General features: G+C 31.9%; 43 protein-coding genes (1 of these 43 running past the window's edge). 16 read left to right on the top strand and 27 right to left on the bottom strand.

Going from position 1 to position 57,671, the window contains the following annotated elements; translation table 11 throughout:
* The 7 genes from DK442_RS16920 to DK442_RS16890 all read right to left on the bottom strand — a co-directional run.
* A protein-coding gene (locus DK442_RS16920) for a LytTR family DNA-binding domain-containing protein (RefSeq protein WP_109437083.1) crosses the window boundary here: on the bottom strand, positions 1-346 show its beginning. Its footprint begins 401 nt before the window's first position; 346 of the gene's 747 nt are visible here — the first part of the coding sequence; its start codon is at positions 344-346; the stop codon falls past the left edge of the window.
* Complete coding sequence (locus tag DK442_RS16915; protein WP_160114230.1) at positions 343-1,383, bottom strand: sensor histidine kinase; 1,041 nt, start codon at positions 1,381-1,383, stop codon at positions 343-345. The genes DK442_RS16920 and DK442_RS16915 overlap by 4 nt, the downstream gene beginning before the upstream one ends.
* Positions 1,384-1,394: 11 nt before the next feature.
* Complete coding sequence (locus tag DK442_RS16910; RefSeq protein ID WP_109437081.1) at positions 1,395-2,264, bottom strand: DUF4249 domain-containing protein; 870 nt, start codon at positions 2,262-2,264, stop codon at positions 1,395-1,397.
* A 12-nt stretch (positions 2,265-2,276) separates the two neighbouring features.
* Positions 2,277-4,652 (bottom strand): TonB-dependent receptor, encoded by a 2,376-nt coding sequence (locus tag DK442_RS16905; protein ID WP_109437080.1) that lies wholly within the window; start codon positions 4,650-4,652, stop codon positions 2,277-2,279.
* A 222-nt stretch (positions 4,653-4,874) separates the two neighbouring features.
* Positions 4,875-5,615, bottom strand: coding sequence for a glycosyltransferase family 2 protein (locus DK442_RS16900; protein WP_333967953.1), 741 nt, complete (start codon positions 5,613-5,615; stop codon positions 4,875-4,877).
* 64 nt (positions 5,616-5,679) lie between these two features.
* Entirely contained in the window at positions 5,680-6,741 is a 1,062-nt protein-coding gene (locus DK442_RS16895) for a glycosyltransferase family 9 protein (RefSeq protein ID WP_109437078.1), read from the bottom strand.
* Positions 6,742-6,814: 73 nt separating this feature from the next.
* The gene (locus tag DK442_RS16890; RefSeq protein ID WP_109437077.1) at positions 6,815-7,630 is read right to left on the bottom strand and encodes a 2,3,4,5-tetrahydropyridine-2,6-dicarboxylate N-succinyltransferase; all 816 of its coding nucleotides are present in this window, start codon (positions 7,628-7,630) and stop codon (positions 6,815-6,817) included.
* Positions 7,631-7,756: 126 nt separating this feature from the next.
* On the opposite strand from DK442_RS16890, the gene ruvX reads away from it, so the two are divergent.
* From ruvX to DK442_RS16815, 15 genes are all read left to right on the top strand, one after another.
* Complete coding sequence (gene ruvX / locus DK442_RS16885) at positions 7,757-8,167, top strand: Holliday junction resolvase RuvX (RefSeq protein ID WP_109437076.1); 411 nt, start codon at positions 7,757-7,759, stop codon at positions 8,165-8,167.
* Between the two features lie 26 nt (positions 8,168-8,193).
* Positions 8,194-8,784 (top strand): peptide deformylase, encoded by a 591-nt coding sequence (gene def / locus DK442_RS16880; RefSeq protein WP_109437075.1) that lies wholly within the window; start codon positions 8,194-8,196, stop codon positions 8,782-8,784.
* Positions 8,785-8,867: 83 nt separating this feature from the next.
* A complete protein-coding gene (locus DK442_RS16875) occupies positions 8,868-9,290 on the top strand; it encodes a DUF5606 domain-containing protein (protein ID WP_109437074.1) in 423 nt (140 codons plus the stop codon).
* 204 nt (positions 9,291-9,494) lie between these two features.
* On the top strand, positions 9,495-11,135 hold the full coding sequence (locus tag DK442_RS16870) for a CTP synthase (protein ID WP_109437073.1): 1,641 nt from the start codon (positions 9,495-9,497) through the stop codon (positions 11,133-11,135).
* Positions 11,136-11,324: 189 nt separating this feature from the next.
* The gene (yidC, locus tag DK442_RS16865) at positions 11,325-13,214 is read left to right on the top strand and encodes a membrane protein insertase YidC (protein ID WP_109437072.1); all 1,890 of its coding nucleotides are present in this window, start codon (positions 11,325-11,327) and stop codon (positions 13,212-13,214) included.
* 145 nt (positions 13,215-13,359) lie between these two features.
* Entirely contained in the window at positions 13,360-14,046 is a 687-nt protein-coding gene (locus tag DK442_RS16860; protein WP_109437071.1) for a toxin-antitoxin system YwqK family antitoxin, read from the top strand.
* Between the two features lie 302 nt (positions 14,047-14,348).
* Positions 14,349-14,654 carry a hypothetical protein gene (locus DK442_RS16855; RefSeq protein WP_109437070.1) on the top strand — a complete coding sequence of 102 codons (306 nt, stop codon included), beginning with the start codon at positions 14,349-14,351 and terminating at the stop codon, positions 14,652-14,654.
* Between the two features lie 67 nt (positions 14,655-14,721).
* Positions 14,722-16,059, top strand: coding sequence for a hypothetical protein (locus DK442_RS16850; protein ID WP_109437069.1), 1,338 nt, complete (start codon positions 14,722-14,724; stop codon positions 16,057-16,059).
* A 476-nt stretch (positions 16,060-16,535) separates the two neighbouring features.
* On the top strand, positions 16,536-17,723 hold the full coding sequence (mnmA, locus tag DK442_RS16845; RefSeq protein WP_109437068.1) for a tRNA 2-thiouridine(34) synthase MnmA: 1,188 nt from the start codon (positions 16,536-16,538) through the stop codon (positions 17,721-17,723).
* Between the two features lie 36 nt (positions 17,724-17,759).
* A complete protein-coding gene (locus DK442_RS16840) occupies positions 17,760-18,704 on the top strand; it encodes a nitronate monooxygenase family protein (protein WP_109437067.1) in 945 nt (314 codons plus the stop codon).
* 9 nt (positions 18,705-18,713) lie between these two features.
* Positions 18,714-19,487 (top strand): nucleoside triphosphate pyrophosphohydrolase, encoded by a 774-nt coding sequence (mazG, locus tag DK442_RS16835; protein WP_109437066.1) that lies wholly within the window; start codon positions 18,714-18,716, stop codon positions 19,485-19,487.
* Between the two features lie 301 nt (positions 19,488-19,788).
* Entirely contained in the window at positions 19,789-21,315 is a 1,527-nt protein-coding gene (locus DK442_RS16830; protein ID WP_160114229.1) for an AraC family transcriptional regulator, read from the top strand.
* A 204-nt stretch (positions 21,316-21,519) separates the two neighbouring features.
* Complete coding sequence (locus tag DK442_RS16825; RefSeq protein WP_109437064.1) at positions 21,520-22,983, top strand: helix-turn-helix domain-containing protein; 1,464 nt, start codon at positions 21,520-21,522, stop codon at positions 22,981-22,983.
* A gap of 261 nt (positions 22,984-23,244) precedes the next feature.
* Positions 23,245-26,052, top strand: coding sequence for a TonB-dependent receptor plug domain-containing protein (locus tag DK442_RS16820; RefSeq protein ID WP_109437063.1), 2,808 nt, complete (start codon positions 23,245-23,247; stop codon positions 26,050-26,052).
* A 24-nt stretch (positions 26,053-26,076) separates the two neighbouring features.
* Entirely contained in the window at positions 26,077-27,510 is a 1,434-nt protein-coding gene (locus tag DK442_RS16815) for a hypothetical protein (RefSeq protein ID WP_109437062.1), read from the top strand.
* 87 nt (positions 27,511-27,597) lie between these two features.
* On the opposite strand, the gene DK442_RS16810 is transcribed toward DK442_RS16815, so the two are convergent.
* The 9 genes from DK442_RS16810 to DK442_RS16770 all read right to left on the bottom strand — a co-directional run bounded on the left by DK442_RS16810 (position 27,598) and on the right by DK442_RS16770 (position 41,911).
* Positions 27,598-31,032 carry a starch-binding protein gene (locus tag DK442_RS16810; RefSeq protein WP_109437061.1) on the bottom strand — a complete coding sequence of 1,145 codons (3,435 nt, stop codon included), beginning with the start codon at positions 31,030-31,032 and terminating at the stop codon, positions 27,598-27,600.
* Between the two features lie 225 nt (positions 31,033-31,257).
* A complete protein-coding gene (locus DK442_RS16805; RefSeq protein WP_109437060.1) occupies positions 31,258-31,887 on the bottom strand; it encodes a class I SAM-dependent methyltransferase in 630 nt (209 codons plus the stop codon).
* An 8-nt stretch (positions 31,888-31,895) separates the two neighbouring features.
* The gene (locus DK442_RS16800) at positions 31,896-34,133 is read right to left on the bottom strand and encodes a DUF349 domain-containing protein (protein WP_109437059.1); all 2,238 of its coding nucleotides are present in this window, start codon (positions 34,131-34,133) and stop codon (positions 31,896-31,898) included.
* A gap of 140 nt (positions 34,134-34,273) precedes the next feature.
* The gene (locus DK442_RS16795; protein WP_109437058.1) at positions 34,274-35,005 is read right to left on the bottom strand and encodes a shikimate dehydrogenase; all 732 of its coding nucleotides are present in this window, start codon (positions 35,003-35,005) and stop codon (positions 34,274-34,276) included.
* On the bottom strand, positions 35,002-36,027 hold the full coding sequence (locus DK442_RS16790; RefSeq protein ID WP_235010980.1) for a DUF368 domain-containing protein: 1,026 nt from the start codon (positions 36,025-36,027) through the stop codon (positions 35,002-35,004). Before DK442_RS16790 ends, DK442_RS16795 begins: the two co-directional genes overlap by 4 nt.
* Before the next feature lie 5 nt (positions 36,028-36,032).
* Complete coding sequence (locus tag DK442_RS16785) at positions 36,033-36,998, bottom strand: DUF368 domain-containing protein (protein WP_109437057.1); 966 nt, start codon at positions 36,996-36,998, stop codon at positions 36,033-36,035.
* A gap of 86 nt (positions 36,999-37,084) precedes the next feature.
* On the bottom strand, positions 37,085-38,476 hold the full coding sequence (locus tag DK442_RS16780; RefSeq protein WP_109437056.1) for a tetratricopeptide repeat protein: 1,392 nt from the start codon (positions 38,474-38,476) through the stop codon (positions 37,085-37,087).
* Between the two features lie 347 nt (positions 38,477-38,823).
* The gene (locus DK442_RS16775; protein WP_109437055.1) at positions 38,824-39,999 is read right to left on the bottom strand and encodes an aspartate aminotransferase family protein; all 1,176 of its coding nucleotides are present in this window, start codon (positions 39,997-39,999) and stop codon (positions 38,824-38,826) included.
* Between the two features lie 46 nt (positions 40,000-40,045).
* On the bottom strand, positions 40,046-41,911 hold the full coding sequence (locus DK442_RS16770; RefSeq protein WP_235010979.1) for an OstA-like protein: 1,866 nt from the start codon (positions 41,909-41,911) through the stop codon (positions 40,046-40,048).
* 490 nt (positions 41,912-42,401) lie between these two features.
* On the opposite strand from DK442_RS16770, the gene DK442_RS16765 reads away from it, so the two are divergent.
* Positions 42,402-43,781: a tetratricopeptide repeat protein gene (locus DK442_RS16765; RefSeq protein ID WP_109437054.1), complete on the top strand. Its 1,380-nt coding sequence runs from the start codon at positions 42,402-42,404 to the stop codon at positions 43,779-43,781.
* Between the two features lie 119 nt (positions 43,782-43,900).
* On the opposite strand, the gene DK442_RS16760 is transcribed toward DK442_RS16765, so the two are convergent.
* The 11 genes from DK442_RS16760 to thrS all read right to left on the bottom strand — a co-directional run bounded on the left by DK442_RS16760 (position 43,901) and on the right by thrS (position 56,996).
* Positions 43,901-45,172, bottom strand: a complete 1,272-nt coding sequence (locus DK442_RS16760; protein WP_109437053.1) for an adenylosuccinate synthase — start codon at positions 45,170-45,172, stop codon at positions 43,901-43,903.
* Entirely contained in the window at positions 45,172-45,642 is a 471-nt protein-coding gene (locus DK442_RS16755) for a Fur family transcriptional regulator (protein ID WP_109437052.1), read from the bottom strand. The genes DK442_RS16760 and DK442_RS16755 overlap by 1 nt, the downstream gene beginning before the upstream one ends.
* 164 nt (positions 45,643-45,806) lie before the next feature.
* A complete protein-coding gene (locus DK442_RS16750) occupies positions 45,807-48,020 on the bottom strand; it encodes a bifunctional (p)ppGpp synthetase/guanosine-3',5'-bis(diphosphate) 3'-pyrophosphohydrolase (RefSeq protein WP_109437051.1) in 2,214 nt (737 codons plus the stop codon).
* A gap of 169 nt (positions 48,021-48,189) precedes the next feature.
* Positions 48,190-49,422, bottom strand: coding sequence for a M48 family metallopeptidase (locus tag DK442_RS16745; protein ID WP_109437050.1), 1,233 nt, complete (start codon positions 49,420-49,422; stop codon positions 48,190-48,192).
* A 94-nt stretch (positions 49,423-49,516) separates the two neighbouring features.
* Positions 49,517-50,326 carry an RNA methyltransferase gene (locus DK442_RS16740; RefSeq protein WP_109437049.1) on the bottom strand — a complete coding sequence of 270 codons (810 nt, stop codon included), beginning with the start codon at positions 50,324-50,326 and terminating at the stop codon, positions 49,517-49,519.
* A 43-nt stretch (positions 50,327-50,369) separates the two neighbouring features.
* Positions 50,370-53,132 (bottom strand): ATP-binding protein, encoded by a 2,763-nt coding sequence (locus DK442_RS16735; RefSeq protein WP_109437048.1) that lies wholly within the window; start codon positions 53,130-53,132, stop codon positions 50,370-50,372.
* Between the two features lie 6 nt (positions 53,133-53,138).
* Entirely contained in the window at positions 53,139-53,543 is a 405-nt protein-coding gene (locus DK442_RS16730) for a hypothetical protein (RefSeq protein ID WP_109437047.1), read from the bottom strand.
* Between the two features lie 175 nt (positions 53,544-53,718).
* Positions 53,719-54,063: a 50S ribosomal protein L20 gene (rplT, locus tag DK442_RS16725; RefSeq protein ID WP_109437046.1), complete on the bottom strand. Its 345-nt coding sequence runs from the start codon at positions 54,061-54,063 to the stop codon at positions 53,719-53,721.
* Positions 54,064-54,197: 134 nt separating this feature from the next.
* Positions 54,198-54,395, bottom strand: a complete 198-nt coding sequence (gene rpmI / locus DK442_RS16720; protein ID WP_027394180.1) for a 50S ribosomal protein L35 — start codon at positions 54,393-54,395, stop codon at positions 54,198-54,200.
* Between the two features lie 63 nt (positions 54,396-54,458).
* Entirely contained in the window at positions 54,459-54,968 is a 510-nt protein-coding gene (gene infC / locus DK442_RS16715) for a translation initiation factor IF-3 (RefSeq protein ID WP_255412242.1), read from the bottom strand.
* An 81-nt stretch (positions 54,969-55,049) separates the two neighbouring features.
* Complete coding sequence (gene thrS / locus DK442_RS16710; RefSeq protein ID WP_109437045.1) at positions 55,050-56,996, bottom strand: threonine--tRNA ligase; 1,947 nt, start codon at positions 56,994-56,996, stop codon at positions 55,050-55,052.
* Between the last annotated feature and the right edge of the window lie 675 nt (positions 56,997-57,671).

The following is a 57,671-nucleotide window of genomic DNA, read 5'->3' as shown; positions in this document are numbered from 1 at the left end:
ATGAAAATTTGCTAATACTACGTTGTAATGCTTCTTTATTTATAGGTTTTAATAAATAATCAATACTATTTTGTTCAAAAGCTTTGATGGCATATTCAGAATAAGCAGTAGTAAATATAATTGGGATGTTAATTTCAAGTATTTTAAAAATTTCAAAAGAATACCCATCAGATAAATTAATGTCCAAAAAAATCAAATCGGGGTTTTCCGAAGATAAATAATGTATAGATTCATTTACAGAAGAAAGTACTTTTATGATTGTAATTTGATCATTTACTTCATGAATTAGATTTTGTAATCTAATTGCTGCAATACTTTCATCTTCTATAATGATGGCTTTAGTCATAATTCAGGTTCAATTAAAGGGATATAAGCAATATAGTTACCATTGAGTATTTCGAAACTTGGAGATTCTGTATGTAACATTTTATATTGATTAATTAAGTTTTTTTGACCAATCCCTAGAGATTTTTCGTAGTTGTTGTTTTTAGGCTGAAAATTGTTGGTTACTTTAATTGTTGATCCTTCACTTATGATGGATATTTTTAAAGGCTTTTTACTTTCTATAATATTATGTTTAATAGCATTTTCAAACAATAATTCTAAAGTCATGGGAGGAATTAAGAAATTAAGCTTGTTTTCTTCGATGTTATCCTCCATGCTAACATATTCTCCAAACCTTATTTTTTGCAAAGACATATAAGAGTAAATTAACTGAAGTTCTTTTTTTAGAGGAACGACTACTTCTTCGCTTTGCGTTAAATTATATCTGTAGATATTAGATAATTCTTGCAAAAAATATTCAGCTTTTTTGCTGTCAATAGTAATTAATCCCATTAAACTATTAAAACTATTGAAAAGAAAATGAGGGTTTAACTGTTTCTTTAAAGTTAAATACTGAGCTATTGATTTCTCACTTTGATACTGTGTTAGCTTAACTTTTATATCTTGTTTTTCTTTCTGCATTTCTAGAAAAATTTCAATAAAATATAAAAATGTAATAATAGAAAAATTAACTATTAAAATACTCCAGAAAGTTAGTCCGAAGAAAGGCTCTCCCGGGGGATCGTCATCATCAAAAAAATAATTGGTTACTGGCATTATCATAAAAGTCAAGACTACAGTTTTGAGTATGATAACTAAACCCCAAAAGCCTAAGGTTTTTGATTTGTTTTCTTGAAATATGATTTTATCGGCAATATGTTTTTTAATGAGCATTCGAGTCCAAAAAACAAATACCGTAAATAGAAAAGTCGTCGGTAACAGAATAATCGTTTCTGAGATGCCTTCTTCCAGACTGCTAGTATACACTTCACTAATGAAGTGAAGTGTATTAAACAAAAGAATAATGAAGAGGTAGAAGTATATTCTGTTAGCTTTCAATGTTTATGGTTTTAGTTTTCAGTTATAGTTATCGTATCTTCTTCAATATCCACAGTGTAAAAATAGCCTAAAGCACGATTAGTGTTATTATCTAAATTTATTAAATTTCCTCGTATTGATGCAGGAGGAGGGTTGCCAACTATAGGATTCCCTAAATTTCCTGTTTGTATAAATAATTCTTTAAGATAGTCAAAATAAGATTCTGATATTGATAATTGCTGAGCTGTAGCTAATTCTCCAACTTCAAAAGCAATCTCATCGTTAGGGTTAACCCCAATGCGTTGCTGTCCATCAAAAAATTCATCAGATACTACTAATACTTCACTATTACCAGCATCAGGAACAATAGTGAACTCTCCATTTTTAAAAAGTCTATAGTAATAATAATTGGCCACATTAGCAGGATCTGTAGTGTCAAATTTCACAAAATATCCCTCATCGCTAACTATAGTTTCTTCTTCAAATTCGAAATAAAAATCATCAAATTTTGGTGCTTCAGATAGGGTGTCAGAACCTTGATAAGTTTCTCCATTCCATACTATATTAATGGTGTAGGTATTCCCAATTTCTGGAAGAATATCTGTGTTTTCATAGTATCCGTTATTGTTATGGGTAAATTCCCAAGAGTTTGTTCCGTCTGTGATTATAACCTGTGCATTATCAACAAAGGGTTCATCGGTATTAGATAAAAAATTTGCGGTTGTTGTAAGTCGTATACGCTGTGTAGTAACAGGGGTTATTGTATTTCGTTCTAAACCTCCATCAATTACTAATTTCGGTGTGGTATCTGCCAAGGCGATATCATTAGTTACATCTGTTTCACAAGATATAAAGGTGATAAGAATTAAAAAGGCGTATAGTATTATGGATATATTTTTCATGATTATAATTTTTTAAAACTTGAATTCATAAGATATACTAGGTACAATTCCGAAAAATGATAATTTGGTGGCTTGTGTCATCCCAGTTGCCATTTCGACCTCGTTTACTTCGTTTACCTCGTTAAAATATATAGAAGCGGCATTTTGTCGATTATATACATTAACAAGACTAAAAACCCATTTTCCATTTTTTCCTTTTTTAGGATTTAATGTTGCAGAAATATCTAACCTATGGTAAGCTGGTAGGCGATTTCCGTTTCTATCGTTATAATCCGCTACAACTAGTCCGTTTTGTTCATATCTTCCTGTAGGATATGTAACTGGCCTTCCTGAACCGAAGACAAAATTTGCTCCAAAATCCCATCGTTTATTTAGTTTGTATAATCCAACTAAGTTTAGTTCATGTAATTGATCACTATTGCTAGGGTAGTAGTTATTGTTATTGATACCAAGTACTTTGGTTTCAGCACGAGCCAGTGTATAGCTTAACCATCCTGTGAGTTTACCTTCGTTTTTATTAAGTTGTACTTCGAGCCCGTAAGCTCTTCCTTGACCTTGGGCAACTTGTGTCTCTATTTCCTCTGTGAATAAAAGATCAGCACCGTCTATAAAATCTGTAACGTCTTGTAGTTTTTTGTAATAGGTTTCAAGACTAAGGTCGTATTTCCCATTTTGAAAAGATTTAAAATACCCTAATGCTAATTGATCTGCATATTGAGGAGATAAATAAGGGCCGCTAGGAGACCAAACGTCTAGAGGAGTTGGGGATGTAGTGTTGGAAATAAGGTGTAGATATTGATACATTCTATTGTAGCTAACTTTTAAAGAGTTGGATTCGTTTAGAAGGTATCTGATAGAAGCTCTTGGCTCTATATTATTGAAGGTTTTAATACGTTTTCCTGATCCATAATTCGTTATTCCTAATACTTCATTTTCTTCATAAATATCTAATGCAGAATTGTAAGTTAGAGGCGTGCCAGTTTCATATTCGCGAATATCGCCTTTTCCTAACCTAGAAAAGTTGGACCATCTTACTCCGTATTGTAAGCTTAGTTTGTCAGAAATGTTTTGTTTTAAATCAATATAGATTCCATTTTCAAGCCCAAATTTATCACTGAATTCTTCTGCGTTTATACTAGAGCCATTAAGCGAAGAGATTTTTCCTGGTTTAAAGTTATAATAAGTGAAGTCTAACCCTGTTTTAAGAGTGTTATTATTGTTTATAAACCAGGTTAATCTTGGTTTTAGATTGTAATTAGAAATACTTGATTTCCATCTAAATTCTGACCCTGTTCTTAAGTTATCCAGGTTATAATCGTAGTTACTAAAAATAGCAGAGGTTTGTAGAAAGAGTTTCTCATTAAGTACACTTGTCCAACGCAAAGATCCTGAAGTGTTTCCCCATAAAGTCCCTAAGAGTCCGTCTAATTCGAATTTATCCCTGCCAAAATACCCAGATAAAAACAAGCGATTGTTTTTATTAATATCATAATTAGCTTTAAGGTTAAAATCATAGAAGAAGAGTGAACTATCTTTAAAGTCATCTGTGAGAAAGGTAAACAAGTCGATATAAGATCTTCTACCCGCGAGCATATAACTTCCTGAAGCTTCTTCTTTATCTCCTTTAAGTATAGGGCCTTCGATTAAAGCCTTTGCAGAAATAAGGCCTATTCCGGCTTCTCCACCAAATTTTTTGGTATTACCTTCCTTTTGTTTAATATCTAATACAGATGATAGTCTACCTCCATAAATTGAAGGAATTCCTCCTTTATATAATTTGGCATTTTTTATAGCACTAGAATTAAAGACAGAAAAAAAACCAAATAAATGCGAAGCATTATAAATGGTAGCATCATCTAGAAGAATTAGATTTTGGTCAACAGAACCTCCTCTTACATTAAATCCCGAAGATGCTTCATTGACACTAGATACACCAGGTAATAACTGTAGAGATTTTAATACATCAGGTTCTCCTAATATTGCAGGAAGTTTTTTAATGGTTTCTCCTTTTAAAGATACCACACTCATTTCTGTTGATTGTATTTTTTTACGTGCTTTGTTAGAAGAGATTACAATTTCATCAAGTTGTGCTAATTCTTCTGCTAGGTCGAAATCAATTTTTTTATTGGCGTCTATAAAAATTTCTTTTCTAATAGTTTTATATCCTAAATAGCTAATTTCGACCTGATGATTGCCTTTTTCAAGGTTTATAGAATAAAATCCATAATCATTAGTAGTGGTTCCATAAGCGTTATCAATAATAATGTTTACTCCTAGAAGTTTCTCTCCAGAATTATTGTTTTTGACATATCCACTTATTGTAAATTTTTCCTGAGCATAGCTTCCCAGGTAAAAAAAACAAAAAAGGTACATAAGTTGTTTATTCATATCTGATTTTATTTTGAACGATTTTGCTCAAAACTATATCAGTATAGTTCTTTAGTTCTTATGTATAAGGAAGAAGCTTGAAAAAACCTGATAAACCTGTTTTTTCTGTAATTAATAATGTTTTAGTTTGGCATTTTTTAGTTCTGAAACTCAGTTTTCAATATCATTTTTAATGAAAAACTACTTAGAAAAGAATGGTTTAAAAAAGTATAAAGATTGAGTTTATTTTCGATCTCTACGAAGCAACCATAATTTTACATACCTCATAAAGACAGTGTACCCTTGTATGTAACCAATAACCAAACCAGGAAGTCCATCTCTAAACCCACTTTGAATAATATAATGTTTAAAGAATCCCCAGAAAGGTTTGATAACAAAATGATATGGAGTTAATTTACCAGTTTTTTTATCATAATCATTTGCTTGCCACGCCGCATATCTATTCATTTTTGTATAATAAGCATCAAGAGTTGTATATGTATTGTGATAAAATTTGTTTTTCAAAAATGCTATTTTTCCATCTGTTTTTATTTCAGCATGTACTTGTTTGTCTTGGTATGAGCACCGATCTCTATGAAAAAGGCGGATTACTTTATCGTTTCTCCACCCGCTATAATTTATGCGCTCTCCCATAAAATGATTCATACGCTTTATCCAGTATCCAGTTATATTATCAACTCCTGGATTTTCCAAAGTTTTTAAAATTTCATCTTTTAGCTCTGGTGTAACACATTCATCGGCATCAACAAGTATAATCCATTCGTGATTAGCTTGTGGGATAGCCCAGTTTTTTTGTGAAGCAGAATATTCATATTCCCGTTGGATTATAAAATCGGTATATTCCTTAGCTATTTCTATAGTTTTATCTGTGCTAAACGAATCAACCACCATAATCTCATCAGCAAATGATACAGATTCTAATACTTTTCTGATATTATGTTCTTCGTTATAGCAAGGGACAATAGCCGTAACTTTTTCTCTATGTGAAGCTTTTTTTTCTATGATGATTTGGTTTTAGAAATGCAAATTACAAGTTTTTGTTCAAAAAGTTATATAATTGATCAATGAATAATTCTGGTTTGAAATAAGGGTAAAGTTCTAATGATTTCTTTTTAAGTTCTTTACCGTTTTTATGTAAAAATAATCCTGGTAAATAATCTGATAGGTGGACAGATATTTGTGTTTCTCCATCTTCAAACATATTCCAATCTTTTTTATTAATCCAAGGAGAGAAAATAGTAAATGTTGGTATGTCTAACGCTTTTGCCATGTTTACAGCCCCGCCTTCATTACCAATTAAAGAGTCACAATGTGATAGAATAGCCAGAAATCCGCGTAAACTTTTTGCAAATACATCAAAATGAATATGCCTTTGCGTTTTTGGCATAGTAAGGTTGTAAACAGTGCGAGCATCTTTTTCTTGATTAGGGATATAATTAAAAAGGATATTTGCTCCAGTTGTGTTCACTATTACATCAATCATTTTGGCCATATAGGCAAAAGGAAGTGTTTTTTTTGTTTCACTTCCTAAAACGCTGATCATGATTAACGGAGTTTTTGATTTGATTCCGTTGGATTCTAAAAACTCCCCTGCTTTTTGTTTTTCTTCTTTCGTTAAAAATATTTTAGGCCTTGTGATTTCAGCGGTAATTCTATTTTCTGGAAAAATTAAACGAAGCCTGTTTTCTATTGCTATACTAGCATTTGTAATAGAGTCAGAACTTCTTTTAATCGTTTTTGTATATAAAAATTGTGTATACCATTTGTGGAAAGACACTTTTGTTGGAGCTCCAGTGAATAGTGTGATAAGATTACTTTCTAACTTCCCGTAAACATCAATGACATGATCATATCTGGTTTCCCGAATCTTTTTTAAAAAAGTGTAGAAAGCCTTTTTACTATCTTGATATTCTTTTTTAAATTCTACAATATGGTCAAAAAAAGGATTTTCTGTTAGAACCGGTTTTGTATTTGAGTTTACTAAATAATCAATAGTCGCATCAGGGTATTCTTTTCGCAATGCTTCACAAATAATAGTGCTTGTGAGCACATCTCCAATCATTTTTTGTTGAATAACCAAAATCTTCATAAGTCGGGGTCAAAAATAATAGAGCTTGCCTAAAAAAAATAAAGACAAGCCCAAAATCTTTATGTATTTTTTACTATACAGCTACATCATACTCTCTAAGCGCTTCATTAAGAGAGGTTTTTTTGTCGGTGCTTTCTTTTCGTTTTCCAATAATTAATGCGCAAGGTACGTTATATTCTCCAGCTGCAAATTTTTTGGTGTAACTTCCTGGTATTACCACAGAGCCAGTAGGAACTATTCCCTTTCTTTCTACAGGAGTATCCCCAGTCACATCGATAATCTTAGTTGATGCTGTTAATACCACGTTAGCTCCAAGTACAGCTTCCCTTTCTACACGAACACCTTCAACAACAATACAGCGAGATCCAATAAATGCATTGTCTTCAATAATTACAGGAGCGGCTTGTAATGGTTCTAATACTCCACCAATACCAACACCTCCACTTAGATGCACATTTTTACCAATTTGTGCACAACTACCTACAGTTGCCCATGTATCTACCATTGTTCCCTGATCAACATATGCGCCAATATTTACATAACTAGGCATTAAGATAGTACCTGGAGAAATATAAGCTCCATGACGTGCTACAGCATTTGGTACCACTCGAATCCCTTTTGCTTCATATCCCTTTTTTAATGGGATTTTATCATGATATTCAAAGATTCCTGCTTCAAGAGTTTCCATTTTTTGAATGGGGAAATAGAGTACAACTCCTTTTTTAACCCATTCATTAACTTGCCAACCTCCTTCAATAGGTTCAGCAACTCTTAGCTCTCCGGCATCTAATAAATTAACAACTTCTCTTATCGCGCTTTGCGTATTTGATTCTTTTAAAAGCTCTCTGTTTTCCCAAGCTTTTTCTATGGTTTCCTTTAGTTGGTTCATCGATTAAAAAATTTTGGTAAAGATAATAGCTTAGTTGGAAAAAAATACTGATTGAGCATATTTTAGGAATCCATTAATAAATAAGGTGTTTTTATAATAATGTTATATTTTTGCAGAAAAATAGATATGGGGCGAATTTTGGCAATAGATTATGGAGGAAAACGTTGTGGGATTGCGGTGACAGATGAATCTAAAATTATAGCTTCTGGTTTGACTACTGTTGACACCAAGGATATATTATCTTGGTTAAAAGAATATATATCTAAGGAAGAAGTCGAACTTTTTATAGTAGGAGAACCAAAAAGATTACATGGAGCTCCTTCAGAAAGTGAGAAGTTGATTCAACCATTTTTAAAAAAAATAAGTGAAGAAATTCCTAATATTCCTGTAAAAAGAATTGATGAACGTTTTACTTCAAAGATGGCTTTTGACACAATGCTTGCTAGTGGGATTTCAAAAAAGAAACGAAGGAATAAGGCGTTAGTAGATCAAATTAGTGCAACGATTATACTGCAGGATTATCTTTATAATCAGTAAATTAATAGAAAATAAGTAAGAAATATATGATACTTCCAATTGTAGCATACGGAGATCCGGTATTGAAAAAAAAAGGAAAAGAGATAACAAAAGATTATCCTAAATTATCTGAATTACTGGATAATATGTTTGAAACTATGTATAATGCCCATGGAGTAGGGTTGGCTGCTCCTCAGATTGGACTTCCGATACGTTTGTTTTTGGTAGATACAGAACCTTTTTCTGAGGATGAAGAATTATCTGAGGAAGAAGTAAATCAATTAAAAGGTTTTAGGAAAGTTTTTATTAATGCTCAAATTTTAGAAGAAACTGGAGAAGAGTGGGCCTTTACAGAAGGTTGTTTGAGTATCCCTGATATTAGAGAAGATGTTTTTCGAAATGAAACTATAAAAATTAATTATTTTGATGAGAATTTTGTTGAGCATACAGAGGTTTATAGTGGATTAGCAGCAAGAGTAATTCAGCATGAATATGATCATATAGAAGGAATTTTGTTTACGGATAAACTATCTAGTCTTAAAAAAAGGTTAATAAAAGGAAAACTGGCGAATATTTCTAAGGGTAAAATTAATTCTGAATATCGAATGCGTTTTCCTTTAGTGAAAAAAGGGAGATAATTTACTTTTAAATATTTATGTTGGTTAATGTTTGATTTTTTAAAACGAACTACTGATATTTGCCAACTTTGAAACGAACATATATGAGCTTAGATAAAATATTAGCAATTTCGGGTAAACCTGGTTTATATGAGTTAAAAACGCAAACACGAAGTGGGTTTTTGGCTGAATCCTTATTAGATGGGAAAAGACTGTCTGTAAGTATTAGACATAATGTAAGTGTATTAAGCGAAATTGCGATTTATACATTCACAGAGGAGGTGCCATTGCGAGAAATCTTTAAAAAGATTCAGGAGAAAGAAAATGGAGAGCAAGCAATAAGCCATAAAGAATCAAAAAATAAATTAGAAGCTTATTTTAGTGAAGTCTTACCAGATTATGATGAAGATAGAGTTTATGTGAGTGACATGAAAAAAGTAATTCACTGGTATAATATTCTTCAAGCAAAAGGAATGAATGATTTCTCTGAGCCAGAAGAAGATAAAGCTTCAGAAGAAGAAGAATAAATACACACTTTTTAATTATAAAAATCCCGTCTGATGTCGGGATTTTATTTTTTGAGCTTGTTGTGAATTCATTTTCAGTTTTTTACGTTGTTAACGGAATATGGAAAAGTTATGTAATATTGATTGATTTTCAATGTATGATTTCGTGACTTCTTTGTATTTTTGCGCAAAATTTTAATACAATCTTACTAATATTTAGTTTACATGGCTAATACCAAATATGTTTTTGTAACCGGAGGTGTGTCTTCCTCTTTAGGAAAAGGAATTATAGCTGCTTCCTTAGCAAAGCTATTACAGGCAAGGGGATATAGAGTTACAATTCAAAAACTGGATCCGTATATTAATGTTGATCCAGGAACTTTAAATCCTTATGAACACGGAGAATGCTATGTAACTGATGACGGAGCAGAAACAGATCTGGATTTGGGACATTATGAAAGATTTTTAAATACACCAACTTCTCAAGCTAATAATGTAACTACAGGTAGAATTTATCAAAGTGTTATTGAAAAAGAACGACGTGGAGAATTTTTAGGAAAAACAGTTCAGGTAGTTCCTCATATCACTAATGAAATAAAAGAAAGAATTCAGATTTTAGGTAAAAGCGGGAACTATGATATCGTAATTACTGAAATTGGAGGTACGGTTGGAGATATTGAATCTTTACCATATATAGAGGCTGTACGTCAACTAAAATGGGAGCTTGGAGATTCTAATGCTTTAGTGATTCATTTAACCCTAATACCTTATCTTTCTGCAGCAGGAGAGTTAAAAACCAAGCCAACCCAACACAGTGTAAAAACTTTGATGGAAAGTGGTATAAAAGCAGATATTCTGGTATGTAGAACAGAACATGAATTATCGGACGATTTACGTAGGAAATTAGCACTTTTCTGTAATGTTAAACAAGAAGCAGTAATAGAGTCTATAGATGCCTCGACTATTTATGATGTGCCTAATTTGATGCTCGAAGAAGGCTTGGATGCAGTTGTGCTAAAACAATTGGTACTTAGAGATGATAACGTTCCTAACCTTGATAATTGGAATAGCTTTTTACAAAGACATAAAAATCCAAAACATCAAGTTACTATTGGGCTTATAGGGAAATATGTAGAATTACAAGATTCTTATAAATCAATTCTTGAGGCGTTTATTCATGCAGGTGCAGAAAATGAAGTAAAAGTTAATGTAGTAAGTATTCATTCAGAATACATTACAGATACAACAATAAAGAAGAAAATTGCTCACCTGGATGGAGTTTTGGTCGCTCCCGGATTTGGTGAGCGCGGTATAGAAGGAAAAATAAAAGCAGTGCAATTTGCAAGAGAAAATGGGTTACCGTTTTTTGGAATTTGTTTAGGAATGCAGATGGCCGTTATCGAGTATTCTCGTAATGTTTTAGGGTTAAAAGATGCCTGTTCTGTAGAAGTAGATGAAAATACTCCGCACCCCGTAATTGATCTTATGGAAGAACAAAAGAGTATTACAGATATGGGAGGCACAATGCGATTAGGTGCATGGGAGTGTGAATTAGTAGAAGGTAGTATTGTGTATGAAGCATACGGAAAGTCACTGATTGAAGAACGCCATCGCCATCGTTATGAATATAATAATAATTATAAGGAGCAATTAGAAAATGCAGGGCTTAAAACCACAGGTGTTAATCCCAAAACAGGATTGGTAGAAATTATAGAATTGCCAAATCACCCTTGGTTTGTGGGTGTGCAATATCACCCAGAATATAAGAGTACTGTGGCTAATCCACATCCATTGTTTATAGCTTTTGTAAAAGCTGCGGTAGAATATTCAAAAAATAGTAAGAATGCCAAAGTGTCACAAGAATAGTAATTGGCTAGATAATTGACAACAGGATATAACAATATATAATTTTTGAAATAAGTATAATAGCAAATTTTGATACCAACTAAGAATTACTAGTATACGAATTCTAATCCGACCTTTGAAAAATAAATAAATATAAATAGACAAAAGCCTTTCTGAGTTATCGGATAAAGGCTTTTTATACTTACATAAATGGAAGAAAAGAAATTTGATCTTAACTCGATAATTGGATTTGCACTTATTTTTGGAATCATCGTTTGGATGTTCTATTTAAATCAGCCGACTCCTGAAGAAATTGAAGCAGAAAAAGCTAAAGAAGAACAAGTAGCAAACGAGAAAGAGGCAGATAATAAGGATACAACCCCAGATTTTGTTCAAGAAAGCAAACCTATTGTTGTTAATCCGCAAGATTCTGTGGCACTCTCAAATGCAAAATCTCAATTGGGTGCATTTGCGTACTCAGCTAGTTTAGCATCTGCAAAAGAAGAATTTACCAAAGTAGAAAACGAAGTATTAAGTTTAAAAGTAAATAATAGAGGAGGATACATTTCTGAGGCATTATTAAAAAACTTTAAGACCTATGATTCTGTACCCGTGTATTTGATTAAGGATGGCAAAAATGCTTCTTTAAATATTAATTTTGGGACTACAGATAATAGAATTCTAAATACCAAAGACCTGTTTTTTGAACCTACAGTGACCAAAAACGGAGAGAATACAATCTTATCCATGAAACTTAAAGTTTCTGATACAAAATACCTTGAGTATAGATATGAGTTAAAGCCAAATGAATATATGGTTGATTTTACAATTCGATCTCAAGGATTACAACAAGTAATTAATAGTAGTCAAACGGTAAACCTAGATTGGAAACTTCAAGGGATTAGACATGCTAAAAGTGCAGCTTATGAAAATCGTTATACAGAACTTAAATATGAGTATGATGGTGATAAAGATGATTATTTGGGAGCAGGAGAGTTTACAGATGATGAAGAAGAAAATGTATCTTGGATAGCATTTAATCAACATTTCTTTACTTCTGTATTGTTAACAGATACACCATTTAAAAAAGCATCTTTTACTTCAAAAAACCTTGCTGGGTCTACAGATTTAGATGATAAAGATATCAAGGTTACCAAAGAGTTTTCTGCATCTATGCCATTAGAATTACAAGGTGGAGAGCTTAATTATGCTATGGATTGGTATTATGGACCAACAGATTATAGAATTGTAAATACATATGACCGTAATTTGGATGAAATAGTACCTTTGGGTTGGGGGATTTTTGGAATCATAAATAAATACTTATTTATTCCGTTTTTTGCATTTTTAAGTAGCTTCCTTCCTTATGGTATTGCTATTATAGTAATGACTATTATTGTTCGTATTGTTCTGTCTCCAGTGACTTATAAGTCATATGTGTCACAAGCAAAAATGAAAGTTTTGCGACCAGAGATTACAGAAATTAACGAAAAATATAAGGACAATGCGATGAAGAAGCAACAGGAAACTATGGCGTTATATGGCAAAGCTGGTGTTAATCCAATGAGTGGTTGTTTGCCTGCATTAATGCAAATTCCTGTTTTCTATGCTTTATTTAACTTTTTCCCAAGTGCTTTTCAGTTACGTCAAAAGAGTTTCTTGTGGGCAGATGATTTATCTAGTTATGATAATATAGCTCAGTTACCGTTTACTATTCCTTTCTATGGGGATCATATTAGTTTATTTCCAATTTTAGCATCAGTTGCAATTTTTATTTATATGACGATGACTACTGGACAAACAATGCAAACACAACAACCAGGAATGCCAAATATGAAATTCATAATGTATTTGTCTCCGGTGATGATGTTATTTTTCTTTAATAACTATGCAAGTGGATTATCATTGTATTATTTTGTTTCTAATTTGATTACCATTGGTATTATGTTGGTGATTAAAAATGTAATCATCAATGAAGATAAAATCCATGCTAAGATTCAAGAAAATAAGAAAAAACCTAAAAAACAGGGTAAATTCCAGAAAAAGATGAAAGAGCTAATGGAGCAAGCAGAACAGCAAAAAAATACCAAGAAGAAATAATTTATTTTTAAATATCTTATAAAAAAGCTCCTCTTTGGAGCTTTTTTATGCTTTCGACTTCATTTTATCATTATGATTTTATAATATTGGTATACTTTTTGGAAGTTACTTTCGTTGAAATAATGTCCCAAATTAAATAGTAGTTATGCGAAGTATATTGTTATTTTGTGTTTTAATGTTTACATGTTTACCCATTTTAGGGCAAGAGTACAATAAATATGATAGTGAAGGTAAACGACACGGTAAATGGCGAAAGAAATATGATAATAGTGATCAAATTCGATATGAAGGTACTTTTGATCATGGGAAAGAGATAGGGAGTTTTAAATTCTACAAACCTAGCAGCGGTGATTCTCCTACAGCTGTAAAAACATTTTCAAAAAATAGTGATACTGTTAAGGTTAAATATTTTACCCAAAAGGGAAAAGTGATAAGTCAAGGTCAAATGATTGGCAAAGAACGAATAGGGTTATGGGAATATTATCATAATAGTTCTAAAAAAATTATGATGACTGAACATTACTTGTCGGGAAAACTTGATGGAGAGCAACGTACATATTTTGAAAGTGGTCAATTAACAGAAAGTACCTCATATGTTAATGGAAAAAGACAAGGTAAAAGACTAATTTATTCAGAAAAAGGTATTGTTATTAAGGAGTTTATATACGAAAATGACCAGCTTCATGGTATAACCAAATATTACAATACCAACGGTGATTTGATTATAGAAGGAAACTATAAGAGAGATCGTAAGGATGGTATTTGGAGCTATTACACTGATGGAAAACTATCCGAACAAAAATTGTTTCCCGTTCAAAATAAAGGATTTTAATCGTATAAAATCTTTAAAATTACATGCTAATTATCTAAAGAGATTTTTTGAAGCTGTTATATAACAATGGCTAATATTTTTGTGCTTTAGTCTGGGGCTAATACACAACTTTTTAAATATGAATTAATACTTCTTGTCCTCTTCTTATCTTCAAAAGCTATACTTGTAAATTGCAATTTATTCGCAGAGAATTAACCATGTGTGGTAATAAATAGGATATATCTTACAAGGCATACGTTAAATTATTTGGATTTTTGTTTGAATGAACATATTTAGATTAAAAGCATTTAAAAATTTAACGTATGATACTAGAAGTCTTAAAAATTGTATTATTCTTTAAAAAGGTTAAAAGAAATGCTATTACAATTTTTTTGTTTTGTTTAATAACGATGACATCGATAGGTCAACAGACAAAATATGGAGGCGGTAATAATATGCCAGGAGTTATTGAGGCTGAAAATTTTGATTTAGGAGGAGAGGGCGCTATCAAAGGAAATAATGGATTGTACGTAAGTCATAATAACGGTAGCCTTACAGGTTTTACCTGTGATAAATCTGTAGTAGGTAATCATGAGAAGTTTATTGTAACTGACCTTACTTCAGAGTAATATATATACTCTTAAAAGATTTTTTAATCATTAATTATATCATAAAACCCTAAAATTTACAAGTAAAATGAAGTCAAATTTGTTTTTAAAAACTTTAAAAGAAAAATTTATTATCGTTTTTGTATTTTGTTTAGTAGCTGTGTTTTCTTGCAATGCTAAAATATTATCGATAATCAATCTAACAGATCATAATGTGGTATTACATAATATTAATACCGATATTTTAAATAAAGAAATTTCTAAGCTTTCTCATGCTAAAAGTTTAAAATTTAAAGGTGATGAGAGTTTTATTAGCGCGTATACTATTGTGAAAAATGAAAGTATCGAATTAGCTTCAAATAGTATTGCTAATCACTCTAACATACCCAAACCTTTTTTTGGGGTAGATAGAGAAAACGTATTGGAAGAAGATGTTCAATTATTAGAAGTAGCAGATCAATATCCATCTAAGAGTTATAATTTTAAGTTAAAGTATAAAGCAAAGAAAGAACGAGAAATTCATTTAGAAATCAGAAGTCCAGAAAATGTTTGGTTAGGATTTAACAAAGTAATCGTAAAAAAAGGATCACGAAAAATAGATCTTGCTGTAGGTTTAGTGAATGAAGCCATAATTGGAAATGGTTATAAAGTAATAGCTACATTGGTTCCGCTAGGTAAAGATTGGAAAGAAAAAATCGTAAATAGTGAAAAAGAATTTAATGTGATACCACAAGAAAATGTTGATCACGCAGAGATGGAAGAAAATCTTGAAATAATGCCTTTGCCAGATCAAAAACCAGCTGATCGCTATACTTTTGAATTAAAATACACAGCAAAGAAAGCAAGAGATATTGTTGTAGAGATCAGGAATCAGCGAAAACAATGGTTAGGATCAAAAAAAGTAACAGTACCAGAGGGTTCTGAAACGATTTTTGTTACTGTAAAAATACCTAATACAGCAGAGATTGCTAATGATTATAAAGCAATATCTTTATTATTACCGGTAGGTAAAGATTGGCAAGATAAAATCAAAAATACTTCTCGAAAATTTAACGTGACTAACGGTACTAAATCAGCCAGTACAGAAGGAGTTTCAACGTATATTCCTCCAAAAGAAGAATTTATTGAATTATTAGAGGTGCCCAATCAAAAAAAGTCGGAGAATTTTACTTTTAGTGTAGAATATGATGTAAATCAAGAACGAGAAATCCAAGTAGAAATTAGAGATCCGCAACATAAATGGTTAGATCTAATGAGTGTTAAAGTAAGTAAAGGCTCAGGAAGAACTAGTGTTATAATGAATGTTCCTAAAAAAATAGTAATAGGTAGTGGTTATACAGCAACAGCTTTATTGGTTCCTGTAGGTAAAGACTGGAGAGATAAGATCAAAACAAGTACTCAAAAATTTAGTGTTGTTCGTCGTTAAGTTTTATATGTTATGGATCAATGTGAATTTCGAAATGCTAAGGGTGAAATAATATTCAGTCCTTTACCATAGATTACGGATTTAACAGGAAAATTGATACAGAGAAAAGACTTAGGTGTATTAAAGTTAGGTGAGTCTTTGATTTCTCTTTGTGAAATGATAAGCTCAATTAAGACGAATGGTTTTTATTAGTAGAAGTTATATTAGGAGAAAATAGTATACTTAAAAAGAAGATGATGGTAGAATTTTAATTAGTTATTGAATACTGTCGTATTTGTTAAAATGGATATTTGATTTGTCAAATATCCATTTTTTATGAACTGAGCTTTTAATTAGAAAGAATCAACTCTTTTGAGTCTATTATAACATTCCAAAATTAGTTAAAGCTGAATATTCTGATAGCTTGTCTCTAAGATATTTACTTAGTACTTTTGTAAAATAATTATAAAGAATAAAATAAAGAAAGGATTTTTTTGATGAAGAGAGTAATCGTAGGATTATCAGGGGGAGTTGATTCCAGTGTAGCGGCATATTTATTAAAAGAGCAAGGATATGAGGTTATTGGATTATTCATGAAGAATTGGCATGATGATTCAGTAACAATTTCTGACGAATGTCCATGGCTGGATGATAGTAATGATGCGTTATTAGTAGCAGAGAAATTGGGGATACCATTTCAGACGGTAGATTTAAGTGAGCAATATAAAGAACGTATTGTGGATTATATGTTTAATGAATACGAAAATGGTCGTACTCCAAACCCCGATGTGTTATGTAATCGTGAAATTAAGTTTGACGTATTCTTAAAAATTGCATTATCTCTTGGAGCTGATTATGTTGCGACTGGGCATTATTGTAGAAAGGATACGATACGCAAAGAAGGAAAAGAAATTCATCGTCTTATAGCAGGAAAAGACTCTAATAAGGATCAATCTTATTTCTTATGCCAATTGTCTCAGGAACAATTAGCAAAAACGTTATTTCCTGTTGGTGAATTATTAAAACCAGAAGTTAGGGATATCGCTAAAGAACAAGATTTGGTGACAGCGGATAAAAAAGATTCTCAAGGATTATGTTTTATCGGAAAAGTTCGTTTGCCCGAATTTCTTCAACAAAAGTTACAACCAAAACAGGGAGATATTATTGAAATATTATCTTCTGAAGAAAAATATCAACGTACAATACCTCAGTTTAAGTCCAAAAGAGAAGAATTAGAGTTCTTGTCCAGTAAATATCAGTATGACACCAGAGATGGCAAGGTAGTAGGAAAACATCAAGGAGCGCACTACTATACCAAAGGGCAACGTAAAGGGTTGGCTGTAGGAGGAACTCCAGAGCCCCTTTTTGTTATTGAGACTGATGTTGAAACAAACACAATTTATACTGGACAAGGCAAAAAGCACCCAGGTTTGTATAGAAAGGCGTTGTTTATAACTAATAAAGAGTTACATTGGGTTAGAGAAGATCTTAGGCTTAATGTAGATGAAGAACTTGAAGTTATGGCTAGAATTCGATATAGACAACCACTAGAAAAGGCTACATTACACGTTATAGATTCTGGTATGTATGTTGTTTTTGAAAACGATCAAAGTGCGATAACCGAGGGGCAGTTTGTAGCTTGGTATATTGGTGAAGAATTGGTTGGTTCTGGTGTAATCTCATAATAAACTAATTATTTATATATTCTGATTTAGAAATTAATGAATAAAATAAAAGAATTATTAAATATTCAGTACCCGATAATTCAAGGAGGAATGGTATGGGCAAGTGGCTGGAAATTAGCGAGTGCAGTAAGTAATGCAGGAGGACTAGGTCTTATAGGATCTGGATCTATGTATCCTGATATATTAAGGGAGCACATACAAAAATGTAAAAAAGCTACAAATAAGCCTTTTGGGGTTAATATTCCAATGTTATATCCTAATCTTGAGGAAATTATTCAGATAATAATCGAGGAAGGTGTAAAAATAGTCTTTACTTCTGCGGGAAATCCAAAAACATATACGACTTATCTTAAAGAAAAAGGTATTACAGTAGTTCATGTGGTGAGTAGTCTGAAGTTTGCTTTAAAAGCCCAAGAAGCAGGAGTAGATGCTGTAGTAGCAGAAGGTTTTGAAGCAGGAGGGCATAACGGAAGGGATGAAACTACATCATTAACATTAATACCAATAGTTAAAAAAGAGGTAAGTATACCTTTAATTGCTGCAGGAGGGATTGCAACCGGATCTGCTATGTATGCAGTGATGGCTTTAGGGGCAGATGGAGTTCAGGTTGGAAGTCGCTTTGTAGCAAGTGACGAAGCTTCTTCGCATATAGATTTTAAAAAAATGGTGGTAGAGGCTAAGGAAGGAGATACACAATTAACGTTAAAAGAGTTAGCGCCTGTTCGTTTACTTAAGAATAAATTTTATAATGATGTCACAGAATTATATAGTAAAGGACCTTCTATTGACGAATTAAAAGCATTATTAGGTCGTGCTAGAGCAAAACGAGGAATGTTTGAAGGAGATTTGAATGAAGGGGAGCTAGAAATTGGTCAAGTTTCAGGATTAATTCAAGATATCAAACCGGCAAAGGTCATTGTTGATGATATGATTAAGGAATTTCAAGAAACCAAAAAGAGCATGGAACAAGTCGCTATATAAATATCAAAGATGAATTCGAGAAAAGATCAACTTAATGCTTTTGATAGGTTACTAACTATTATGGATGAGCTTCGGGAGCAATGTCCATGGGATAAAAAACAAACATTACAGTCTTTAAGGCATCTTACTATAGAGGAGACGTATGAACTTGGTGATGCAATCTTAGATAATAACCTCGAAGAGGTGAAAAAAGAACTAGGAGACTTACTATTGCATATTGTTTTTTATGCTAAAATTGGTAGTGAAACTAAAGATTTTGATATAGCAGATGTAGCAAATGAAATTTGCGATAAACTGATCCATAGACATCCACATATTTATAGTGATGTTAGTGTAGAAGATGAAGAAGAGGTGAAACGTAACTGGGAAAACTTAAAGCTTAAGGAAGGGAAGAAAAGTGTTCTTGAAGGGGTGCCTCAATCGCTTCCGGCTATGGTAAAGGCAAGCAGAATCCAGGATAAAGTAGCAGGAGTTGGGTTTGATTGGGAAGAACCATATCAAGTGTTTGAAAAGCTTAAAGAAGAATTAGGTGAACTACAACACGAAGTAGAGGTGCAAGATCAGGAAAAAATAGAATCAGAGTTTGGAGATGTGCTTTTTTCTATGATTAATTATGCTCGTTTTTTAAAAGTAAATCCAGAAGACGCATTAGAACGAACAAATAAAAAGTTTATAAAGCGTTTTCAGTATTTAGAATCTAAAGCAAAACAAAACAACCAAAATTTAATGGACATGACTCTTTCTGAAATGGACGTTTTTTGGGAAGAAGCTAAAAGGTTATAGAACATAAACTTCTTTATTTATACCTTCATAAAAATGGATTTTATATTCTTTTACGAATTTTCTTAATTCTATTAGAATTTTGGTAAAAAATGGTGTTTTTTACTTAAGTTTTACTTGTAAGAATGCTGTTTTATAACTCTTTTTCTACGGTTTTCACTTATGTATTTTTTTTATTTGCACTTTGTTAACCCTTGCTATTGTTGATTTTTTGAGTAAGATATTATCGGGACACCCTTTTATAACAAAATTTTAAGAAAAACAAATCGTAAATTAGACGTATTAAACATCAATCAATCAAACTGTGCGGCTAGCTCAAAGAAAAACAGAATTATCATTATTGTTTTTCGGTCTTATTTTGTTAATATCAGTAAAAGGATATAGTTTATCTTTTGGAGTTGATATAAAAAATGAGAGCGAAAGTTCTTATGTCTCTATCTCATCAATAAAGAATCTTTCCAATAATGATAAATCAAAAACAACTTTTCAGCACAATAAGGTGTTGGAAAAAGATGCAATTGATTCAACCTACATATATAGAGAATTAGCATTTTCTTATGCAAATGCTAATGAATCAGAATTAGCTTGTGAATTTATCGAGAAATATATAGAATCAACGTTAGATGTTACTTTTGTAGGTCATAGTTATTTTGATCAAATTAGTACTTCGGAAGCACATATTGCATTAGCAAATAAATACCTTAAGCAATTTGGATGGTGGGCAATCTTTTGCTTTTATGTTGCTTTTGTTGGCTTTTTCTTATCTGTAGTTATAAATTTTAGAAAACGTTCTGATAGGGTAGCAAATTTGCTAATGAGCTGTTTTGTATTACTTCACTCATGCTTTATGATTCATATGGCGCTTTACTTTATGAATTATGAGTATTATTTACCGCATACATTATATCTATTTACAACATTTTCATATTTATACGGGCCATTAATATTTTTCTATTTTAAAAGAGTGACCGAGCAATATAAATTTAAACTTACTGATCTCTTACATTTATTACCAACAATATTTCTTGTGATATTGTTATTGCCTATCTACCTCTTACCAGGAGAAGAAAAATTACGTATGGTAATATATTATGAGCGACCTTACCTTACGCTAATTTCAATTTCCAAACTAACTTCTTTATTGGTTTATGGTGTTTTGGTGGTTAGATTATATATAAAATCACTTAAAAGTGAATTGTATGTTGCTAAAATAGTTAAAAACTGGCAGAGGAATATAGTGCTTTTTTGTTCTATATACATACTTTCTTATGCCATATATGCAATATTAAATATGAGTCATATTGGTAGTGGCTTTCTGTTTAATTTTCAAGTAGCTTCGATAGCTGTAATGGTGCTGTATGTTAGCTATTCTGCATTTGTGCAACCTTCACTGTTTGGAAATCTCAAAATTATAGTAACACCTCCTGTAATACAAAATACAGTAGTAAGTAATAATAAATATAAAAAATCAGGACTTACGCAAAGTTTGTCTTTAGAGCTCAAATCAAAGTTGCTGTTTCTTCTAAATGAAGAGAAAATCTATAAGCAAAATGATATTACGCTCCAAAGAGTATCTGAGTTATTAGAAACAACAAGGCATAATACTTCACAGGTTATAAATGAACATTTTGATCTTAACTTCTTCGAATTAATTAATAAATATAGAATTGAAGAAGCAAAGGAGCTATTAAAAGGAGAGAGGTATAAAGGATTTAATATTATAGATGTTGCTTATGAAGTTGGTTTTAATAATAAGGTAACTTTCAATAAATCTTTCAAAAAATATAATCAAATAACACCATCCGAGTATCTAAAACTGTTTGTTGCATAAATGAATGATGGGGTTGAAGATATCTTTTTGTAATATTTCCCGTTTTTAGTCATAATCAATCTTTTGTGATAACAATATAATTACGTGTAGCAATGTAATTTTTGTTTGTTTAAATCGACTACTCTATAATAACAAGGTTTAGAAAATATTATGTAACAATATTTTTTATGTTATATAGATCATCATAATTTCCTGAGAGTAATTATGCGGCTAACTCGAAGAACACAAACTCTGGTTTTGATTACTATCGTTTTGTTTATTTCATCAAGTCTGTATTCATATGCAAATGAAATTGAGGTAAAAAATAAGGATAAAGATCGCTATACCCTTTTATTTTCAGATAAAATATATAAAAAAGAGTCAAATACGCATAGTGTTGACTCTATTTTGATGTTTAAGGAATTGGCACTTTTCTATGCTAAGAAAAATAAAGCAGAGTTAGCATGTGAATACCTCGAAAAATATATAAAAAGTAGTTTAGATGTCGCTTTTATAGGACATAGTTATTTTGATTCTATTAATAGTTCGAGTTCTTACGTTAAATTGGCAGATAAGTATCATAAAAAATTAGATTTTTGGTGGATACTCTGTTTATATGTAGGTTTTGTTGGTATGTTTATCTCTATCGTTCTGAATTTCCGAAAGAGATCTGATAAAATTGCAAATCTTTTGATGAGTGCATTTTTGTTTCAACACTCTGTCTTTATTATTAATATTAGTTTGTTGCCGACAAATTATGAATTTTACTTACCGCACTCTCTGTATTTATCAACATTGTTTTCGTTTTTGTATGGTCCTCTTATTTATTTTTACTTTAAACGTGTGATTTTAAAATATAGATTTGTTTGGTTGGATGTGTTGCATTTAGTACCAACAGTTTTACTTCTGTTTTTATTGCTTCCTGTTTATAGCCTACCTGTAGAGGAGAAACTAAGGATAATGCTTGATGATAAACGGCCATATATAACTTTAATCTCAGATGTTAAGCTTATATCCTTATTGGTATATATGATTTTAGTCATTAGAATGTATGTTAAATTGGTTGTTGGTAATTCTCTTATATCCAGGGTACAACATAATTGGCAGAGAAATATTGTTGTTTTATGCTCAATACATATTGTTTCTTATGTTGTTTATAATATTTTGATGATTCGTAGAGTAATAGACGGTTTCCCTGTTCATTTTCAAATCATTTCGATTGCATTATTGATTTTGTATATAAGTTATACGGCATTCGTTTATCCTAGTATTTTTGGTGGAGGATTAAGAATGATTAAAGAGGAAGTGCAAAAAGAGCTAGATAAATATAGAAAATCAGGTTTAACAGAGACACTTTCTATAGAATTAAAGGAAAAGCTTTTATTTCTATTGAATCAAGAAAAGGTGTATATGAAAAATGATATTAATCTTCAGAAATTAGCCGAATTATTGAATACTACTAGACATAATACTTCGCAGGTAATAAATGAGCATTTTAATCTTAATTTTTTTGAATTAATTAATCGATATCGAATAGAAGAAGCTAAAAAACTTTTAAAAAGTGAGAAGGATAAGAAGGTAAATATTATAGACGTTGCTTATGAGGTAGGTTTCAATAATAAAGTTACTTTCAATAAATCCTTTAAAAAGTACAACAGAATTACTCCCTCTGAGTATGTCAAATCCTAATTGTTGACGATTACAATAGCTTTAGTAAATCTTCTTCGGAATGAGGTAAAACCTTATAGGGGTTACCTGTTTTTATGCTTGTCCCACGTTTCTTTGATCTTGTAATCATAATTTAGGAAGGGCGAATGTTATTATTTCCATTTAAACTTTGTTCAAGTTTTGTGAGAGTAAATTTGAGTTAGCCATCAAAATATTCCACCCCTTCCTTTTTATGATTATATCTAATAACTTAAGTATAATTTTTTGAAAAATTTTTTATCTATGAAAGTACATTATTACAAGTTTCTAATGTTTTTTTTCTTTGTATGTAGTTTATCATTTGCTCAGGAAAAAAATGTGTCAGGAACTGTCACAGATGACCAGGGATTACCGCTTCCGGGCGTTAATGTTATTGTCAAGAATACTAGTGGGGGAACGCAAACCGATTTTGATGGAAATTACTCTATATCGGTAAATCGAGGAGCAGTAATTTCGTTTAGTTATGTTGGTTTTGAAACCAAAGAAGTAGTTGTTGGGGATAGCGATACAATTAATATGAAATTATCAGCTTCTGCTTCAGAATTAGAAGAAGTTATTATTACAGGACAAGGTTCTGGTATTGCTAAAAGAAAATTATCTACTACGGTAGATGTTTTAAAAGCAGATGAGATTGATAAGTTGCCTTCTAATCAAATAGACCAATTACTTCAATCTACAACACCTAGTGCACAAATTAGATTAAGTTCTGGACAACCAGGTACTGCAGCAATTATTAGAACTAGAGGTGCAATATCTGCCTCAACTTCAGCTACGCCTATTGTAATAGTTGATGGTGTTAGAGTTGATAATTTGAATTCAAATGCTCAGCTAGGTATTGTTACAGGTGGAGCATCTGTATCCGCTCTAGCAGATATCCCTACAGAATCTATTGAAAGGATAGAATATATAAAAGGAGGTGCTGCTACAACATTATATGGTGCAGATGCAGCGAATGGTGTTATTCAAGTTATTACAAAGAAAGGTACTAAAGGAAAATCTAAGATATTTTATGAAGCCAGAGTTGGTGTAATAAAAGCAACTGAAGATTTTTTAAAATATGATAGAACGGCTGAAGCCTTTTTTGAGCCAGGATTATCTTTAGAACATAGAGTTGGTATAAACGGTGGTGGAGATAAGGTCACTTATAATTTTGGAGGAAGTATCTACGCTGATGACTCTTTTAATGATATAAATAAACAAGTAAGAAGAAGTTTGTCATTCGGTCTAAATGCTAATGTAACTGATAAACTTAGATATCAAGCTTCTTTTTCATATGTAGGAACAGAGACTAATTTGGATTTTAATGCAAATAGTGGTAATGCAAGATTCTCAGATTTTGAAGGTGGTGACTTGGGTGATTTGGATGTTATTTCTGATACTGATTTTGCTCCTATTAGAGAGAATTATGCTTTAAGAGGTGCTTTAACGAGTAATGAATCAACAATAAATCGTTTTACCAACTCGAATAAGTTTATATATGATGTAAATGATAATTTACAAGTTAATGCTACTCTTGGTATAGATTATAGAACCGTGGTCCAAAATCAAGCTGTATCAAATGCATTACAAATCTCAAGAGGCGCTTTTCCTGATGGAACATCAGATAGAGGTGCTCTTACAAGAGCTACAAGAAATAATTTTATTGTAACTGGAGATTTAAATGTAACTCATAAGGCAGCACTTGATAACTTTTCTTTTGTTACTATATTAGGAGGACAGTTTTTTAGAAATACAGATAGACAGAATCGAATAGAAGGATCGGGTGGTGTAGATGGTACATCTCGAATTGGATTCTTTCCTACTCAGGTAGCTAGAGATTTTGTATTAGAGAATGCTAACTATGGTTTATATTTTTTAGAAAATATAGGAATATATGATGTTGCCTTTTTAGAATTTGGAGGAAGATTAGATGAAAATACTTCTGCAGGTGCTAATACAGACCCGTTATTTCTTCCAAAAGTTGGTATTACTTATAACATATCAGATCACGATTTTTATTCAGAGAGTGGTATGAGTAACATTCTTTCTAGTATCAAATTAAGAGCAAATTATGGTGAAGCTACCAATTTTGCACAACCTTTTTCAGAGGTTAAAACATTTGTACCTGATGTTTTCCTTGGCGGCTTAGCTGTTCGTTTTGATCAGCCTGGTAACACTGATTTAGTGTCTGAAAGAGTTAAAACTACAGAATTTGGTCTTGACTTAGGTTTTTTAAATAACAGAATCAATTTTAGTAGTACAAGATATGATGGGAAAACAGAAGATGCCCTATTTGTTCCTAATGCTTTACCTTCTTCTGGATTAAGAGCTCAGGTAACTAACCTTGGAGAAATATCAAACAGTGGATGGGAATTTGCTTTAAATGCAGACGTAATTAAAACTAGTGATCATTTACTAAGTGTTAATTTTTCATACAATACCAATGATAACTCTGTAGAAGATAGTGGAGGTTCACCTGCTTTCGTAGTAGGAGGGTTTAATGTAATTGGTTCTGTAATAGAACAGGGACAAAGTTTAGGTTATTTAAGAGGAACTTCTGCAACCAGAGCAGCCGATGGGACATTTACTTTTACTCCTAATGATGCTTTAGGTGATACTTTTGCTCCTAATTTTGGATCGTTTGGAATAAATTATCAATATAAAAACTTTAATCTTTTTATGACTGGTGATTATCAGTTTGGAGGTAGCTATGTAGATTTAAATTTCTTGCTAAGACATTTAAATGGAGTTGATAATACTGGTATACCTGATGACCTTGTTGGAACAACAAGTCCATTTAATTATGTTAATTTCTTTGTTTTTGACAATGACTTTGTGAAAATAAGGAATATAGGAGCTACATATTCTTTTGGAGATAAATTAAAGCCTTTTTCTAATGTAATTCTTGGGTTTACAGCAACAAATCCATTCAACTGGACATCTGGACCTGCTGATCCCGAAATTACTGGTTCTGGAATTGCTGCTCAAAATGGTTTCTCCAGTGGAGGTTTTGCCTATGGAACGGAGTCAGCTCCAAGGATATTTTTAACTTCACTGAAGTTTCAGTTTTAATTAACTTAAAAGATGAAGAATACGATGAAAAAGCTATTAATTATATTATTAACAATTACTTTATTGGTCAACTGTACAGATGATCTTAAAGATGCGACAGATTTTACCTCTGTAGAAAATCCAAACTTATTAGAAGATTCGTTTTTAGGACAATCCAATTCTTCTGGTGTTTGGTTAGAGGGTATGGACAGACAGATGTCTCTTTTCCTTAATGAAATATTGATTTTATCAGAACTAGGGTCAGATAACTATGTGAATACACAGACTTTCTATAATCAATTTATGGATAATTTGGAAATTAGAATAGATGACCCTGATATGAGAGATACCCAAAATGACCTTGCCAGATTAAGAGAGATGGCAGATTTTGGTTTAGAAGAAGTAGGGCCTCAAGATCCATTATATAGTGAAGATACAGAGGCTGAGTATTATTTCTTTAAAGGTATGTCAAACTTGTTTGCTGGGATGTATTTTTCAAGAATACCTGAAGAACCAGGTGCAGTGCCTTTGACAACAGAAGAAAACTATGCAAGTGCTATTGCTTCTTTTACTTCAGCAATCGAAAGAAATAATAGTCAACCCGAATATTATTTAGCTAGAGCAAGAGCTTATTACTATTTGGGAAGAAAAGTTGAAGCTGTTGCTGATGCTCAAATGGTTATTACAATGGATAGTGATTTTGTAAGATTTGCAAGATTTGATGAAACAGATACTACTACACAACCAGCGGTTAACATTTTTGAAAATGCATTATATGAAAGAGCTATTTTTGATGATTTACAACCATTGCCGACGTTAGATTTTCTTGATCCTAAATATTCTTTTCTTACACCAGAAGAGGATGCTCCTGTATATTATCTTAAAGCAGAAGAGGCATATTTTATATTGGCAGAAGCCAATTTATCAGATGGTAATGCTTTAGCTGCACAAGGAAATATGACAGATTTGTTAGCTTTAATTGGGACTAGAGAAGTTAGAACAATTGATGACACAACAGAAGGTAGAACTCAAAGAGCACCAGGTTCAAGACCAAATAATTCTGGTGTTGTAGTAAATGGTAGACCTAATTTGGTTTTAGATAGAGATACTAGTGTTATGGTATCTTCAGTTTCAGGAACTTCACTAACACAACCAGAAATAGATGCTATGGCTAATGACGATGCAGCTTTAGAACTTCTTTATAGAACAAGACAGGAAGTTTTTATTGCAGAAGGTATTCGTTTTGCAGATATGGGAGTAAAGTTAGTTATGGATCTTAATGAGATTTTATTAAATGAAAATGTTTCTGAAGGAGATGCTGGTACTATAGCTGTAATTCCTCCGTTCGTAGATGCAGTAAAAAATGATTTGGATGCTATAACTTACGATGCTGATGCGGGAATAGCTAATACTACAATAGATTTAACAGCTATTTTGGTAGCAAATAAATCATCTGATCAAGTATTACCATTTCATTAATTTTTGAAATAATTTAATTTTAAAAAATAACCCACCAGTAGTAAACTGGTGGGTTATTTCATTTATATAGGGGCAAAATATAAAGATTTACTTTTTGATTATTTTTTTCAGTAAAGTATGATCATCAATAGTCATTTTACAAAAATAGATTCCTGAACTTTTTGAATTCATATGTTCACTTAGATTAATAGTATGTTTCCCACTAGTAGTTATTTTACTATAAATAGTTTGAGTAACCCCATATACGTCTATAATTTCAATTTTAATTTTGTTGTCATTATTTTTAGTATACCATTGTATTATTGAATTTTCATTAATAGGGTTTGGAGAAATAGTAATTTGTGAACTAGAAATTGAGGTATCTAATTTGTTACGATTTGGTTTGTTATCATACCACGTCCCATTATAATACCAACCATTTTTACATCTTAAAAGATCAGATGTTTGTGAAGCTCCATTATTACTAAAGATCATATTCGCACAAGAAGTATTTGCAAATGAATAACTATACCACCCATCTCCATTATCTGTCATAAGACTACCTGGCCACATTGTATTATTTTGTGAAGGCGTAAGGTCCCAATAATGAATAGTTGGAGAAGAATAAGAATCTGAACTAAAATAGACAGTTAGGTTTTCTGATACTTGTTCTGGATTTGTATCATACCATGTTCCTTCAAAATACCACCCGCTACCACATCGATTAAGATCTTCAGTTTGATTATTTCCATTAGTGTTAAAAATAAGATTAGTACAAGAAACACCGTCTAATGTATATGTAAACCAACCATTGCTTGCTTCGGTCATGTTTACACCAGGCCAATTAGTATTTATTACTGATGGACTTGTATTCCAAAAATATAAATTAGGGTTGTTCAAAGAACCTTTGTAATGTATAGTCATTGATTCTGTTGAAGTTGAGAAGGTAAACGTATTATTAACTGTATTAGATGCCAAACCTTCAGAATCATATGCAATTGCTTGTATTGTTGTGTTTTCAGTAATTATAATTTCCGAAGTATATAGCCTAGATGAGGTAGACGGATCATCTCCATTTAGTGTGTAATATATATTTGTGCCAGGAGTATTATCTGTGGTACTTAAAGTTACTGAAATGGATTCTCCTTGTGTAAATGAACCACCATTAGGAGACATAATAAGAGAAGGAGGTGTGTTAGAATTATTTCCTGGTTGATTATCAAACCATTGACCATTGTCATACCATCCATCTTTATTTCTAGAAAGGTCATTGGTTTTTAATCCTCCATTATCATTAAACACAAGGTTAATACTTTCTACTCCTTCAAAAATGTAGGTATACCAATCCGAATTTTCAATTCTTGTCATTTGTGGACCAGGCCAATTGCTAGTAGTTAAGACATCTGGGAGTTCATTCCAGTAATGAACGTTTGCTTGCGACCAGTTTGCAGGTTTTTTAAAATGTATTTGTAAACCTTCGATAGGGCCAATGCTATAGTTTTTTGTTGAAATGTCAGATACAAGGCCGTTTTTGTCATATACAATAGCTTTGATTAAAGCGGATTCGGTTATTGTAAAAGTCCCAGTATATCTTGTACTACTATTACTTGGGATTTGACCATTGGTAGTGTAATAAATTGTATAAGGACTTCCAGCACCTCCAATACCTTCTAAGGTTACTTGAATTGGATTTTCAGACCTAGTAATATTTGGATTAATGATAGCAGTAGGTTGTATAGGTCCATTTACGCAGTTTTCAAAAAAACCACCACCACAACTTCCAATTAATCCCGGACCGTTTAAAACATAAATTCCTGCAGAACCTGAAGTTACACTAAAATTCAGATTACCATTAGTAGCGGCAATCTCTCTACCAGTAACAGCATCTCTATAAATACCATTGGTCATTCCAGAAATAGAAAAAGAAGCGTCTCCATCTTTTGCAAGGCCTACTATAACTTCACTATTCTGAAAAACACGGCGATACGCAACGGCATTTCCAGGAGCATTTTTCCAACTCCACGTTCCTTTTTGTAATGCAGGAACAGCTTTACGAATTGCATTCAATTTTTTAATATGTTTATATATTTTGTGCCCCGGAGCTTGTTCCATAACATCTCCGTAATAGGCTCTACCAGTCTCATCAATAGATTTTTGAATACCCGAAGCATCGTGAATATCATTAAATTCTCCAGCTTTGAAGCGCATTTCCGTACCATAGTATACCGTGGGAATTCCTCGCCAGGTGAACATAAAATTCATACAGGCGGCTAGATTTTCATCAGAACCCCCATAACGTCTGTTCCAGTCATTGTTAGGTCCAAAATCATGATTATCTAACCAGGTTACTAATGTAGATGGATCGCTATAAAGGTTATCATATCTGGCAGCTGCTTTTACTGTAGGAAATGATTGCCCTTCTTCAAAAGTACCATGAAAAGTTGCTTCTCCGAAAAAATCTATTACAGCTAAATCTATAGGAGCAGAATTGTTTACTGCACCTCGCCAGGTATAATAATGAGGATTTGTTTCTTCGACTGGGTGTAACTCATGACGTTTTTGTGCCACTTCGCCAAAGATGAATAGATCTGGATTTACAGCTTTAAAAGCATCATAGAAGTATAAGATATCTTCTTTGCTCATATGTTTTACCGTATCCCATCGAAAAGCATCTACCCCCATATTAATAAATGTAGTATAGGCATTAACCAAGTAATCTCTGACTACTTGATTTCCGGTATTTAAGTCTGGTGTATCCCCAGCTAAAGCACGATTTTGTAGGTTTTCTACATCATCAAACCCTTGAGCGAATCCATTTCCGGAGTGATGATACCAGTTTGGATCAGAAGTATCAACATAGTTTTCTTTACTAGGGAAATTAAATGCTTCCAAATTTTGATTATAGGGAGGGGGCATTTTAGCTAAATTGGCTCTACTCCAGATTAAACCATCTTCTGGATTAGGAGTTAATCCATCATATGCCCAATTAGAGTTGTCGGGAGCGTACCAGGTAGCTGAAGGGTCAGTATTGTATTTGATTTCAGCTACATCTTTTATTCCAAATCTCCCTGAGTGGTTTGTGACAATGTCCAAAACAATTTTCATATCACGAGCATGAATTTCATTAATTAGGTCCTGAAACGTAGCACCAGGAGATTCTAACCTAGGATCAACTTTGGTAAAATCCCATGCATGATATCCATGATAATCCAATGGACTTCGGTTATGGACTATAGGGGTAATCCATATTGCAGTGAACCCTAAATCTTTGATGTAATCTAGTTTTTGTATAAGACCTTTAAAATCTCCTCTCCATGTGACATCATTTGGATCTATAATTGTAGGATTTATTAAAGGGTCAGGGTTGTAAGAAGACCATTCTGTTGGAGCATTATTTGAAGAATCTCCATCAAAAAAACGGGAGGTCATTAAGAAGTAAATAGTTTCTTCTCTAAAATCGGTTTGACTGCTAGTCGATAATGGAGACAGATATATGGCTCCTGTACATACAGTACAAAATAAAGTAAGTAGTAAATTTTTCATTAGTGTGTGTGTTTGTGTGAAATAAATTGGTTGTAACTATTTGTTTATCATCTAATTAGTTTTGTTTTGTAAAAAGACAATTTAGATAAAATCTTGAAAGCGTTTTACCAGGTTGATAGACGAAAACGTTTTCGTGTTAACAAATACATAATAAACACTCTTTTTATACTTGTAAAAAGTGTTATTATTTCGGCTTTAAATATTGTGAATAAGAGAAACTTAATATTACTCTTTTCTTAAAACGATAAAATTATCTGTGATTTCTAAGGATTTGAATTGAAATTTTTCTTTTATCCAATGCAGTGTTTTTGAAGAATAAAAGAATACATGTGTGGTATCATTTTTATACCACCATGTTTTAAAATCAATTGAAGAGTCATACAGATTAGTTTTACAGTATAGAGCTCCATTAGGAAGTAGAATAGAGTGTAAGAGTTTAAATTCTTTACTAGGAGAATAGAAATGCTCCATTACTTCACAACAAACAATGTAATCATACTTTTTTTTAAGAACATCATCATTGATGTCAAAAAAAGGATCATAGGTGCTTATATGATATTTATTGTTGTTTAATAAATATGTAATGACAGAATTACTTCCAGACCCAAAATCTAAACCTTTATGGTTTGATGAATAATCATTTTGTACTTGCTCTATAATGGGATACACAAAATTTTGATACCCAGAATCAGTTACATCATTTTGATGTAGTTCATAACGTTCTTTTTCTGCTACGACAGACAAGAAATGTGAAGTATGAAGTAAAATACCATCACATGTAGTACACTTGCAATATTTTTTATTTTGTATTTCAGAATATAGTATAGTTTCTGAATTACAGAGTGTACATCGCATGATGATGACTAAAGTTGTTTAATCTTCTTTAGTTTGGCTTTCCAGACGTCTAAATTCTCTTTGTGTTTTTCAATATTTTTCTTAACATCTCTTACCATTGGATTATCATCCTTGGCATGTTTGAAAAATTGAAGGTTATTTTCGAGTTGACGAATTTCACCATTTACTTCTTCGATTTTTTTACGAATAAAATTCTGTTCGTTTCTAAGTGCACGATCATCTGTTTGTCCTGATAATGTATTTAACTTATTTTCATACTTAATAAGTTCTGTTTCTTTACGGCTTAAGTTAAGCTGCTGAAAAAGGCTATCGAGGACTTTATTATATTCTACTTCTATGTTTTTCTTTTTGTAAGGTACTCTTCCCAAAGTTTTCCAAGTAGCAATATTGTCTTTTATTGTGCTAAGGTCAGCCTCTGGATCGCCAGAAAGTTTAATTTCTTTAAGAGCTTCAATATGAGCTTGTTTCTTTTCTAGAGAAATCACTTCTTCTTTATTAGCTTCATTTCTTTCTGCATGAAGCTTGTCAAAATAAGTATTACAAGCGTCTTTAAATCTTTTCCAAATTCGATCACTATCTTTTCTAGGAACATGACCTATTTTTTTCCAATCAGCTTGAATTTTTTTCATGAGTGGAGTAGTAACGGAGTAATCATCACTATCCTTGTTGTCTTCAGCGATTTTAATCAGCTCCATTTTCTTATTTAGATTCTCAAACTGATCTTTTTTGAGACTCTTGTAAAATGCATTTTTATTGCGATTAAAATCCCTAACAGCGGTTTTAAATTCACTCCAGGTTTGTTCATTTACATTTGAAGGAACTTTTCCTGCTTTAAAAAAGTCATCTCTAAGAGCTTCAATTTCTTTTATTTTTTGTTGCCAACCACTATGATTATTTGGGTGTTCAGAACTGACCTTGGTTATTTTTGAAATAATTTCTCTTTTTACCTCTAAGTTTTTTTCAAAAACTTTATCGAGATCTTTGAAGTACGCTTGTCGATTTTCATGAATTTGTCTGGTTAAAGCACTAAACTTTTCCCAAATAGGTTCTCTGTATTCTTTTCCTACCGGCCCTAAATCTTCTTTCCACATTTTGTGAAGTAGCTGTAATTCTCTAAAAGCCCTATTCACATCTGTTTCCTGTGCTAGTTCTGTAGCTCGTTCTATAATTTTAAGTTTTTGCTCTAGATTATGCTTAAAATCTAAATCTCTAAACTCTCGGTTAAGGTGCAAGAAATCATAAAAATTTTCGGTATGATGGTGATAAGTGTTCCAAACTGTATTGTATTTATCTCTAGGAATTGGTCCTGCGTTTCTCCACCTTTCTTGTATACTTTTAAAATGATTATAAGTAGTATTTATATTTTCATCTACATTAAGTAAACCTTTTAATTCGTCTATTAATTCTAATCGTCGTTTAAGGTTTTCCTGTAAGTCTTTTTTTAGATTTTGATAATATGAATTTCGTTTTTCTTTATAGTCAAAATATACAGAGTTAAATTCTTTTTTTATAGGTGTAGAATAATAGAAATCAATTATATCTCCTCCATCTGCTAGAAATTCCTCTTTTTTCTGTTCTACTTCTTCATTAAACTTTTCATTAAACTCATTCTTGATTTCGTCAACATGCTCTTTAATTGCCTGAATTTTTTCATTCCTGATCAAGTCTCTAAGTTCTTTAATCAATTCCTCTTTATTCATGGCATGATAATCTTTCTTCTCTATATCATGACGTTCCTGAGTAGTTTCGTCTTCACTATGTTCTGCAACAGCTTCGTTCATTTCATCCTGAATTTCATCAGGATCATTTTCGTTAGTATCATTAGCGTCAACAACTACTTCTGGTTTTGTAGTTTCTTCTTTTTTAGTTGCAGCACTATTAGAAATTATGGCTTCACCCTCAGGAGTATTCTCATTTTTTTCTGCCTCAACACTTTCTTGTTCTGTAGGAGTTTCTGTCTTTTCCTCTTCTTTTTCTTCAGAATCAGACTCTTTAGTCTCATCACTTTGAGACTCAGGTTGTGCTTCTACAGCATCTGTAATTTGCGGATTGACTATCTCAATAGATGCTTCAGGGTTTTCTTCATTAGATTGTATTGATGTTTCAGTAGGAGTTTCATCTGTTGTCTCTGATGAAACTAATTCTTTATTATCATCAACATCTGAAGTTTCAGAATTTACTTCTAAAGCTTTAGTCTTATTTTCTTCATTTCCATCTGCCTTAGGCAGGTTATCGCTTGTGGACATTGTGTGAACGTTTTTGTTTGTCTCGGCTTAATGCCTGACTAAGATACTAACATATTAGAAAACCTCAAAGTTATTGATAGGTTTTAAGAGTAGTAATAACAAATTTTAGTAAGAATTTTATGACAAAATTTACTAAGAAATCAGGTATTCCAGATTTCCCAGGACTTTTCTGCCTGAAGTATTAACATTCGTAATCCATTAGTTACTGTAGCTCCTTTTTCTTTTCCTTTCTGCATAAAAACAGTTTCCGCAGGATTATATATAAGATCATAGAGTACATGGTTTTTAGTAATATACTCGTATGGGATGTCGGGATAATTTTGGACATCGGGGTGTGTTCCTAATGGAGTACAGTTAATTATTAGAGTGTATGTTCGAATAATATCTTCATCCAAATTAGTATAACTTAGCTCATTAAAGTCTGGATTGCGAGATACAAATGTATATTCGATATTGAGCTGCTGAAGCGCATAAGCAATAGCTTTTGAAGCTCCTCCTGTTCCAAGAATTAATGCTTTTTTTACAGTATTGTTTAATAATGGTTTTAGAGATTCAGTAAATCCATAATAGTCACTATTAAAACCTTTTAATCTTTTGTCTTTATCAAATTTGATAACATTTACGGCTCCAATTTCTTTGGCTATGGGATCCAAATCATGTACAAATGAAATTACTTCTTCCTTATATGGAATGGTTACATTTAGACCTTTGACCACAGGATTGTTAATAATTTCTTTTACATCTTCTATTTGAGATATATCAAAATTCTTGTACTCACAATCTAAGTTTTCTTCTTCAAATTTTTCTGAAAAGTAATTTTTGGAAAATGAATACCCTATGTGTCTGCCTAGCAAACCGTATGTTTTTTTCATTGTGAAGTTTTTTGTGTTCGTTGACCATACCACTCTAACCATAGCACAATAGCGATACCTACAATGATATAGAAAAGACCTATATAGGTTTCTAAAATGGTTAAATCAGGAAAGTAACGATCATAGTTGTCTAAAATGGGATTGCCTAATGCATCAATTTGAGTATTTCCTAAAGTATCTGTTTTGTAAATTTTATATTTCCAAGGCCAAACAACACCTAATGAGCCTGTTATAAACCCTATGATAGCAGCAAAAGTTGCACTTTTATAGTGTTTTAATACATATCCTAAGAAGTGCGATAATGTGACAAGACCGGTTAAAGATCCAATACTAAATACAACAAGTACTTTTAGTAACCGTATTCTATTGGTGTTTTCAGTAAAAGAAAAATCCCAACGAATTAGATCTGCAATGGTATCATATAAAGCATTGACAGAATCAACAAGTAATAATACATAATTGCCAAGTAATATGAGAATAAAAGAACCTGATAATCCTGGTAATGTCATACCTGATACTCCAATAATACCACAAATAAATACAAACCATAGATTGTCATTTTCTTTTGCAGGATCTAATAAACTAATACTAATTCCGACTATTATACTTATCATAATAAGACAAATATTTCGTCTACTCCAATCATCAAAATCTTTTACGATATAATAAATAGAACCCACTATCATTCCAAAAAAAGAAGCCCAGACATATAATTCATAATGAATGATGAGGTAATCCAGAATTTTTGAAACACTAAAATAACTAATTAACATTCCTAAAATCAATAATCCGAGAAACCTACCATTTATGTATCTCCAAAAACTTTTAAATCTAAAATTAATAAACAACTTAAAAGCTTTAAAATTAATCTTTTGAAGAGAGTAAATGAATTCTTCATAAAAACCTGCAACAAAGGCAACTACACCTCCTGAAACTCCAGGGACTTTATTAGCAGCACCCATAGCAAGACCTTTTATAACAAGAAATAATCTATCAGTAAAGGTTCGGGTACTTTGTTGCATAGGTATTAGTCTTCTTTTTTCACAGAAAGACGTTCTAAGATAAGAATTAATAAAAAACCTATTGTTATAAAAAGTAAAACCCAGATGATCTGGGCGTCGCCTTCATACTGTGTTGGAAGTATACTTTTTTCAATAAAAGGAACCTTAAGTCCTTCAGAGTTTGTTCTCCATGACAACACTTTTTTCCAGGGCCAAAGTTTATTAAGAGAACCTATCATAAACCCGGTAAGTATAGCTAAAGTGGTATTGTTATGATTTTTAAACATCCAGTTCAGTACTTTAGAGAATAACTTTAAACCTGCAATTGCACCAATACCGATGATAAGAATTTTAGAGACAGCTTGCCACAGAAGATCGATATTCATAGTAACTAATCCATCACGTAATTGATTTAAGATGGAGATGAATGTTTGATATGCTCCTAGAAGCAGGAGTATAAAAGCTCCCGATACTCCTGGTAATATCATTGCAATGATGGCTAAAAATCCACAAAATAATAGATACCAATTGCTATCTGGGGAGGCAAAAGGCTCTGTTATCGTTATAAAATAGGAGAGTACAGCTGCTACAACAATACCCAATATTACTTTTGGTTTCCAGACTTTGATTTGTTTACCTATATAAACAATACTGGCAAGGACTAATCCAAAGAAAAAAGCCCAAAGTAAAAGAGGTTCGTTATGGAGTAGCCATTTTATTAATTTGGCAAGAGATAAGATGCTGATTGCTATTCCAAGGAAAAGAGCTGTCAAAAAGGAAAGATTGTATGTCTTCCAAGATGTTAGGAAGCCTTCTTTTTTCCAAACTGAAAAGAATTTAATGTCTAATCTGTTAATGGTTTCAATTAATTCCTCATAAATACCGGATATAAAAGCGATAGTACCTCCTGAAACCCCAGGAACTACATCTGCAGCTCCCATAGCAAGGCCTTTTATTGAGATTATCAAATAGTCCTTAAGACTTCTTTGCATTTGTGTTGTTTTTGATGTTTTTAATCAAAACAAATGTATGCAATTTTACAATCAAACCTAATACAAAAAAAATGGTCTTTTTAGAATTATTTATATTCTGAAATAATATTTTTAACCAAAGTAAGATTAAAAATCTTTTCGAATAGTTCTTCTAAAACAATATGGTATTCATAGTCGAGTTCTAGAGCCTTTCTGATATGGTATTCACCCTTCTCATAATCTTGCATTTCATAATACAATCCTGCAAGTCTGTATTGTACTTCGGGATTATCAGGGTAAAATTCGATAGCTTGATGTAAACTTTGTATAGCAGCATCAGATTCTCCTAAAAACCTAAGTATATCAAAGCGATTTAACCAGGTTTCTATTTCATAGTTTCCTAATTCTAATGCTTTTCTATATCCACGTTCTGCCTCTTCAAAAAAAGCAAGTCTATTGTTAATTTTGGCATACCTTTTCCAGTATAAAACATTTTCACCATCAATGTTTATTGCTTTATTTGTATAATATAATGCTTTTTGATAATCGCGTTTCCTCATATAAAAATCAGTAATGGCGATCCATCCTTTATCGAGTAAGGGATCTTCATGTACAGTTTTAGAATAATGCTGAATGGCTAAATCATCATTTCCTAATCGCTCATGACATTTTCCTATTCTTAATAGTGCAAAAGAAGTGGGATCATCTAATTCTAAAGTGATTCTATAATTTTCTATAGCTTCATTATATCTTTTTAATTTCTCTAATACTTTTCCTTTTTCAAGATAAGCTCCTATAAAATATTCATCGCTTATAATAGCAAAGTCAAACGCTGCTAATGCTTTATCATATTCTTTTAAATCAAAGTATTGTTTACCAACTTGATGCCAAGCTACCTCACAATAAGGATTTTTATTCAAGAACATGTTTAGATACTCAATAGCTTCCTCATGTTGCTCAAGAAAATCAAAACAATATATCACATTATATAAAGCAGAATAATCTTCATCATCTGCTTCTAAACATCTCATAAAATTGATTTTAGCATTTTCAAAATCATCCATAAATAGATACTCCATTCCTACCAAAGAATATATGTCAGCAGAATCATCGGTATAGCTCAGAGCCATAGTTAAAAGCTCTATAGCTTTTTCATGATTATTTTGTTTTGAGAGAATATTTGCTTTCTGGATGTAGATTTCTTCATTTTCTGGCTCTATAGCATGTAATTGAGCCAAAAGATTATCGGCTTTATCTAATCGGTTTTCAAAAACCAATACTTCTACTTGTAATAACTTTAAATTAACGGAAGATGGGTGTTGAGATAAACCTAGAGAAATTGCCTTTTTTGCTTTGGCAATTTTTCCATTTTCCAGATAGTGATGAATTATAGATTCAAACTCATCTGAATCAAAAAATTTAACATCATTAGATCTCAGCATAGACTCATATCGAGTAATTGAGAAATTATTTTCTTCTTCTTCGCGGTTAAATTTCATACACGTTGATTAAAGATGCTTCATAAATTGTAAAACAGTGAAAATACTTTTTTTGTTTTCCCCAACAAAAGAGAGTATTTAATAACTCCATTACTTAATCTATTTTCGCATTATTGATTTCCTCAGTATTAAAATTACAAATGAAATTGAATGATTATACTTCGATGATCAATTGTTTTTAACAAACTAATTAACAAAATACGTACCATTATATTGATAATGGATTAGAGTTTTTCTTTTTTGTAAGCTATTATGTGATACTGAATTTGTGAAAAGATAGGATGAGATACTTCAATATACGATATTTTTAATGATTTTTTAGCGATCAAGTCTTAAAATTTAGATTTTTATAGCTCATCTAGTACAGTAAGAATAATATTGCATCCTTCTCTTATTTCATTCTCAGATATAGTAAGAGGAGGGGTTATGCGAATTGCACGAGTTTCAAAAAGTAACCAAAAAAGAATGAGTCCTTTGTCTTGACATTTTAAAATAACCTGATTTGTGATCTCTGCAGAAGGAGTTATTAAGGCAAGCATTAGACCTAATCCACGTATTTCTTTAATGAGGGGATGAACTAATAAGGATCTAAATAGCTTTTCTTTTTCTAAAGTAGCTGCCATTAAGTCACTTTCCGTAATTTCTCGTAATGTTGCCAAAGCGGCAGATGCAATTACAGGGTTACCTCCAAAAGTTGTAATATGGCCTAGTTTAGGGTTGTCCTGAAGCTGGTTCATTATTTTTGTAGAGGCCGTAAAAGCGCCTATTGGTAGGCCTCCTCCCATTCCCTTACCCATAACAACTATATCAGGAACACTATCATAATTTTGAAAACCAAATAATGTGCCTGTTCTTCCAAATCCCGGCTGGATTTCATCAAGAATAAGCAATGCACCGACATCTGTACATCTTTTTCTTACTTTTTTAAGGTATTCATTTTTAGGTTCAATAAATCCTGCCCCTCCCTGTATGGTTTCAAGAATAACTCCAGCTGTTTTGTTTGTTATATGTTTTAAATCTTCTTCTTTGTTAAAAGATATAAAGGAAACATCAGGAATGAGAGGTCTGAACGCTTGTTTACGTTCTTCATAGCCCATTACACTCATAGATCCCATTGTATTTCCATGATATCCTAGGTTTGTAGCAATAATTTGACTTCGTCCTGTAGCTCTTCTTGCAAGTTTTAGAGATCCTTCTATAGCTTCAGTACCCGAATTAGTTAAATATGTCTTTTCTAATGGAGAAGGTAAATGATTCGCCAAAAGTTGAGTGAGTTCAACTGCTGGTTGTTGAATGTATTCTCCATACACCATTACATGAAGGTATTTATCCAGTTGTTTTTTTATAGCATCTACAACCTTAGGATGTCTATGTCCTAAACTACATGCAGATACGCCAGCAACAAAATCAAGATATTTTTTATTCTCTATATCATAGATATAACTACCATTAGCATGAGAAACCTCCATAGCCAAAGGGTGAGGAGAAGTTTGTGCTTGATATTTGAAAAAATTTTGTTTCAAAATATATTATTAGTAAATCAATCTGTGCTTTGTTCTATTTATATACTTAATTTCTGATACTGTCTTTTGGTTTCTTATCAGAGTATTGTAGCGTGGTTACAGTAATACTATCTCTTTGTTTAGGGGTGCGAGTAAGGTCTTGATCAATAAAAGAAGTTTTTTTTTGATTTTTTTTCTTTTCAGTTTTGATTTCTTCTTTTATGAATTTTTGAGATGGAATAGAATCGAGCTCTTCATTAGTTTTTTTAAGTTCTGCATCTTTTAATTCTTGTTCAAGCAATTGTGATTTTTCAGATTTATTATCTTCTAATCGTTTTACTGTTTCTTCATCAAAAAAATCGGCTTCGTCTTTTGGTAAAGGTATTCCAGTTATTTTTATGAGTTTTGGAGGAGATTCTCCTTTAAACAGATCTGCTTTAGTATTAATGCGCTCTTCTCCTCGCCAATTTAATCCAGAAAGTTCACGTGCATTTAATGGTAGATCAATTTCGCGATATAAGGTACCATCAACATTCTGATAATAATAAACATCTTCGATTTCTCTATCATTTAAAAGCATCTTAATCGAACTGGATAGTACTTTGTTAATTCCAATAAGTTTAAGTTCTCCATCGCTTTCTCTTTGAAAGAAGATTGTCTCCGTGTTTTTGTCAATATCAACTTGGTAAATCTCATTATCCTTAAACAAACCGTATAAGATTTGACCTTTTACTTGATTAAATCCTGCTTTTAAGGTGTCTTCTTGTGCAAGAAAAGCATTTTGGTATACAATAAGTGAGTCTAGTTTTTCTGTTTTGGTATTAGAAATAATTTTTATCGTATCACCTGTCATTTGATTTCTCTGTGACCAAATAATAGGTTTACCTATCATTTTGGTATATCCTGTAGTTTGATTTACATTTATTGAATCACTTTTACCACTCATATTACTCTTGTAAATCCTTACGTCATAAAAGCCATTCATTATTCTTTGTTCAGGTTTCCCTGTGATCATGAGTGTATCACTATGGATAAAGATAGAATCTTTCTCCTGTAGTGTGGCAGCAAGTGCTCTTTTGGTAATAAATACAGAATCTTTATCCTTAAATACTTCTGCATAGTGGCCAGTGATTAGCGAATTATTAGCTGTATCTAATACCTTGATGTTGTTTGTTGCAGAAGCGAACTGAATTGCGCTGTTATAAAATATACTATCCCCAAATACTGTACGTTTGTCATAATCTATTCGGGCATTTTTTATAGCATATCCTGTTTTAACCTTAGTATCATAAAATCCACGTTCACAATATAATGTACTCTCTTTTCCTTTAACCGTAGAAGGTCCATAAAGGTAAGCATGTCCATTTTCTGTATAATAGTCCAGACGATCAGAGTCCACTGTATTTTCTGGATTAACAATTTTTACGGCTGTATTAAATGAATATTGCTTTCTATCCATAAAATAACGACCAATTTGACTTGTTAATGTATTTGAAGAATCTTTTACAGTTCCTCCGCTTCTATAATATGCTTGTTGCTTTAACCTGTCAAAAAATAAAGTATCTGTACGTAATGTATTAGACGGAGTTTCCATGAAAACATCATCCCGAGCATATGCAAATTGAGTATTTCCATTATATTCTGCATATTTGCTAGTCATTGTCAGCGTATCTCCTTGCTTTATAATTACATTACCTGATGCCTTGACAAATTTATCTGCACCATAGTGCACAGCGTTATCACACCAGATTTCAATTCCTTCATGCTGCATGTATACCTGTTTGTTTACCTTGGCTAAAATTGTAGCTCCAGGAAACCTATTTTCATTTTTTATTGTACGATCTGATTGCACTTTAATTTGTTTTGCTTCTTGAGCAAAGGATGCCAAAGAAAACAAAAGAGCGAATGTTATGTAGAAAAAATTGTTTTTCAAGTGTTTTAAATTTGTATGCAAAATAACGAAAATTGTATCTAATGATTGTGGCGTACAACGTAAAATAAAAACTTAGTTACTACTAATCAATAACCGTTTGTTATACTGTATGTTGCATTTTTACAAGTCAATTCTATTTAATTTCATAAAAACATAGCTTAAAAAACGATCATAAAGCTTATGAAAATGGGAACACGTGTGATATGAAGAGCATTAAATTTGTCTAAAATTATGAGCGAAAAAAAGTTAAATAAATAAATTTTCGATTTTTTTAACACTTGATCTGCTTAAGCATCAGTAAATTGCGATAGAAAACAACAAAAGGGTACGATAGGTGCTATGGGGATAGCATCATTAACTTTTTTTATTTATTAGTTAAATCAGGACTATGTATTCTAGTGAGTGTTATAGAAATCACTTGGGATATTGATGTGCTTTTTACTAAGGAAAAAGAGTATAGATCGGGACACTATTGACAAAAAAATAATAGATGTTTTTGAAAAAAAACTTTGGGGCTCTATTTTTTTTGTTTTTTTGGGGAGCTGTATTTTCTCAGGAAAAGCAGTTAGAAAAAGCAAATAATGCATTTAAAAACTATGCCTTTATAGAGGCTAGAAAGATGTATTTAAAAGCATTAGAAAAGGGATGTTCATCAATGGAGTTATATGAAAAACTAGGAGATTCATATTACTTTAATGGAGAATTGGAAAGAGCTGCAAGATGGTATGAGGTTTTACAATCTTTATATCCAAAACAAATAACACCTGAATATCAGAACAAGTATTTCAATAGTCTGAAAAGTACTGAAAATAGTATTGAAGAGATTGAGGTGCTTCCCTTGTTGTATGCCAGTGATGATAATAACGAAATCGAAGTTGAGATAAGTAATACGACAATAGGTTATGATATTTCATCATCCGAGGATAAATCTGCAAATTTTATTATTGATGTTTTAAATATAAATTCAGAGTACTCTGATTATGCGCCTAGTTTTTATCAAAATGAATTAGTTTTTGCTTCTTCAAGAAATAAGAATAACTATTCTACAATACTTCATGAATGGAATAATCAACCTTTTTTAGATTTATATGCCACGAATACAGTAAAAACCGATGAAAAGAGTATAACTAGATTAAAGGGGGATATAAATACAAAGTTTCATGAATCATCTGCAACTTTTAGTAGAGATAGAAAAACAGTTTATTTTACAAGAAATAACTATTCTAAAAGAAAATCAAAAACAGATGAAAAGGGAACAGTGCTGTTAAAAATATATAGAGCAAGATATGATAGAGGAAAATGGGGAAGTGTTGAAGAATTACCATTTAGTAGTGATGAATATTCTGTAGCTCATCCCGCACTATCTCCTGATGAAAAATTCTTATACTTTGCTAGTGATATGCCAGGAAGTAATGGTAAATCTGATTTGTATGTAGTAGAGATAAAAGAAGATGGAAGCTTTGGAACAATAAAGAATCTGGGGAAACAAATTAATACTTCTGGGAGAGAAACTTTTCCTTATATAAGTGATAAAGGTAGACTCTTTTTTGCAAGTGATGGACATGAAGGTTTTGGAGGATTGGATATTTTTATGGCAATACCTAAAAGAAATGGCTCAATTAAAGTTTATAATTTAGGAAAGCCAATTAATAGTGTTAAAGATGATTTCACTTTTATTATTAATGAAGAAAATAAGAGTGGATATTTTGCAAGTAATCGTAAAGGAGGAAAAGGTGATGACGATATTTATGGATTTAGGCAAGTAACATCGTTTCCTGAGAGCTATGAAGATAGTAGGCCAAAAACCAGATTAAAACTAGAAAGAGTTATCAAACTTAAACCTAGTAAAGTTAGTACAACTTCATTATAAAGATAGCTTTTAAAGCTAAAAAGCTGTTTTAATTTCTTGAAATTCTAAGAGAGATTTATAATATTTTAATAACATTTCGATGTGATATGCAATCACATCGAAATGTTATTTTTTGTAGTTTACTTATGGATAGTTTGTTTTCTATCTGGTCCAACAGAAACTATTGTTATTGGAGTTTCCAGTTCTTTCTCTAAGAAAGTAATATAATCATTCAATTCCTTTGGTAGTTGAGAAGCATCTGTCATTTCAGTTAGATCTTCTGACCAACCTTTCATCTCTGTGTATATAGGAGTTACATTTTCAGGTTCAATATTGTAAGGTAAATGAGTGATTTTTTTACCTTGATATGTGTATGCAGTACATACTTTTAAGGTTTTAAACCCGCTTAGAACATCACCTTTCATCATCATTAATTTGGTTACACCATTAACATGAACAGCATATTTTAAAGCAACAAGATCTAACCATCCACATCTTCTTGGTCTTCCAGTTGTTGCTCCAAATTCATGTCCTACACGAGCCATAGTTTCTCCATCTTCGTCAAATAACTCTGTTGGAAATGGTCCGCTACCAACGCGAGTAGTGTATGCTTTAAAAATTCCAAAAACGTCTTTGATTTTGTTTGGAGCTATACCTAAGCCAGTACAGGCACCTGCTGCGGTAGTATTAGATGATGTAACAAAAGGGTAGGTTCCAAAATCTATATCTAATAATGATCCTTGAGCACCTTCTGCCAAAATTGTTTTACCATCCTTTTGAGCTTGATGTAAATATTCTTCGCTATCAATAAAAGTTAACGTTTTTAATACTTTTACAGCTTCAAAAAATTCACGTTCTAATTCTTCTAAATCGTATTCTATTTTGGCATCATAGAAATCAATCATAGCTTCGTGCTTATTAGCTAAGGTACGATAGCGTTCTTTCCAATCACTTAATTCTAAATCTCCAATACGAATACCATTTCTACCTGTCTTATCCATATAAGTAGGGCCGATTCCCTTTAAAGTAGAGCCTATTTTGGCTTTCCCTTTAGAGGCTTCAGATGCGGCATCAAGAATTCTGTGTGTTGGAAGAATTAAATGTGCTTTTCTGGATATTAATAATTTGGATTTGTAATCCAAATTAAACTTATCAAGATTATCTAATTCTTTTTTGAAAATAACAGGGTCGATTACAACACCATTACCGACAAGATTAATAGCCTTGTCATGAAAAATCCCGCTTGGGATAGTGTGGAGTACATGTTTAATTCCATCAAATTCTAAAGTATGACCAGCATTAGGTCCTCCTTGAAATCGTGCAATAATATTATAATCTTTTGTAAGAACGTCTACAATTTTTCCTTTACCTTCGTCTCCCCATTGAAGACCAAGTAATAAGTTTACAGCCATTAGTTGTCTTGTTGATTAGTTGGTTTCTTTTTAGTGCCGTAGAAATACAAAGAGTGATTTGTAATGTCTACATCAAAAATTTCTTCGATTGTTTTCTTTATAGATTGGATTCTAGGATCACAAAATTCTAATACATCCCCTGTATCGGTTAGAATTAGGTGATCATGTTGTCTATCAAAGTATGATTTTTCGTATTGAGCTTGATTTTGCCCAAATTGGTGTTTTCTTACTAATTTGCATTCCAGTAAGAGTTCTATAGTGTTATATAGAGTAGCACGACTAACTCTATAGTTTTTGTTTTTCATTTTGATATATAATGATTCTATATCAAAATGTTCATCACTTTCATATATCTCTTGAAGTATAGCGTATCTTTCGGGTGTTTTTCTGTGACCATTTTCTTCTAAGAAACTGGTAAACACATTTTTAACGATAACTTGATCGTTTTGTGTAGTTGCTTTAGTACTCATACGTTTAAAAAAACAAAGTTACATTATTTTTTATTAGCGAGACTCTGATTTTTAAAACGATTATTTAAACGTTTTAAAATTAATTAAATATAACTTATATAAGTTGTGGTAATGACCTGAAAAGAACAGAATAGCAGTAGGTTATAAAGTGTTCTTATATAGAATTATTCTCTGACTACTTTATCAATACCACTTATTTTAGAAAGACTTTTCATTACTGTTTTTAAAGTATTTTTATTTTTAACACCTACAGTTATTTTTCCCGTGAAAACACCATCATTAGTATCAAAGTTCATATTGTAAATAGCGAGATGCATATTGTTAGAAATGATCTGGGTCACTTCATTTACAACCCCAATATTGTCGATACCGTTAAGTTTGATTACTGCTTTGAATTCTTCCTGACTAGAATCAATCCATTTAGCAGGCATAATACGATATGCATAGTTACTTTGTAATTGCAATGCATTCGGACAATTATTTTTATGCACTTTTATCCCTTCATTAACAGTTATAAAGCCAAAAACATCATCCCCAGGTATAGGGTTGCAACAATTTGATAGTTTGTATTCTAACTTCTCTGAATCTTTACCAAAAACAAGTAGATCATATTTTGATGTAATTTCTTCTTTATCTACATCTTTAATGTTACCTCTTCGAATTCTGTTTTTAATAAAATTCATAAAGACATTGCTTCGAGTAGTAGCAAATTCTTTAATTTTTTGGTTGTCAATTGTTCCTATACCAACTCTATAAAATAAATCCAAACTTGTTTTAAGTTTAAAATAAAGAACAAGTTCATTTACTACTTTTTCTCCCATTGTAATTTTTTGGGAACGAAGTTTACGTTTTAGGATAACTTTACCATCTTCTGCTATTTGTTTTCTTTCATCTCGTAAAGCAGATTTTATCTTTGATCGTGCTCTTGCAGTAGTAGAGTAATCCAGCCAGCTAGAAGAAGGTTTTGATTTTGTAGAGGTAATTATTTCGACTTGGTCACCACTTTTAAGTTCGTGGCTTAATGGTACCAATTTACCATTTACTCTTGCTCCCCGAGTTCTTAAGCCAACTTCTGTATGTACGCTAAAACCAAAATCTAAGGCAGTAGCTCCTTTGGGTAAGGATTTTAAATCACCTTCTGGAGTAAAAACAAAGATTTCTTTAGCATAAAGATTTAGTTTGAATTCTTCTACAAAGTCTACAGCATTGGTTTCAGAATTTTCTAAGGCTTCCTGTAGTCTGTTGAGCCAACCATCTAATCCTTGGTCCTCTTGCCTTTCTTCATTGTTTTTATACTTATAATGAGCAGCGTATCCTTTTTCAGCGATTTCATGCATACGATCACTACGAATTTGAACCTCTACCCATTTGCTATCTGGCCCGATAACCGTAATGTGTAAAGCCTCATAACCTGTTGTTTTGGGTTGATTAATCCAGTCCCTTAATCGAATTGGATTAGGCCTGTAGTAATCTGTAACAATAGAATAGATTTTCCAAGCTATGAATTTTTCATTTTCAGTGTCAGCATCGGACTTATAGATGATTCGTATGGCGAATTTATCATAGACTTCGTCAAATGATACATTCTGTTTCACCATCTTTCTGCGAATGGAGAAAATGGACTTAGGCCTTCCTTTTATTTCATAATTTAATCCTTCTTTATCCAGTCCTTCTCTAATTTTATCAGAGAATCTTTTGATATATTCATCTTGCTCTTCTTTACTCTCTTTAATTTTTTCGAGAATATCCTTATAAACCTCGGGTTCGGTATATTTGAGTCCCAGATCTTCAAGTTCTGTTTTGATGTTATATAAGCCAATTCTATGCGCTAATGGGGCATATATAAATAGTGTTTCAGAGGCGATTTTTACTTGTTTGTCTGGTCGCATAGCATCCATCGTTTGCATATTATGTAAACGATCGGCAATCTTAATGATAATAACTCTAACATCATCATTAAGAGTAAGGAGCATTTTTCTAAAATTCTCTGCTTGTAAGGATATATCTCTATCTTTTTTTAGAGAAGAAATTTTAGTTAAACCATCTACAATACGGGCAACCGTTTCTCCAAACATTTGCTCTATATCGACTAATGTATATTCTGTATCTTCTACAACATCATGAAGTAGGGCAGCAGCAATTGATGTAGCATCAAGTCCAATTTCACTGGCCACAATCTTAGCAACAGCAATAGGGTGAAAAATATATGCCTCACCACTCTTACGGCGTTGATCTTTATGTGCATCTACAGCAATATCAAATGCTTGTCGTATAAGTATTTTGTCCTCTTTGGTAAGATCCCTATAACTAATACGAAGCAATTCTTTGTATTGCTTTGCAATTTTTTTGTTTTCCTCGTCTATAGCAGCTTCGGTCATAACACAAAGTTTTTTAAGAAAGCCCTATTAAGCAATATGTGTGATATCCCCTTAGTCGTATTAGTTGTCAAAAATTATGCCTTATTTTAATAATTAAATAACAATTTTTTTCAATAATAATTAAAAGTACAATTAAGAAATGTAACCACCAAGCACTTAAGTGATGGATTTATTTTCTTAGATTTTTAATCCTTTGTGATAGGGTAGGGTGTGAATAATGAATGAATACCATAGCAGGATGAGGTGTAAGATTACTTAAATTATTTTTTGAAAGCTTTTTTAAACTACTAATTAAAGCTTCATTATTATATGTGTTTTTTGCATAGTCATCAGCTTGGTATTCAAATGCTCTAGATACTACATTCATTATTAACCCAGTTATTTCAGAAATAGGACTATATAAAATTCCGAAGGCTATAAGACCTATATGAAATGAAGGAGTTGCGACTCCAAGAGCTTCAGAAAGAAGTGGATTTGCTATGAAAAGAGATAAAAACCATAATGTCAAACCAGTAAGCGCTATAGATAATAGTAAATTAACGATTACATGCCTTTTTTTATAATGACCTACCTCATGAGCAAGTACAGCAACGATTTCTTCATTATTTAAATCTTTAATTAATGTATCATAAAGAGTAATTCTTTTTTCACTACCAAAACCAGAAAAATAAGCATTTGCCTTGGTACTTCTCTTAGAACCATCAATCACAAAAATATCTTTTAATTGAAATCCCACTTTTTTTGAATAAGCTTCAATCGTATCTCTAAGTTCTCCCGGTTCTAAAGGAGTCTGTTTGTTAAATATAGGTACAATAAGTTTAGCGTAGAACATATTCATTGCTAATGTAAAAATAGATACTAATGTCCAGGCATATATCCAGAATGACCTTCCTGTTAATTCATAAAACCATATAATTAATGCTAGTAGTCCTCCACCCACAACAATCATCATGATCATGCTTTTTATCTTATCAATAAAAAAGGTTTTTATAGTTGTTTTATTAAAACCAAATTTTTCTTCAATTACAAAAATTTTATAATAGACAGCAGGTGTAGATAGAATGTCACTACCAATCATAATAATTCCAAAAAAAAGAAGTCCTATAATAATAGAGTTATTAGAAATGCTTCTTGATATAGTATCTACCCAAGCAAAACCGTCTAAGAAGAAAAATAAAAGCATTATAATTAAGGATACAGTAGAAGAAACTAGTTTGAATTTATAATTTGCTTTCTTGTATGCTATAGATTTTTCATATTCTTCTTCTGGGTATACGTCTAAAAGTTCTTTAGGGATTTCATTATTGTAATGTCTGGCATTAAGTATATCTAATAGAGAATCTATTAAGAAAACAATTACAATGATGGCTATCAGTAAGTAAAATAGGTAATAAGGGGTCATCGGTTTATAGCAAATTAGAGTTCAAACATTTGGGACATGTAAGAATTCGTAAGGTAATGAATTTTAATTTATTTTTAATATAATATTAAATCTTTTAGTTTGTAAAGCCCCGTTGACGTTTTGCTTCAAAAATCAAAATCCCGGCGGCTACAGAAACGTTCATTGAGTCTATTACACCATTCATAGGAATAATAATATTTTGAGTGGTATTTTCTAAAAACAGATCGCTCATGCCAGTAGCCTCAGTGCCAACAACAATTGCAGTGGGCTTGGTGTAATCTAATGTATTATAATTTACAGATGCTTGTAATGCTGCGCCATAGATATTCACTTGTTCTTTTTTTAGGAAATTTATGATATCAACTGTTGATCCTGTGGCAATTGTATTAGTAAACAGACATCCTACACTGGATCGTATGATATTAGGATTGTAAAGATCAGTTTTTGGATTGGCAATGAGAACAGCATCTAATTGAGCAGCGTCAGCAGTACGAAGCAGTGCTCCTATATTGCCTGGTTTTTCAGGAGCTTCTGCTACCAAAATAAGAGGGTTTTTAGAAGGTAAAGTCAATTTGTTTATATCTGTATTCTTGGATACTACAACGGCCAAGACCCCTTCTGTCGTTGCTCGGTAAGCTAGCTTTTGATATATTTCTGATGTAATCTCGAATAACTCAATTTGATTGCTATAAGTTTTGGCTAGCAATGAAACCTCTTTATAGGTAATAATAGAAGAACAATAATATAATTGGGTAATAGTATAGCCGCCTTGTATTGCTAGAGTAATTTCACGCTTACCTTCAATGATAAAAAGTTTTTCTCTCCGACGAACTCGTGCCTTTTCTTTAAGTTGATTGAGAAATTTTACTTTATCATTCTGCAAGCTTTTTATTTGATTTTGCATAAATGCAAAGATAGTAATAGGCAGGAAAAAATGTTTTCTTTTTTCAGGTATTTAAAGAAGTTGGATCGTTTATGTATTGCTGGACTTCCTTGATGATTTTTGGGTAGTATTCATCTAAATCCTGAAATAGTTTTAAAAGCAGAGAGAATTCTAATTTTTCTTTCGAAGAACGTTCTATGTCTTCTAGAATACTGGTTTCTTTTTGTAACCCAATAGTTTTAAAACTTGATTTAAGTTTATGAGCAATTCCTTTTATTACGTTTATATTTTTGTTTTCAATAGCCTCTTTTAATTTTTTATATTCTTCAGGAGTTTCTTCTATAAATATCTGAAGCACACTTTTGATAATTTCTTTATCGTCGTCAAAAGTTTTTTTCAGGAAAGATAAATCGCAGAACTTTTTGTTGTCAGCTATGGGATTAGCATCAGTATGAAAAGAAGTTTTATTTTTTATGTTGGATTGTAAGCTAAAGAGTATTTCTTCTAGAGCTTCCTCACTTAATGGTTTAGTTAAGTAAAAATTCATTCCAGATTCGATTGCTTTCTTTTTTGATTCTGGAAATACATCTGCAGAGCATGCCACTATTGGTAATTGGTTAATCCTGTTATTGCTTGATTTTCGTATGATTTCTGTTGTTTCGGGACCATCCATGACTGGCATATGCATGTCCATTAGTATAAGATCATAAATAGATTCTTCTAATTTTTCCAAAGCAATTTTTCCATTATCAGCAATATCTGCTTTGATGTTCCAGTTAGAAAATAATTGCCTCATAAAAAATTGATTCATTTTATTATCTTCGACTACAAGAACTTTCATTCCTGATAAACTGCGCTTATTTTCAGCTTGTGTGGTTAGTTTTTCGTTTTCTGAAGATCTATAACTGCTTTTAGCATAAGTAATAGAAAAATTAAAGGAAGAACCTTTTCCGGGTTGGCTTTCGGCCTTGAGAGTTCCCCCTTGTAGTTCTATAAGTTGTTTAGAAATTGATAAACCAAGACCAGTTCCTTCTATCTTGTTTTTGCCAGGTTTATGGACTTGATAAAAACTTTCAAAAATATTCTTTAGTTTGTTTTTTGGTATGCCTACTCCAGTATCTTTTACAGAAAAATTAATAGTAATATGAGTTTCAATAACTTCTTCTGTTTGTACTTGAATTATTATTTCTCCTTTTTGGGTAAATTTTATTGCGTTACCCAATAGGTTAATTAAAATTTGATTTAACCTAAGTTGATCTCCAATAATGAATTTAGGTACTGAAGAATCAATATGCATAATATACTTTAGTCCTTTTTCATCTGCTTTTATTCTAAAACCTCGAGAGATATTAGTAATGAGTTCTCGAACATTAAAATCGGTATTGTGTAATGTTAGTTTTCCTGCTTCAATTTTAGAAAAATCAAGAATATCATTAATAAGAATCAAAAGATTTTCAGCAGAAAATTGTATGCCATCTAGGTTTTTTCTATCGATTTGTGGAGTACTAAAATTACTTTTTTGTAAAATACCTGTAAGTCCCAGAATCACATTAAGTGGTGTTCTGATTTCATGACTCATATTAGATAAAAATACAGATTTTGCTTTTGCAGATTTCTCTGCTATTACTTTTGCTTCTCTAATTTCATTATCTATAATTTTTCTATTGGTTATATCCCTAAAGAAAGCATTAAAAAGATAATCGTTTTTAGTTTTAATAGCAATAATAGTAAGTTCGATATAAACAATAGAGCCATCTCTTCTGTTAATAGAGGTCTCTACTCTTTTATTTATGAGTTCATCTTCTCCTGTTTGTATATAATTGCTAAAACTGGTTTTTAATTGGTGTCTTAATTTTCTGGGTACCAAAGAATACAAATTCTTACCTATAGTTTCTTCTTTTTTTAACTCTAAAATTATTTCAGCTTGTTTATTCCAGTTTAATACTGTTCCTATACTGTTTACTAGGATTACGGCATCCATAGCAGTTTCTAGAATAGTTGTTTTTAAGTGTTCACTGTATTTTAGTTCTTCTTCTACTTTTTTTCTTTCAACAATTTCTTTGGTCAGTCTCTCGTTTATTTCTTCTAAGCTGTATAGCTGCTTTTGCAGCATCTTATGCATTTGTTGTTTGCTTGGGAAATTAATAAGATCTTTTGAAAGAATTTCTTCTGGGATAACATTAAGAGTAGCGGTGAAGGATTCTAGTAAATGATAGGATTGAAAATGCTTTTTATAGATAATGAGGTAGATGTTTGTAATAGCATTTATCCCTAAACTATTTTTTATTCTAAAAAATATTTGATTGGAGTATTCTAGTAGCTTTTTTCTTTCTTTGATCAGATCAATAGAATTAAAATCATATTCGGTGTCTAGATATTGTTTTATTTGCTGGATTTTTTGATCATTATAGTTGCCGACCAGTTCTGAAGATTTCTTTAGTACGTTCGAGAGAAAAACTTTACATAATATTAATTCTTGTTCCTTTAGTGGATCAAATATTAATTTGAAATTTTTGTATTTAAATAGAGGAGCATGTTGCTCGGCAACCTGATTTCTTATAAAATGTTTACTGGCAAGTTTTATTGTGTTTTTTTCGGTAAGATGTTCTTCGAGAAATAAATATACCTCGGGTAGGGACTCAATCTTTTTGGTGAGAGATAGTCCTTTATAAGCTTTAACCTTTGTTTTTAAGTTAGAGGCGTTTGCATGTATATCAACCTCATTCCATAGAAAATCAATAAGATCTATAATTTTCTGTTCTTCTTGGTTTTTTGAAGGATAAGCTTTCTTGGGGCGAAATATTCTTTTAAACCAATTAGGGATCATCTAAGGTCATATTTTACTGGCTTTATATATTTTATAAAAACCCAATGCAGATAACCCCCATGTAAGAATAAGAGCAATAAACCAGATATAATTACCCGCCGTATCTCCAAATATATTTTTAAAAATATTATAATTAAAAATATGAGCTATTTGCATATGAAGATGTCCAAGAGCCATTACTACAAATCCCCATGCTAATAGTGTCATTCCTGATCCAAATTTTCCTCCCTTTAATCGTGTTGCTGTTAAGAAGCTAAAAACCAAAGCAATGGCAAGGAATGGCATTTCGAGAAGACCAAAAATCTGTTCTGCACCCATATCACTATCTGAGTGTCCAGTATGATCCTGTGCTAACAATTGTTGGCTACTAGAAAATAAAACGAATGTAAGTAAAAAGTAAGCTTTTTTCATATATGTCGAGTTTTCTTAAAAGTAATGAAAAAATACTGATTAGTATCCCTTTTTATAGTTAAAGTACTTGTTTTATCGACAAAATGCATTTTTGTAAAAACTAAATAGAACAAAAAACCCTGCTATATAGCAGGGTTTTTTTATAAGTGAGATTGTATTGTTTTTACTAAAAGAGTTATTTTACTTTTTCTACAATTGCTTGAAAAGCTTCAGGGTTGTTCATCGCTAAATCTGCAAGAACCTTACGGTTTAATTCGATATTATTAGCTTTTACTTGTCCCATAAATTGAGAATAAGACATTCCATGTAATCTAGCACCAGCATTAATACGGGTGATCCATAAAGCACGGAAAGTTCTCTTTTTGTTTCTACGGTCTCTATACGAATATTGCATCGCTTTGTCAACCGCATTTTTTGCTACAGTCCAGACATTCTTACGACGTCCGAAGTAACCTTTTGCTTGCTTAAGAACTTTTTTTCTTCTAGCTCTTTTTGCAACGGAATTTACTGATCTTGGCATAATTTAAATTTTTTAGTAGTAGGCGGTCGATATTCGACTCTTTTGTTTTATAGTAGTTACATCTGTATTAGAGAGTTTATTACTATTGGCCTAACTCCTTGGTTTATATTAATTTCAACCTTATTAAAAAGCGATTACTTCAATCGTAATTGCTCTTTAATACTATTTTCATCGCTTTTGTGCACTAATGTTGAGTGCGTCAAAGCAAGCTTACGTTTTTTAGATTTTTTTGTCAAGATATGACTCTTAAACGCATGCTTTCTTTTAATTTTACCAGTACCGGTAAGCTTAAATCGCTTTTTAGCACTGGATTTTGTTTTCATTTTAGGCATTGTATCCTTGTTTTAATAATCTCACTTAATATTATTACAATTTCCTTTTTGTTAGGAATTTGTTTATTTTTTTGGCGCAATGAACATTATCATTCGCTTACCTTCTAGTTTTGGCATTTGCTCAACCTTACCATATTCTTCTAATTCTTGTGCAAGCCTAAGAAGTAAGATTTGTCCTTGATCTTTATATATGATAGAACGTCCTTTGAAAAATACATAAGCCTTTAATTTAGCTCCTTCGCTTAGGAATTTAATGGCATGTTTTTTCTTGAACTCATAATCATGTTCATCTGTATTGGGGCCAAATCTAATTTCTTTAATAACAACTTTAGTGGCCTTTGATTTTAAGGCTTTGTCTCTTTTCTTTTGTTCATAAAGGAATTTTTTGTAATCCATTATTTTACAAACGGGGGGTACGGCTTTAGGTGAAATCTCTACAAGGTCGAGTTCTTGCTCTTCGGCAAGTTGTAAAGCTTTTTTTGTTGGGTATACACCAACTTCTATATTGTCACCTACAAGACGCACTTCATCAACACGAATTTTATGGTTGATTCTGTGAGCATCTTCTTTAATTACTCTTAGTGGTTTTTGAGACCTTCTTCTTCTAATTGCTATGACTTAATAATTTTAGTTAAACTTAATTTTTAGTATTCGTTATCCGTTAAACGGTTTTAAAGTTTTGTTAATTTCTTCGGTTACTAATTTAGAGAATTCTTCAATAGGTATTGCTCCTAAATCTTCTCCTCCATGTTTTCGAACAGAAATTGTATTATCTTTTTCTTCTTGTTCCCCTACGATTATAATATAAGGAAATTTATTCATTTCAGCTTCTCTGATCTTTTTGCCAATCGTTTCATTTCTATGATCCGAGAGGGCGCGAATTTCGTCATTTTCTAACAAATTTAAAACTTTTTCAGAGTATTTTTCATATTTCTCGCTGATAGAGAGTATAATAGCCTGTTCTGGCATGAGCCATAATGGGAAATTACCTCCCGTATGTTCTAATAAGATTGCGATAAATCTTTCCAGACTACCAAAAGGAGCTCTATGGATCATTATTGGTCTATGTAATTCGTTGTCGCTACCTTTATATGTAAGTTCAAAACGTTCTGGTAAGTTATAATCTACCTGAATAGTTCCAAGTTGCCAGCTTCTTCCTAAAGCATCTTTGACCATGAAGTCTAGTTTGGGACCATAGAAGGCTGCCTCACCACTTTCTATTATATAATTAAGACCTTTGTCTTTTGCAGCATTGATAATAGCATTTTCAGCTTTTTCCCAATTTGCTACATCACCAATATATTTATCGGGATTTTCTAAATCCCTAACAGATACTTGGGCTGTAAAATTTTCGAAACCTAAAGAACCAAAAACATATAAAACTAAATCAATTACTTTTTTAAATTCATTATCTAATTGGTCTGGAGTACAAAAGATATGAGCATCATCCTGGGTAAATCCTCTTACGCGAGTTAAACCATGAAGTTCACCACTTTGTTCATATCTATATACGGTGCCAAACTCGGCATATCGCTTAGGTAAATCTCTATATGACCACGGTTCGCTATTGTATATTTCACAATGGTGAGGGCAATTCATGGGTTTTAATAGAAATTCTTCACTTTCAGCAGGAGTATTTATAGGTTGAAAGCTATCTTCTCCATATTTAGCATAATGACCAGAAGTTACATATAGCTCTTTTTGACCAATGTGTGGAGTAACTACCATTTCATATCCAGCCTTTTTTTGAGCTTTTTTCAAAAATTGCTCTAAACGATCTCGTAAAGCAGCTCCTTTTGGAAGCCAAAGAGGTAGTCCTTGACCCACTTTTTGAGAAAAAGTGAAAAGCCCTAGTTCTTTACCTAATTTTCTATGATCACGTTTTTTTGCTTCTTCTAGTAATTCTAGATATTCTTTTAATTCCTTTTGTTTAGGAAAAGATGTTCCGTAAACTCGTGTTAGTTGTTTATTATTTTCATCTCCTCTCCAATATGCGCCGGCAACACTCATGATCTTTACGGCTTTGATAATTCCTGTGTTAGGAATATGGCCTCCTCGACATAAATCAGTAAAAGTATCATGATCACAAAATGTAATTGTTCCATCTTCAAGGTTTTCAATCAGTTCAACTTTATACTCATTTCCTTCCTCTTTGTATTTGGCTAAAGCATCAGCCTTTGAAACAGCTCTCATTTTGAAGTTATGCTTGCCTCTTGCGATTTCGAGCATTTTATCTTCAATAGTCTTGAAATCTTTTTCAGAGATTGTTTTATCCCCTAGATCAACGTCATAATAAAATCCATTATCAATTGCAGGACCAATAGATAGCTTAACTCCAGGGTATAGTTCTTCAAGGGCTTGGGCTAAAACATGAGATGTAGAGTGTCTAAACGCTGTCTTGCCTTCGTCATCTCTCCACGTAAATAATATAAGGTTACCATCTGTGGTTAATTGGGTAGTGGTTTCAATAGTAGTTCCGTTAAACTTTGCAGAAATTACATTTCTTGCAAAACCTTCACTAATATCTTTTGCGATATCCATAGCAGTAACACCGCTATTATATTCTCTAACCGAACCGTCTGGTAACGTAATCTTGATCATGTTTTTCTAATTAAAGGGGCAAAGATAATACGATAATAAAACTCATACAATATATAAGACATATTTAATTGATGAATTCTTTTGATTATGTGAGATGACTACTATAAAGAGGGGTGAAGGTTAAATTTGATCTGACTTCATTATATATACTAAAGCTGCCTATAATTATTTATGATATGGGATAAAGCTTTTTTTGTGCTCATAAGTTATAGTTTATCAGACTGTTAAAAAAAAGTTTTAAAATAGTTATGAAAATGTGTTGTCATAAAGAAAAAGGGTTCTATATTTGCACCCGCAAAACGGGGTATTGTTTTGTTTAGTTCATTGAGGTTTGGTTTATTTTTTTAGGGGGGTTTAAGATGTTTTAAATTTTCTTAATAAATTTCATGATATAATAAAAAAGGGTTGTATGTTTGCGCCCGCTCAGAGCGGTTATGTTTTTGGGTTTTTTTATTGGATTTAGGGTTTAGAAAAACTTTTCAAAAATAAATTAAAAAAAGCTTTGTAGAATAAAAAAGGGTTGTATATTTGCACCCGCTTACAGAAACAGAGCGAAGTTCATAAGTTTAGAGATAGTACAGGAGTAGGGTGTTTTTTACGACATTTATAAGGTTCGATTCCTTATGTATCCACAGGAATTACTAGCGATGAAGATTGCTTTAGTGATTACAAAAA

The sequence above is a fragment of the Aquimarina sp. AU119 genome, assembly GCF_900312735.1.
GTDB classification, from domain to species: domain Bacteria; phylum Bacteroidota; class Bacteroidia; order Flavobacteriales; family Flavobacteriaceae; genus Aquimarina; species Aquimarina algiphila.
The sequence above is the reverse complement of the archived record's forward strand: the minus strand, read 5'-3'. Positions and strand labels throughout refer to the sequence as shown.

What these genes read in the sequence shown, in the direction of transcription:
- DK442_RS16910 (WP_109437081.1), bottom strand. Translation starts at nt 2,264, where the DNA reads ATGAAAAATATATCCATAATACTATACGCCTTTTTAATTCTTATCACC.
- DK442_RS16905 (WP_109437080.1), bottom strand. Translation starts at nt 4,652, where the DNA reads ATGAATAAACAACTTATGTACCTTTTTTGTTTTTTTTACCTGGGAAGC.
- DK442_RS16895 (WP_109437078.1), bottom strand. Translation starts at nt 6,741, where the DNA reads ATGAAGATTTTGGTTATTCAACAAAAAATGATTGGAGATGTGCTCACA.
- DK442_RS16890 (WP_109437077.1), bottom strand. Translation starts at nt 7,630, where the DNA reads ATGAACCAACTAAAGGAAACCATAGAAAAAGCTTGGGAAAACAGAGAG.
- ruvX (WP_109437076.1), top strand. Translation starts at nt 7,757, where the DNA reads ATGGGGCGAATTTTGGCAATAGATTATGGAGGAAAACGTTGTGGGATT.
- def (WP_109437075.1), top strand. Translation starts at nt 8,194, where the DNA reads ATGATACTTCCAATTGTAGCATACGGAGATCCGGTATTGAAAAAAAAA.
- DK442_RS16875 (WP_109437074.1), top strand. Translation starts at nt 8,868, where the DNA reads ATGAGCTTAGATAAAATATTAGCAATTTCGGGTAAACCTGGTTTATAT.
- DK442_RS16870 (WP_109437073.1), top strand. Translation starts at nt 9,495, where the DNA reads ATGGCTAATACCAAATATGTTTTTGTAACCGGAGGTGTGTCTTCCTCT.
- yidC (WP_109437072.1), top strand. Translation starts at nt 11,325, where the DNA reads ATGGAAGAAAAGAAATTTGATCTTAACTCGATAATTGGATTTGCACTT.
- DK442_RS16860 (WP_109437071.1), top strand. Translation starts at nt 13,360, where the DNA reads ATGCGAAGTATATTGTTATTTTGTGTTTTAATGTTTACATGTTTACCC.
- DK442_RS16855 (WP_109437070.1), top strand. Translation starts at nt 14,349, where the DNA reads ATGATACTAGAAGTCTTAAAAATTGTATTATTCTTTAAAAAGGTTAAA.
- DK442_RS16850 (WP_109437069.1), top strand. Translation starts at nt 14,722, where the DNA reads ATGAAGTCAAATTTGTTTTTAAAAACTTTAAAAGAAAAATTTATTATC.
- mnmA (WP_109437068.1), top strand. Translation starts at nt 16,536, where the DNA reads ATGAAGAGAGTAATCGTAGGATTATCAGGGGGAGTTGATTCCAGTGTA.
- DK442_RS16840 (WP_109437067.1), top strand. Translation starts at nt 17,760, where the DNA reads ATGAATAAAATAAAAGAATTATTAAATATTCAGTACCCGATAATTCAA.
- mazG (WP_109437066.1), top strand. Translation starts at nt 18,714, where the DNA reads ATGAATTCGAGAAAAGATCAACTTAATGCTTTTGATAGGTTACTAACT.
- DK442_RS16825 (WP_109437064.1), top strand. Translation starts at nt 21,520, where the DNA reads ATGCGGCTAACTCGAAGAACACAAACTCTGGTTTTGATTACTATCGTT.
- DK442_RS16820 (WP_109437063.1), top strand. Translation starts at nt 23,245, where the DNA reads ATGAAAGTACATTATTACAAGTTTCTAATGTTTTTTTTCTTTGTATGT.
- DK442_RS16815 (WP_109437062.1), top strand. Translation starts at nt 26,077, where the DNA reads ATGAAAAAGCTATTAATTATATTATTAACAATTACTTTATTGGTCAAC.
- DK442_RS16810 (WP_109437061.1), bottom strand. Translation starts at nt 31,032, where the DNA reads ATGAAAAATTTACTACTTACTTTATTTTGTACTGTATGTACAGGAGCC.
- DK442_RS16805 (WP_109437060.1), bottom strand. Translation starts at nt 31,887, where the DNA reads ATGCGATGTACACTCTGTAATTCAGAAACTATACTATATTCTGAAATA.
- DK442_RS16800 (WP_109437059.1), bottom strand. Translation starts at nt 34,133, where the DNA reads ATGTCCACAAGCGATAACCTGCCTAAGGCAGATGGAAATGAAGAAAAT.
- DK442_RS16795 (WP_109437058.1), bottom strand. Translation starts at nt 35,005, where the DNA reads ATGAAAAAAACATACGGTTTGCTAGGCAGACACATAGGGTATTCATTT.
- DK442_RS16790 (WP_235010980.1), bottom strand. Translation starts at nt 36,027, where the DNA reads ATGCAACAAAGTACCCGAACCTTTACTGATAGATTATTTCTTGTTATA.
- DK442_RS16785 (WP_109437057.1), bottom strand. Translation starts at nt 36,998, where the DNA reads ATGCAAAGAAGTCTTAAGGACTATTTGATAATCTCAATAAAAGGCCTT.
- DK442_RS16780 (WP_109437056.1), bottom strand. Translation starts at nt 38,476, where the DNA reads ATGAAATTTAACCGCGAAGAAGAAGAAAATAATTTCTCAATTACTCGA.
- DK442_RS16765 (WP_109437054.1), top strand. Translation starts at nt 42,402, where the DNA reads ATGTTTTTGAAAAAAAACTTTGGGGCTCTATTTTTTTTGTTTTTTTGG.
- DK442_RS16760 (WP_109437053.1), bottom strand. Translation starts at nt 45,172, where the DNA reads ATGGCTGTAAACTTATTACTTGGTCTTCAATGGGGAGACGAAGGTAAA.
- DK442_RS16755 (WP_109437052.1), bottom strand. Translation starts at nt 45,642, where the DNA reads ATGAGTACTAAAGCAACTACACAAAACGATCAAGTTATCGTTAAAAAT.
- DK442_RS16750 (WP_109437051.1), bottom strand. Translation starts at nt 48,020, where the DNA reads ATGACCGAAGCTGCTATAGACGAGGAAAACAAAAAAATTGCAAAGCAA.
- DK442_RS16745 (WP_109437050.1), bottom strand. Translation starts at nt 49,422, where the DNA reads ATGACCCCTTATTACCTATTTTACTTACTGATAGCCATCATTGTAATT.
- DK442_RS16740 (WP_109437049.1), bottom strand. Translation starts at nt 50,326, where the DNA reads ATGCAAAATCAAATAAAAAGCTTGCAGAATGATAAAGTAAAATTTCTC.
- DK442_RS16735 (WP_109437048.1), bottom strand. Translation starts at nt 53,132, where the DNA reads ATGATCCCTAATTGGTTTAAAAGAATATTTCGCCCCAAGAAAGCTTAT.
- DK442_RS16730 (WP_109437047.1), bottom strand. Translation starts at nt 53,543, where the DNA reads ATGAAAAAAGCTTACTTTTTACTTACATTCGTTTTATTTTCTAGTAGC.
- rplT (WP_109437046.1), bottom strand. Translation starts at nt 54,063, where the DNA reads ATGCCAAGATCAGTAAATTCCGTTGCAAAAAGAGCTAGAAGAAAAAAA.
- rpmI (WP_027394180.1), bottom strand. Translation starts at nt 54,395, where the DNA reads ATGCCTAAAATGAAAACAAAATCCAGTGCTAAAAAGCGATTTAAGCTT.
- thrS (WP_109437045.1), bottom strand. Translation starts at nt 56,996, where the DNA reads ATGATCAAGATTACGTTACCAGACGGTTCGGTTAGAGAATATAATAGC.